The following is a 57,671-nucleotide window of genomic DNA, read 5'->3' as shown; positions in this document are numbered from 1 at the left end:
GAGCTGAAGCGCGCGTGTCGATGAAGCACCCGTCAGACGAGACGCCAGCTCCGCGCTGACAATGCTATAGGTGCTGCGGCCGTCGTAACGGGAAAACGCCCGCCCCCGCGTCAGCGTCAGCCCCAGCAACGGCATCAGATCAGGCGTAGAGCCGATCACCACCAACGGGATGCCGTCGTCGTCATCATTCTTTTGCGGCAGCCTGATATTCCAGCGAGCCAGCGGGACGACGCGCCGAATGCCGCGATGGACGCGGGCCAGCGCGGAAAAATCCAGATTAACCGGCAGCGGCACTGCCGACTGCGACGAGTTGTCCTCCTTTACGCCGATTTCAACCACGATGATATCGCCGCCCAGATTGTCAAACGCGCTCAACGCCATCTGCTGGGCGCTTTTGCCCAGCAGCAACAGCGCCACCACCAGCGCACTGCCAACGCCGATGCCCAGCATCGCCAGCGACGCGCGCTGATGGAACGCGATCAGATTGCGGCAGGCTTCAAGCCACTGTTGCATAACATTCATGGCGTGTTCACTCCCCGACCAGCGTACCATCATGCATGCGGCAACGCCGCTGCAGCCGCTGCGCCAATCGTTCGTCATGGGTCACCATGACGATGGTTAACGCCCGCTGGCGGTTGATGTCCAGCAACAGGTTGAGGATTTCCTGCGCGGTTTCAGCATCCAGATTGCCGGTCGGTTCATCAGCCAGCAACACGGCCGGCTCGCCCACCAGCGCCCGGGCCAATGCGACCCGCTGGCGCTGCCCGCCGGACAGTGCTGCCGGGCGTTGCAGACGATGCGAATACATGCCCAATTCGCCCAGAACCCCTGCGGCGCGGCGGCGGGCCTGCACAACCGGGACATTCCGATACAATAGCGGCAACGCCACGTTATCCAGCACGTTATGGCTGGTCAGCAAATGAAAATGCTGGAACACAAACCCCAGTTTTTGATTACGCAACCAGGCCCGCAAACTGGCGGAACACTGCCGAATATCCTCGCCATCCAGGTGATAGCTGCCCTGCTGTAGCGGCTCCAGCAGCCCCAGCACATTGAGCAACGTACTCTTGCCGCTGCCGGAGCGGCCGAGAATAGCGCAGGTTTCTCCGTGCCGGATATGTAATGAAAGCGCACGCAAGATCACCGTGTCACCATAACGGTGGTGCAAATTTTCGATCCGAATCACAGGTATCCGTTTCCCGACCGCACCCCCCACGAAAAGCAGTGAGCGATAACTGCCGTGGAGTACGGCAAATAAACCATCACGACACATCGTCCATGCTTATCACATCAAACTCGCGATAAAAATGCTTATCTTTTTCCCTGTATTTGCTGCCGCCACATTGCTGTAGCGTGTCATTTTTCGAACTTTTATAAAAAACGACATGGAGTTTTATCGGCCGGGGAACGGCAGTAGTCGCGGCGATAGTGGCCTCCAGGTAATCATCCGGCATGTAATACACCGACTTATTATCGCTAAAATCTTTATGGTCCATTCGGGAAAGAGCGACGCAATACCCACTTGCATTTCCCAAATGCGTATTTTTAGAAAAAACCTCTTCATTCTTTGCCGCTGCCATCCCCGACAGCATGAGGGCGAAGGTTATAGTCGAAGCAGAAAGAAACTTTTCAACATGCTTCATGATTCACCTCTGGTAGTATTAAATAAAAAACGTTTTATTTCACACTCATTATGATGACGACAACGCGTACAAATTTAGCGATACCATGCACCATTAACTTGGTGGGTTTATATCAACGACCGTGCGATTAAAATGCACATTTTTTCTTGTTTTATTCGATGAAGCATCTACATTGTTGCCACAGCTAGTTTTAGTATCTGAAGATGAACTGGGCACATAAATAACATGAAGCTTTGCAGGGTGATCGCCAGGCAACTGATTGAAATGACCATTACCTAGCTCAAAATAATGCGCATTATTTATATCTTTACCATCTGGTCGATATAACGCGACACAATAGCCACTCGAATTATGTACGCCCGTTTCGGTTTTACCTGGCTGGTATTTGACGAATATCGATTTTGACTTGTCCGCCTGTACCATCGTGGCAGACAACAGACATCCCCCGACAGCGAAGGAAAAAAACCATTTACCATATTTCATAATTCACCTCTGATGTTGTAAAAGTGGATATTGTAAAAATAACCAATGAAATATTTTCATTTACCTATGCATTCAGCACTCTCTTCATTACCTGGCATCGTCCGTGCTTAGTGCAGAAAGCGGCGTATCTATTTTCAAGTGTTTATTTCTTTTCATATACAATTCGCCATGACAAGGCACAGTGGCGACATTGCTATCCCGCTTGTCATTTTTGTAAAAATCAACCTTAAGATACACAGGATGATTTGCCGGTATAACATCACCAGAATCATCTTTAAAGTAAATATGCTCCTGGTTATTGCTAAAAAGCTGTTTATCTTTTCTATAGACATCAGCACAATAACCACTTTCGTTAATCAGATAAGTATCACCAGAATACAAATTCTTATCTCTGGCCTCTGCCGTATCTAAAAGCACGAATGCTGACGTTATAAAAACCAACCCTACCACGTATTTCATAGCAAGCACCTCTGCCATTCTAGTGAAAAGTGGATACAACCCAAACACCAGTTCAGCCAGACTATCCCTACACCATACAGTCCATACACAATAATTTTTGTTATGTTATCTTCAGTGCAAAAAATGCCATTATAAAAGATGAAGCATAATTAATGCTCAGATTAAACACTCTCAATCCAGATGAGTAAAATAGATATTATTCGGCATCTCCCATATCGACATCGGAATACTCCCAACTGTCGCAGCAGAAAAACTATCGTTATAAAACAAAAGGGAATAAATATTTCCATACAGCAATCGACAACCTGCAACGTTCCCATCAATATCAGATAAGCGCTCCTGAATTATTAAAAAAAAGCCCCGATACTATCGGGGCAAAACATCTTAATGAGGAATAAGAAAAAATTAATGTTCGTGTTCCAATGCCTGAACCCCCGCCTGATTGCGGTTTTCAATGGCAATTTTTTTCGGCTTTTCGTTTTCCGGAATATCCTGCTTTAACGTGACGGTCAGCAGGCCATTTTCCAGATGCGCGCTTTCTACATTAACATGCTCCGGCAATGAATAACTGATGCTGAAATCAGTGTGGCTAATGCCGCGATAGAGCCAGCCGTCCTGCTCCTGCTCCGCTTCCGACACGTCTTCCTTACGTTTGCCGCTGATAGTGAGCTGACCGCCATGCGTGCTGATCTCCAGTTCCTCTTCACGCCAGCCGGGCACGCTAACCGTGATGCCATAGTGCGTATCGTCAAGCCGGCGGATGTCGTAGGATGGCGCCGCAGTGAGCGGCGTATCGCCGGTCAATTGGCTGAACAACCGGTCGATACGGTTGAAACGGTCAGAGAACAGCGAGTCGGTGATTGCCGGAAATAAAGACATGGGTTTGAATGCCATGGTTAACCTCCTGAATATATCGTTACACACATTCAAAAGTGCAAACCGCAAGGCAACGACAGTGTCTTGCTTTCACCTTTTCATATAGACTCGCGTTCGATTTTTTCAAGGCCAATGGCTGAAAAATGTGCGCGCAGGCGGCGAGCGGGCATCCCTGCCCTGCGCTTTCAGGCGCTACGCTTGTGCGGCAACAACCCGTACAGCACCAGCGCGACGGCAAAGGTCACCGGCGCGGAAAACGACTGCAACACGGCGCTGCCGTGCATCAATGCCACCCCGGCTATCACGCTCAGCAGCCAGGCGCCGAGACCGGTCGGATTAAACGCGCGCACCGGCGCTGCGGTGGGTTGCGCACGGTGAAAGGCGATATGCGCCAGCGCCACGCCGACCCACGCCACCACAAATACCCCCTGGTAGGCCAGCGCCTGCAAAATATAGGCGAACACATCCGCCAGCATCAGGACATAGACCGCCGCCCCTACCACGCAGGCCCAGACAATCTTGCGATAACGCAGCCGCAGCAGGCGATCAAAAAACACCTGCATGTTGACGGTAGCCAGATAATAGTTGGCGGTATTGATGCGCGTCTGAGTCACCCACACGAACAACAGTCCCCAGAATCCCAGCAGATTGAGGATATTCACCACCACCGCGGTTTCACTGACACCATTCTGCTGGGCAAAACTGCTGACCAGATAGATGCCGACCACCCCGTTCAACAGAAACGTGATCAGATAGAACGGCATACCGAAATTGATGCGCGCGTGGTACCGGCTGTCTTCCTGACGGCCAAACCGGGCGTAATCGAAGGTGTACATCATCAAAATCCACACCCCCATGTAGTAGGTGAAGCAGTTCCACCAGCCATAGGCGGGCGGCGATGCCGGGCCGAATGACAACCATTGCGGCTGATAGCCATAATGCTGAATAGACACCGCCACCGTCAGCGCCAGCCCGAGCAGATAAAACGGCAGCAGCACGCCGTTGAACTTGTCCAGCCAGTGCTGCACGCTGCCGAAAATCAGCGGCACGCTGTAGAGCACCACCAGCAGCGCGGCCCAGTGGTAATCCAGCGACGGGAACAGGTGATTGATGGCGAACGCAATCACCGAACCTTCAAACACCGCGTAATAAATGGCGGTGGAGAAAAAGATCAGCGTCGCCAGCGCCGACCCCGCCTGGCCGAACAGCTGGCCGGAAAATGCCGCCACCGACAGGCCGCTGCGAATAGCGAAGCGGCTAATGGCTGCGTTGATCAAACCGTAGCACACGACGGATAACACCATACCGATAATGGCATTGCGCGCACCGTAATTCAGCGCCAGCGACGCCCCTACCACAATATAGAAAATCGCGCTGCACACCGCCCACCAGGCCATGGTCAGCGATAGTTTTCCCATACGCTCCGTTGCGGACACCGTATCGGCAGGCGATGCCGCCGCTGCCCCCTGAACATCAGATACCTCAGCCATCGCAACCCCTCCACAGACCCGTATTTAATGACATGCCGCCAGCGTCATACGGCATGCCGGCATGCGTTATGGCCGAACCCACCCGCCGCCGCGGCAAAAGCCGCACGGTCGTTCAGGTAGTTCGGTATGTCAGACGAGGTCCCGCCGCCGTTGCCGTTCCTGGTGTTGGCGCAGGGAAAAATCGGCGGGACCGTCTGAAATCAGTGCGTTAACGTCAGTTCGTTAATAACAGCGTCAGCCGTTCAAGACGGCGGCGATAGTGTTGCCGGGCGGCCAGCGCCTCCTCCAGCGATACAGGCGCAAAACGAACGCCATAGTGGGGTTGTAGTTGCCCGATGATGTCCAGATCGCTGCTTATCACCGTCCCCAGCGTCATGTAACCACCGCCGGACACCGCATCGCGCAACAGAATGATCGGCTCCAGACCACCCGGCACCTGCACCGAGCCGATGGGGTAACAGGCATCGACGATATTGGACGGATCAGAGCCGGCGCCAAACGGTGGCGTACGCGGTTCAAACGCCAGCGGCGCCCCGCCCTTGAGCCGGTAGCCGATGCGGTCGGCTTCGGTGCCGACCCGCCAGTCATCGGCAAAAAACTGTTCTACCGCCGCCGGGGTCAGGCGGTGAATGTATAACCCGGTCACCATGCGCAGCGTCACGCGCTTGTCGAGCGGCTGGAGACAGTCGGCCGGCACGGTCACATCCGGCGCCGTTTTACGGTACGGCGTCCCTACCGGCAGCACATCATTGGCGGCCAGTCGACGCCCCTGATAACCGCCCAGCGCGCCGAGCGCATAGGTCGAACGGCTGTCCAGTACCTCCGGCACCGCGATGCCGCCCGCCACCGCCAGATAGGCGCGGCACCCGGCCGTCGTCGGCGCAAACCGCAGTACCTGACCGGCACGCACCGCAAACGAGGTATCCATCGGCATCGCCATACCGTCCAGCAGCGGCGGCATCCGCGCCCCGCACACCGCCACCAGCGCATCGCCCTCAAACTGCAGTTCCGGCCCCAGCAACGTCATTTCCAGTACAGCCGCCTGCGCCGGATTGCCCACCAGCAAATTCGCCAGCCGCAACGAATACTGGTCCAGCCCACCGGACGGCGGAATACCGAGGTGGTAATAGCCTTCGCGACCGCCATCTTGTATTGAGGTCGCCAGCCCCGGCCGGATGACATTGATCCGTACATTCGATATCTGCACACTTGATATCTGCGCGCTACTACCCTGCATACAGTACCCCCTGAAGATAGTGTTGATAGCCGGCCGGGTCAGCGAGGAACTTATCCAGTTCAAACGTTACCGGGCGAATGCGCAGGCTGAAGCGACCGGCTTCAACCGCCTGTACGTCCTGTTCATACCGTGCCAGATCGATCGGTTTGAACTGCACGATGTCGCCCGCGCGGAAAAACACCATCGACGATTGCAGATAGTCCAGGCGCTGTTCCGGGTCGTAAATCGGCGCCGGAGTGACGCCAAACAGCTGGTAGCCGCCCGCCCCCCGCACCGAGTAGATACAGCCGAAACAGCCGCCGTGCCCCAGCGACAGTTTGGGGGTATCGGTACGCGGTCGCAGGTATTTCGGCACCTGAAGCTGCTGCGCCTGCTCCACCATTTGAAACATGAACGGCAATCCCGCCACAAATCCCACCATCGACACGAACCACGGCGTGCCGCTGTGCGCCGCAATGAACGCCGCCACGTCCTGATAACCGTTGATGCGCGCGGCATATTCCAGATCGGTAGCCGCTGGATCCTGATGGCGATCGCGAAACCGCATCAGGGTTTCGTGGGTCCAGGGGTCGTTGTACAGCACCGGAATTTCGATGATGCGCGTGTCGAGCACCGTCATCGTCTGCGCCTGCTGTTCAGTGCTCTGCACCCTCTCCAGCAGCGCCTGCGGCGCGATGACATCCGGATTGAAACGCACCTGAAAGGACGCATTAGCCAGGCAAATATCCAGCACGCCGGGCAGCGCCTGCTGCTCCAGCGCGCGGGTCATCGCCAGTCCGCGGAAAAACGCGCCCAGCGACATTGCTTGGTCAATCTCGGCAAACAGGTGCTCATCGCCGCCAAAGGTGTAGCGTATTGCAGGAAACGTCATCTCAGGCCTCCTTCGACAGCGACAGTGATTCGGCTTCTCGCGCCTGCAGCCAGCTTTCCAACGAGGTGGTATCAAAGTGCCCGGCGCGCAGACGGGTATCCGTCAGCAGCCATTGATGCAATGACTGCGTGGTGGTGATGCCGCCGATCCGCAACTGATTCAGCGCCTGCTCGGCACGGGCCAGCGTCTGCTGGCGCGTCGGTCCGGATACCACCAGCTTGGCCAGCAGAGAGTCGTAATACGGCGGGACGCGGTAACCGCTAAACAGATGGCTGTCGATGCGAATGCCGGGGCCTTGCGGCCAGGTCAGCGAGTCCACCACGCCGGGACAGGGGAAGAAATTACGCGCCGGATCTTCAGCGTTGATGCGCATTTCACAGGCATGACCATGCAGCTCGATCGTCTCCTGACGCAGACTGAGCGGTTCGCCGCCGGCGATACGCAACATCCACTGCACCAAATCGACGCCGGTAACCCGCTCCGTGACCGGATGTTCAACCTGGATGCGGGTGTTCATTTCGATAAAATAGAACTGTTCCCGCTCGGCATCGAACAGATATTCCAGCGTACCGGCGCTGCGGTAGCGTAACTGTTGCGCCAGTTGCAGGGCGCTGCCACACAACGCCTCGCGCTGCGTCGACGTCAGTGCCGGCGACGGCGCTTCTTCAAACACTTTCTGGCGACGACGTTGCAACGAACATTCGCGCTCATACAGATGCACCGCCCGCTCGCCGTCGCCCAGAATTTGTACTTCGATATGACGAGCATGGCGAATAAACAACTCCAGGTAGACATCGCCGCATCCGAACGCGGCTCTCGCTTCGCTCTGGGCAATCGGAAACTCGCGTTTCAGGTCATCCTCATGATTGACGACCCGGATACCGCGCCCGCCGCCGCCGGCCGCCGCCTTGATTAGCAACGGATAGCCGATCTCTGTGGCGGCCTGTAACGCCGCCTCCAGCGACGACAACACCCCCGAACCGGGCACAACCGGCACCCCCGCCGCCTGCGCGGTGTGCCGCGCCACGGCCTTGTCGCCCATCATGCGAATGGTTTCCGCCGTCGGGCCGACAAACACCAGCCCGGCCTGCTCCACCGCGTCGGCGAAGGCGGCATTCTCAGACAGAAAACCGTATCCCGGATGTATCGCATCCGCCCCGCTGTCGCTGGCCGCCTGCAACAACGCGGCCTGATTCAGGTAACTCTGGTCGGCGCGCGCCGGCCCCAGCAGCACCTTTTCATCCGCCAGACGCACGGGCAGCGAATCGACATCGGCCTCGCTACAGGCGGCCACCGTGGCAATCCCCAGACTGCGGGCGGCATGAATAATGCGAACGGCAATTTCCCCCCGGTTGGCGATAAGCAATTTTTTGATCGGCTGACGCATTATGCGGCCCTCCTGATGACGTAATGTAATAATGAGGATATAGGGTAGGTTTTACCGTTATTCATCGATTTTTATGATGGCTATTACCTGCCCCGGCTCCAGCGCATCACCGCTATTCACACAGAAAGACACCAATTCGCCAGCCTGCTCCGCATAAATTTCACTGAACTGTTTCATCACCTCGACCAGACCAATAACGCTATTCGCGGTAACCGGGGTATTTTCTTCAATAAACGCGGGAGCATCCGGTGCGGGCTGACGATAAAAAATACCCGGTAAAGGAGAACAAACCTCATATGTTTTCATTAGCCTCAATCCTTATAATTATTTATCAATTACCGATTATTAAAACTATTCTGCAATGGCGAACGCACGCGAATATTGGCGTTATTCAATGCGTCCCGGGTCGCTTTAATTAATGTCAGCGCGCCGGGCGTATCGCTATGAATACAAATCGAATCAAACTCGACGTGAATGTCTTCGCCGTCAACCGTCGTCACTTTGCCTTCCACACAGGCGCGCACCACTTTCGCCGCCACCCGCGCCGGGTCCAGCTCGCCAACCCGGCGGGTAAATACGATAGAGCCGCTGGCGTCGTATTCCCTGTCGCCATAAAATTCACAAATAACAGGGTGTTGCAGTTTTCTTGCTTCCTGCCAGACCCATGACCCGTGCAGACAAAACAGCCGTAATTCAGGGTCCAACCGATGCAGGGTTTCCACAAACAGCTGCGCGGACGGCTGATCGCGCGCCAGATGCATATACAGCGCCCCGTGCGGTTTAACGTGCTGCAACGGTAATTGATACAGCCGGGTAAATTCACGCAATGCCCCGAGCTGATATAGAATGTCATTCACCACTTCCTGCGGCTGACTGTGAATATGCCGCCGGCCAAAACCGACTAAATCGCGAAATCCGGGATGCGCGCCGACCGCGACGCCATAATCGCTGGCCCACTCAATGGTCTGCCGCATGGTCGAAGGATCGCCGGCGTGAAATCCGGCGGCAATATTGGCAGAACTTATATAAGACATAATCTGCCGGTCAACGTCATCGCCTATTTTCCAGGGACCAAAGTTTTCGCCCATATCGGAATTCAGATCGATTTCATATTTCATAATTATTTCTTATTTGTGATGGTTTTGTTTAAAAATAATATAGAACCACTATTTTCTATTCGGAAAGACGTATTTTCAGAATGCTCGCTATCTGAAAAACAGAACGCTCACCGACAAGGGGTATGTCATGGTTACATTGCGTCAAATCCGCTACTTCATCGCCACCGCGGAGATGGGCCAGATATCCCAGGCGGCGATTCACCTCAATATCTCGCAGTCGGCGGTCACCACCGCGATTCAGGAGTTGGAAAATCTGCTGGGAAAACCGTTGTTCCTGCGCTCGGTGCATGGCATGACGCTGACCGAAAACGGCAGTTACTTCCTTAACCACGCCTACGCCGTGCTGCGCAGCGTGGATGACGCCATGCATATTCCGCTGACCGACAATCGCATCGCCGGTTCGCTTAACATGGCCGCCAGCTATACGGTGATGGGGTATTTTCTGCCGTTTCATCTACAGCGACTGTCATACGGCTTTCCCCACGTCACTATCCATCTCAACGAACGCGAGCGGCAGGATATCGAAACGGGGTTGCTGGATCGTTCTCTGGATTTATCGCTGGTGCTGACCGCCAACATTACCCATCCGGAAATCACCGCCGAGCCCCTGTTTAATTCGGAGCGACGGCTATGGCTGCCCAGCCGTCACCCATTGTGCGACAAACCGGAGGTGAGTCTGGCGGATGTCGCCGACGAGCCCTTTATCATGTTGACGGTGGATGAAGCGGATCACAGCGCCATGCGCTATTGGGAATTGAGCGGACATCGCCCGAAGGTGATGCTGCGCACCAGTTCCGTGGAGGCGGTGCGCAGCATGGTGGCGAACGGACTGGGAGTGGCGATCCTGTCCGATCTGGTGTACCGCCCCTGGTCGCTTGAGGGGCGGCGTATCGAAACCCGATCGCTGAAAGACCGGGTGCATCCGATGAGCGTCGGGCTAGCCTGGTCCCGCGACGCCGAATTTACCCCGGCGATGCAGGCGGTTCGGGAATACTTCCGCAACCTGTTCCTGACGCCGCAGTTGGCGTTTTCACGCCGTTAGGACGACGCTGGAACCTGATGGCGCGGCGCGAAACGCAGCGCCATCAGGATCAGCACCACGACCCCCGCCGCCATGATAAGCCAGGCCTGCTCCAGAGCGCTGGTGTACTGCCGGATGAAACCCGCCAGCAGCGGCATCAGGCTGGCGATCAGATAACCGCCGCCTTGCACAAACCCCATCAGCGCCCCCGCCTGACGCGGGTCGTCCACCTGATCCAGCGCGATAATCAGCGACAGCGGAAACAGCGCGCCAATCCCCAACCCCAGCGCAATCATGATCGGCAACACCAGCGTCTGCGGCGCCAGCAACAGCCCGGCCATTCCCAGCAGCAACAATACCAATACCGGCAGCAGCAGATAACGCCGGTCCGGGAAGCGGTTGATCAGCAACGAAACCAGCAGCCCGGCCACCACTTCGGTCAGCGTCAGCCCGCCCAGCAGCAACCCGCTACGAGCGGGGCTCCAGCCAAGCTGGGTGTAGTACGGCGGCAGCCAGGCCAGCACCAGGGTATACGCGGCGGTGCCGATGCCGAAAAAGATCATCAGCGCCCAGGCCCGGTTCTGCGACGACGCGGGCGCTGAACCCGAACGCGACGCGGTATCCGGCATCGGACTCAGCGACACCGTAATCAACCAGGCCAGCGTCGCCAGCGTCGCCAACCCGCCCCATATCGCCAGCGCGCCGTCCCAGTCCATGATGTCCGCCAGCGGCGAAATGCTGGCCGCCGCCAGCGCTGCGCCGCCCATGATGGCGGTCGTGTACAACCCCATAAGCCGGCTGCTTTGCCGACTGAAACTGCGCCGCAAAAACGACGGCATCAACGCCTGAATCAACGCGATGCCGATACCGGCCAGCGCAGCGGTCAGCAACAACCCGGCGGTGCTGGTCAGCCAGCAACGCAGCAGGCAGGCGACCGCAATCCCGACAATGCCGATGCCGATGCCGCGGTATTCTCCCAGTCTGGCCTGTAGCCAACCGCCATACAGGGCGCAGATACCCATCGCGAATACCGGCAACGTAGTCAGCAGGCCAGCCTGCGTATCCCCCATGCCGGTCGCCGCCTGAATCCGCGACAGCAACGGCCCGACGCCTGCCAGCACCGGCCGGAGATTCAGCCCCAGCAACATGACGGTAATGACGACAAAAAACAGTGATCCTGCACGAATTGCGTGTGACATAACGCTCCTTATGACCCCTTGATGCTTGAACAACGACGTATATTTTCCGTAGAATATCTTCACAAAAAGAATCTTAACGTCAAGATAAATTACACTTATGACAGATCGTGCAGATAACGCTTATGAACAATGGCGGCGAGAAAGGCCGGATATTGACCCGTTCCCGATGCAGGTGCTGGGGCGGCTGTTTGAAGCCACCCAGCGGCTCGAACGGGATCATCTCAACCCGCTGTTTGCCCGTTTCGGTCTGCGTCCCGGTGAATTTGACGTGCTGGCGACGTTGCGGCGCAGCGGCGCGCCCTATGCGCTGACGCCCACGCAGTTGTACGAAGCGCTGATGATGTCGTCAGGCGGCATGACCAACCGTATCGACAGGCTGGAACAAGCGCAGTGGGTGGCGCGTCAAAACAACCCGCAGGATCGGCGCGGAACGCTGGTGACGCTAACGGAACAAGGGCGGGAACTGATGGATACGCTGGTGGCGCTGCATACTGACAATGAGCGGCAAGCGCTGGCGTCATTGAATGAAGACGAACAGCAACAGCTCAACCTGCTGCTCAAAAAATTGCTGGCGGGCTTGCCGCAGCCATAAAAAAATCCGCCCTGTCGGGCGGATTTTTCAGCACACATCGTTTCACGCAGTGCGTGCAACGCATGGCGCGATTAGAAACGGTAGCCTACGCCTACGTTCCAGCTGCCTACGTCAACGCTGCGAACACGGCTCTGCTCGTAACCAACATCAAAGGCTACGTTCTGAACCGGGTTGAACTGCAGACCGGCGCCGTATACAAAGCCCGCATCGCTGGAGCTGTTGTTGGAAGAACCGTCGGTGTTGTTGGCGGTGAATTTAGCCGCGCTCACGCCAACCAGGCCGTAGATGCTCGCCCAGTCGTTGAAACGGAAGGACGGACCTGCGCTGAAGCCGTAGTACTGCGCTTTGTTGTAAGTACCGGCAACAGTCTGGCTGTCTTGCAGGTAGGTGAAAGACCCTACTACGCCCAGCTGGCTGTTATCGAATTCGTAACGGTATTTCAGGTTGAAACCCGGCAGTTTGTTCTGCACGCCCTGAGCGTCGCCCTGAGCATAACCAAGAGATACAGTGCTTTCGCCAGCCACTGCAGTACCTGCGCTTACGGCCAGAACACAAGCCAGAGCGGAAAGACACGCGATTTTTTTCATAATATGCCTCGAATTATCTTACGAAAGAAGATTTAAGCGAGGCAAATATAACAAAAAATTAGGGCACATGCCGCCTGGTTATTATTTTTCAATTAGGTCAAACATGTAACAATTCATTTCATTTTCAATTCATACCATTGATTTAAAACAATAAATAAAGTTCAAAGTGGTATGAAAAAATAAATGAGCCGCCCCGCTTCGATACAGAGTTTTCTTAATTTTTTGATTAATTTTCAAACTGAATTTATATCAAAAAAAAGATTTTCAAATGGAGAGTAAATTAAGGTCAATAAGAGTAAACTAACCTGGAATAATTTGTTCATTTATTGCCTGCTTTTTTCTGGTTGCACATCGAATTTTAAGGCCCCGCAATGACCTTGATTTCCACATTAAAAAACTCTGTATTACTGCCGGTATTACTGATCATCATCGCCATGCTGTCTATCCAGACCGGCGCGGCGATGGCCAAGATGGTCTTCCCGCTGATCGGCGCGTCCGGCATGACGGCGCTGCGTCTGGCGATAGGCGCGCTGATCCTGCTGGTGGTGTTCAAGCCCTGGCGGCTGCATTTCGGTTCGGATCGATTGCCGTTGCTGGTCTACGGCATCACGCTGGGCGGCATGAACTATCTGTTTTATCTGGCGCTGCGCACCGTACCGTTGGGGATCGTGGTGGCACTGGAGTTCACCGGGCCGCTGGCGGTGGCGATTATGGCTTCTCGCCGTCTGCTGGACTTCATGTGGGTATTGCTGGCCGCCGCCGGGCTGTGGCTACTGCTGCCGCTCGGGCAGCATATTGACAATGTGGATCTGACCGGCGCCGCCTTCGCCGTTGGCGCCGGCGCCTGCTGGGCGGGCTATATTCTGTTTGGTCAGAAGGCGGGCGCCAGCCACGGCGCCGGTACCGTGGCGATGGGGTCGCTGATCGCCGCGCTGGTATATTGCCCGATAGGTCTGTTGTTTTCCGATACCAACAGCCTGTTTTCCCTCAGTATTCTGCCAATCGGCATTGCGGTGGCGGTGCTCTCCACCGCCTTGCCGTATACGCTGGAGATGCTGGCGCTGACCCGGTTGCCGACGCGCACCTTCAGCACCCTGATGAGCCTGGAGCCCGCCGTGGCGGCCATATCCGGCATTATCTTTCTGAACGAGCATCTGTCACTCACCCAGTGGCTGGCGCTGGCGTTTATCATTATCGCCTCGCTGGGCACCACGCTCAGCGCGAAAAAGAACGCTGCATCGGCGTCGTCCTGAGATCCACCTTGTCCTGAATAAATAAACGGCGTCATCACCGTTCCGCCTGAAAATAACCGTTTTCCCGGCCAGTCCGGCCGGGAAATATCATTTCATGTGACTATCCCGCCGACTGACTTAATTTTCATCAGACACATTCTGAAAAGAATTGCATATTAAAATAGCACTAAAGGTGAAATGCCAGCGATTTTCTTCCGTCAAAAATCAACGCAACCTATTGTAATTTATATCAATATCTAACCCATCCTTTTCGACTATTTTACCGGCTGATTCGAATGATAAATAACGTGCCGGCAAGGCGATGCCCTTAGATGTCTGAGTCTATTCCTGTAATAGACCGAACTGAGCATCTTCCACTCATGTCGGCTGCTATAATTCGTTTCGTTGATAGCCGGAATCATTATCAGTAATAACGGAAATAAAGAGGATAATACTATGCGTACAGCTAAACTGGTAAAAACAGCTTCCGCTGATCTTATTTTCACCCGTAACGATCTGGACGATAACGTTAAAGCCTCGACCATCGCCCTGCTCAATCAGCTGGTCGTGGACTTTACCGATCTGTCGCTGATCACCAAGCAGGCGCACTGGAACATGCGCGGGGCGAACTTCATCGCCGTACACGAGATGCTGGATACCTTCCGCACCTCGCTGATTACCCACCTGGACACCTTCGCCGAGCGCGTGGTGCAGTTGGGCGGCGTAGCGACCGGCACCACTCAGGTCGTCCACGAGAAAACCGCGCTGAAGAGCTACCCGCTCAATATCCACAGCGTGCAGGACCACCTGAAAGCCCTGGCGGATCGTTACGCCGTCGTGGCAAACACCGTCCGCAAAGCCATCAGTCAGGCGCAGGACGAGGATACCGCGGACATGCTCACCGCCGCTTCCCGCGATCTGGATCAGTACCTGTGGTTCATCGAAGCCAACATCGAATAATTCATCAATGATGACCGGCGGCCCAGCCGCCGGATTTACCCGCCCATTTCCACCGGTTCATCCCTCTCTTGCTGTTTTATCCGTGCCATTTCCCACGCTTTTCTCCCTGTTAGGCAACCTGAAATAATATGCATTTTTTTTGCATCACTACGCAGATCGTTCGAATGCACGGCGCAAAACGTACAAAAAGTTAGCGCTTGTTAGCAATATTGTCCCCGGAACGTAATCAACGGTTGTGTCCCCTGCACAATTCAGTTATTCATAGCAGCGCATTCCATAGGCGTTTCTGATGGATGCCCATAATAATTAGCGGGTCTACCCGTCCTGTTTTGGCAACGACTCCCCCTGTTTTCTCCACCGCCCTCTGAATGGCAGTACGGCGGGTGACCAGACCGATGCCGGGCCATCGGCCCCATGCCTGCATGCCGGGGCTGACGCAGCAAATCCGTAAGGTGCGGTAAGACAGCGGAATATATAACCAACGAGAGGAAGGACGTTTTGATGAAATCGTTATTTAAAGCTTCACTGGCCGCACTTGCGCTGGCCTTTAGCCTGTCCGGTCAGGCGGCGGAGAAACCACTGATCGTGGCGACCGACACCGCGTTCGTGCCGTTTGAATTCAAGCAAGGCGACAAGTACGTCGGTTTTGACGTCGACCTGTGGGATGCCATCGCCAAGCAACTGAATCTGAATTACACCCTGAAGCCGATGGATTTCAGCGGCATCATCCCGGCGCTGCAGACCCGCAACGTGGACCTGGCGCTGGCCGGCATCACTATTACCGAAGAGCGTAAACGCGCAATCGATTTCTCGGACGGTTACTACAACAGCGGCCTGCTGGTGATGGTGCGCGCCGACAATCAGGACATCAAAGGCGAGCAGGATCTGGCCGGCAAAGTGGTGGCGGTGAAGAGCGGCACCGGTTCGGTCGATTACGCTAAAGCCAACATCAAAACCAAGGAACTGCGCCAGTTCCCGAACATCGACAACGCCTATCTGGAACTGGGCACCAACCGTGCCGACGCGGTGCTGCATGACACGCCGAACATCCTGTACTTCATCAAAACCGCCGGCAACGGCAAGTTCAAAACCGTAGGCGAGTCGATCAAGGCACAGCAGTACGGCGTCGCCTTCCCGAAAGGCAGCGACGAGCTGCGTAACAAGGTAAACGGCGCGCTGAAAACCCTGCGCGACAACGGCACCTACGCCACCATCTACAAAAAATGGTTCGGTACCGACCCGAAATAACGGGTGGGACACCTGACAGGTTGAATAGCTTTTGCGGTGCCGCCGGCAAAACCGGGCGGCACCTGGCTATTATGGCGTTATCATTGCTGGAGAATGTTCATGCAGTTTGACTGGAGTGTCATTTGGCCGTCTATCCCTCAGTTGCTGGAAGGGGCCCAAATGACTCTGCTGATTTCCGTGCTGGGTCTATTGGGCGGCCTGGTTATTGGCGTCGTTGCGGGATTTGCCCGCGTCTATGGCGGGTGGCTATCCAATCGCATCGCGTTGGTCTTTATCGAAGTGATCCGTGGCACCCCCATGGTGATACAGATAATGTACATCTACTTCGCCCTCCCCATGGTATTGACATCGGTTCGTATCGACCCTGTTACCGCAGCCGTAATCACTATCATGATTAACTCGGGCGCCTACATCGCCGAAATTACGCGCGGTGCGGTGCTGTCTATCCATAAAGGCTTTACCGAAGCCGGCCTGGCGCTGGGGTTATCGCACCGCGCCACGTTGCGCCATGTGATTACGCCGCTGGCATTGCGCCGTATGTTGCCCCCGCTGGGTAACCAGTGGATCATCAGTATTAAAGACACCTCATTGTGTATCGTGATTGGTGTCTCTGAGTTAACGCGTCAGGCGCAGGAAATCATTGCGGGTAATTTCCGCGCGTTGGAAATACTGACTGCCACGGCGATTATCTACCTGGTAATTACACTGGTTCTTACCATTGGAATGCGCTGGCTGGAAAGAAGACTGAAGATTATATGATTGAATTCAAAAACGTATCGAAACACTACGGTCAGACTCAGGTACTGCACGACATCAACCTGAACATCAATCAGGGTGAAGTGGTGGTGATTATCGGGCCGTCCGGCTCCGGGAAATCCACCCTGCTGCGCTGCATCAACAAGCTGGAAGAGATCAGCAGCGGCGAGCTGGTGGTGGACGGTCTGACCGTCAACGACCCGAAAGTGGACGAGCGCCTGATTCGTCAGGAAGCCGGCATGGTATTCCAGCAGTTCTACCTGTTCCCGCACCTGACCGCGCTGGAAAACGTCGCCTTCGGCCCGATTCGGGTACGCGGCGCCAGCAAGGCCGACGCGGAGAAACTGGCCCGCGAGCTGTTGGGCAAAGTGGGTCTGGCGGAACGCGCGCATCACTACCCGTCCGAACTGTCCGGCGGGCAGCAGCAGCGTGTGGCGATCGCCCGTGCGCTGGCGGTCAAACCTAAGCTGATGCTGTTTGACGAGCCGACCTCGGCGCTGGACCCCGAGCTGCGCCACGAAGTGCTGAACGTGATGAAAGATCTGGCCGAAGAAGGCATGACCATGGTCATCGTGACCCACGAGGTGGGTTTTGCCCAGAAAGTGGCCTCCCGCCTGATCTTCATCGACAAAGGCCGTATTGCCGAAGACGGCCATCCGGATGCGTTGATTTCGAATCCGCCCAGCGATCGTCTGCGCGAGTTTCTGCAACACGTTTCCTGATAGCGCAATCAGGCCGCCGCTGGCGGCCTGATTGGCAACATGCATCAATACCAATACCGCGCGCTATACCGATATATACCGATACCACTGCGCGTCAGGGGCTGGATATTCAGGTTAAACCGCACCCCGGATTTAACGCCGCCGCTCAGACTGTTTCCATCGCCTGACACACCATCGCGCTGTCCACATACTGCTCCATGCGGATAATCTGCCCTGCGCGCAGTTGATAAAGATGGGCGAACGTCGCCGTCATCGCCTTGCCCGTCGCACGGTACGTCCCTGAATAGACGCCAAAGGCCGCCACCCGATCGCCATCCGCCAGATAGGTGTGGACCTGCGCCCGATACCCTTCCCATTCGGTCGCCAGCCGATAAAACACGCCATCGACAATCTGCCGCGGACCGACATAAGTACCGGCATAAGGGAAGCCTGCCGCCTCAATCCAGACCGCGTCCGGCGCCAGTACCGATAACAACTGCTTGCCATTCTCTTCGGATGTGCCTTCATAGGTGGCACGGATAATATCCAAATTGGTCTGCATCTCACGTTTCCTCGTTCATGTATCGTCGCCCGCCGCCGCAAAGGCCGCGGACGCTGCTGGCGGTATGGCTATACCATCACGCCGACAGCAACTGTTTGATAAACGCCTGCGGATCGGAATAAACGGCGTCACTGCGGACGAGTTGGTGCCGCCCGCCTTCCTCAATGATAAACGTCGGCACACCGTGAACCCCCAACGCCGACATCACCCCCCGCGTTTGCCTGATGCGCGCCTGAGTGGCTGCCAGCAAAGCCGCGTCGGGTTGCGACAACCGCGCCGCCGCCAGCGTCATTCCCGCCTCACTCAGCAACACCGCCAGGCTTTCGCGGCGCGTTACATCCCGGGCGTCTACATAACGCGCCTGCTGAATCGCCTTGAGCGCCGCGACTTCCCGCGACGGCTCGGTCAACGCAACCGCGGTCAGCGCCAGCGTCGCCGCGCCGCTGTCAAACGCCTGCTGACGGTCGCCCAACACCTGCTGGCGATAACGCTCGGAAAAAGGCTGACCGGTTAACCGGGCGATACGCTGGTCATTACTCCAGGCATAAGCGGCAAACTCATCATTCGTCGGCCGCGCACCCTCATCGGCGAACAGCCCGCTCGGCGACAGTTCCAAACGAAACGCCGGGTGATCGGCCAGCGCGGCGACGGTTGGGGAGGCGCCGTAACACCATCCGCACAGGGGATCAAAAACATAATGCAGGATTTTACTCATCACCGACTCCATTGTTTTGCAGAATGTCGCTTATGATAAGCAAAACCCATTGGCGTAAAAATACCGATAAACCTCATAGAGCGTATGCTAAAAGCAAACAATCGCAGCGATACCGGACCGGGTGATGTTCCCCACCTGCGGCGCATGGCCTATTTCGCCGCCGTCGTCGAAACCGGTTCATTCACCGCGGCCGCTGAACGGCTTGGCATCACCAAGGCCGTCGTCAGCCAGCAGATCGCCCGTCTTGAACGCGAGTTCAATACCGCCCTGCTGATTCGAACCACGCGCCATGTACAACCCACCGAGGCAGGATACCGCTTCTACCAACGCTGTGCGCTGATTCTGCATGAAGCGGGGGATGCCTTTGCCGAGCTGGCCGAAGCCGCGTCAGAGCCGTCCGGGTTGTTACGGTTGACCGCGCCGCTTGATTACGGCATCAGCGTGGTTGTCCCGGCGCTGGCGGATTTCACTCGCCAGTACCCGCGCTGCAAGGTGGACATGAAGCTGAGCGATCAACCGCTGGATTTGTTATCGGACAATATCGAACTGGCTATCCGGGTTGGCTGGCTGACCGAACTTCATGTGCAGGCCCGGCAAATAGTCACCTTCCGGCAATGGCTAGTGGCGCCGGCGGCGTGGCGGGAACGCATCGCCCACCTGACATCGCCTGCGGCCATCACCGCACTGCCGTTTATCGCTAATACCGCCTTGCGCGACCCATTACACTGGGTCTTCTCCCGCCCCGGTGCCGACAGTTGTCCGGTCACAGTCAAGGCCGATCTGTTTTTTAGCGCCACCTTCGCCGTGCGCGAAGCCGTACGGCAAGGCGCCGGGCTGTCCGTATTGCCGGATTTCGCAGTGGCGGAGGATCTGGCACGTGGTCATGTGATACAGGTGTTGCCCGACTGGCAGTTGCCCGGCGGGGGCATCCATGCGGTCTTCCCCGCTTCGCGTTTTCGCCCGGCCAAGGTACGCGCCTTTGTCGATTTGCTGGCCGAGCGGGAAAAAACATCGTCAACCGCCATCACCCCGTCTCTGCCTGCCGCCGGAAAATTCTGATAACGCCAATGATGAGTTTGGCATTTTCCGCCAATTACTATACGCTGCCCGGGCGCATGGTCTGGCGTTTATCAATATCACTTAAAATCAATAAGTTATAAATTCACCAGGATACACTTATGGAAACTCTCCGTCATCGCCTGCCCCGACGTCGATTCAGCGCCCTGCTTGGCGGATTGCTGTTCGGCGCATACGGGTTCGCCGGTAAAGCTGCCGCCGTCGACACGCAACGCTGTGCCGGCTCCGTCGCGGCGGCCGAGCATGCGGCGTTCGATAAGGGCGATCAGGATCTGTCCTACCCAAAGATCAACGGCCTGTATCAGCGACCGGCGGCGACCGGCGTCACGCTGGTCGGCAACAACGATGGCGAGGCGAATAAATACGTCGAACCCATTAAAGGCTCAAAGGAAGGGAAGTACCTGCTATTGCACGCCGGCGAGCATCTGACCCTGACCGGTCAGGGATACTTTCTGATGCACTGGGAACTGAACTATTTCAACCGCGGCGGCACCCTGCTGGCGGAAAATGCGCCGCTGGTGACGACGACGCAGGGCTTTATCAAAAAGGTCGCGCTGACCGATCGCTACGCGCCGGACTATCCCCTTGACGGCGCGCCCGGCCGCTCCGCCGTGTGGAACGCCGGTATCCAGACCAGCACCGGCAACCCGATGGTTCCCTTTACCGTCGGGGCTCCGGCCGGTAACGGCGAAATCATGCCCAGCCTGTGGCTTAACGAAATTTTCTATCTGGACGGCACCGCCACCCTGACCCAGCGCGAAGGCCCGGTGGATTACGACGTCAGCATTACGCCGCTGACGCTCGCCGACGTGAACAACCGGCTGGCCGCGACGCGCCATCGCGTCAGCGCCAAAATCCTGCGCACAGGGATATCGCTGGATCCCTACATCGGTGAAGATAAGCCGCCGGCCTCGCCGGACAGCCTGACCGCCGGCGCGATCTCCAGTTCGGTGGTTCAACTGGACTGGAACGACTGTTCGGATAACGAGCGCGGCTTTATCGTCGAATATTCCTATGCGGGTACCTTTGGCGACGGCGCTTACGACACCACGCCCCGTGCCTATGAGGCGGGCGGCGCCTACACCAGCGCCGAATCGCTGGGGCCGGACGCCACCTCGGTGGATGTAGGCACGCTGGCTCCCAACACCACCTACGCTTTCCGGGTGAAAGCCTACAATCAGGCTGGCGATTCCGTTTATTCCAACGTGGTCAGCGTGACGACGCCGCCGGCGTCTCCACTCAGCGAGGCATGGAAACGGCAGGACATCGGCAAAACCGATACGCCCGGCACCGCCACCGAAGATCAGGATGTGATTGCGCTGGAAGCGCACACCGGCGATATGTGGGGCGCCGCCGACGCCTTCAACTTCGTCTATCAAACCCTGAAAGGCGACGGCAGCATTACGGCGCGGCTGATCGATCTGCGCTATAGCGATCCTTACGCCAAAGCCGGCCTGATGATACGCAACACCCTTTCCGACAGCAGCGCCTATATGCTGACGGGGTATACCGCCTCGTCCGGCGCGATGTCGCAATGGCGTAGTAAAGACGGTACCGCTACCGGCAGCAGAGGCGTTTTCGCCAAATCTGAAAACGGCAGCCAGCCCACCTGGCTACGGTTAACCCGCGACGGCAACACCTTTACCTCGGAGGTTTCCGACGACGGGCTGACCTGGACCACACTCAACAAGCGCATCAATCCCAACATGAACGATACGCTGTATATCGGGCTGGCACTGTCATCGCGCAATAACAGCAACGGCAAGGTCAGCTTCGATAACGTCAGCATCAAGCGCTGACCAAAACCCGACGGACCCGGTTTAATCGCCGGACATCCGTTACAGAAGGGCTTCACGGGAAGCCCTTCTGTTTATCTTGCGGATGCCGGCAACCGTTATTGCTTCACTGAATAGCTATTGCCTCACTGAATCGCTATTACCTCACTGAATCGCTATTGCTTCACCGATTGCTCCGCCGCTTCCACCGCATCATGCAGGTTCAGGCGCTGCCAGAAATTGGCGTCCTCCCCGCCTGAAGACAGCGGGTAGCCGTCGTCAATGGCGGTTTTCGCCATCAGCGCACGGCGCTGAGCGGCGCTCAGCTGCGGCAACGGCCCTTCCAGTAGCGCTTCCGCCCCTTCGGGCACCGTGATCGGCTGGGCGATCACTTCCGCCACCGGCAGGTTGTAGGTCATGGTGTAGCGGTAAAACGATTTCATCGCCGGGTCGGTGTAGGGGTCGTTTTTACCCTGTGGTTTGGCGCACTCGGCCAGCGTCGTGCCGCAGGCTTTTTCCAGCGCGGCGCGCAACTGGGTTTTAGCGTCGTTGAACAGCACACGGTATTCCGGGTCGTTCAGAATATACGCCACGTTGCGCTCGGCCATCATACGTCCGCCGACCACGTCCAGCGGATAATGCACCCCCAGCACCAGACGGGAATAACCGTAGGTGGCGGCGCGGTCAATCAGCGGGACGAAGCGTTCCGGCAGCATCTGCCCCATCAGCAACGCGGTATTAAACCCGCCGCTGGTATGCCCGCTGGGGAAGGCGCCATCAGAAGCCGTGTAAGGCTGCTTATCCATCACTACCGCGGTATCCGGCACCAGATGGATATGGTTGCCGGGCTGCCTGAACGGGCGCGGGTAGTTAAAGGCGTTTTTGGCCGCCGACGTGCTGACGTTGGAGGCTTTGATCAACACCGCGGCCTTACCTATTTCGCCTTGCTGGTACACATCCAGAAACGCCTCGCCCAGCTTCGGCCCCAGCGCCTCCGCCAGCGCGTACAGGTAGCGGGTATTTTCCGCATCAATCAGCGCCTTTTGCCGCAGCGCGGGCGACGCATCCTGATTAATACGCTCCACGATAGCCATATTCTCCTGCAAGACATCCGCCGGCAGCGCTCTGAACCCTAATAACAACGTGATGCTGTCCTGCTGCTGAGCGGTGGAGTTAAAACGATAGTTGGCGGCTTTCAGCCACCTTAAATCATCCCAGGGCTCGCTCAGATAGGGCGCATTATCCATCACCGTGCGGGTTAGCAGCGGCGCGTTTCCCTGCAACGCTTTTTGCAGATAGCGCTGCACCTTTTGCTGCATGGCGACCACCGGCTTACTGTCGCTGGCTTCGGTCGTCGTTTGCAGAAAAATCATTTGCTGCCGAGTGTCATCCCCCTCAGCGGCTTGCGCTTGCCATACCGCCAGCGTGCAGACCACCGACATGAAAACTATTGATATGAAAACAACAGGCGACATGAAAACAACAGGATACCGCATGCTACCCCCTCATTTTTCTGCTAACAGGAAACGACACAGGTGATGGTGAACGGTGAATGAGCCTGCCCCGCAAGCGCTCAAATATCACCCAACCAGCGTAGAATTAAACGCCCCCCCTGCGCGAGAAACCCGCACCGGTTTAACGATACAAAATGTGACGTTACGGCCAGCCTGCGGCGGGTAGAGCCGATACAGCCATGAGCATGACCAGAACGTGAAAACAGAGGATGACGCGAAAAAAAACAGCCAATGTCGATATGACATTGGCTGTTCATCAGGCCCGGCGGAGAGCGGATAAAGGTGTCTTTTATTGCGAAAACGATTATTTGGTTACAGTCTTCGCCGCTTCCACCGCGTCATGCAGGTTCAGGCGTTGCCAGAAATTGGCGTCCACCCCGCCGGCAGACAGCGGATAGCCGTCGGCAATCGCCGTCTTCACCATCAATGCACGGCGCTGGGCGGCGCTCAGCTGCGGCAGCGGTCCTTCCAGCAGCACTTCCGCCCCTTCCGGCACCTTGACCGGCTGAGCTTTCACCTTCGCCGACGGCAGGTTGTAGGTCATGGTGTAGCGGTAAAACGATTTCATCGCCGGGTCGGTATACGGGTCGTTTTTACCCTGCGGTTTGGCGCACTCGGCCAGCGTGGTGCCGCAGGCTTTTTCCAGCGCGGCACGCAGCTGGGTTTTGGCATCATTGAACAGCACGCGGTATTTCGGATCGTTCAGGAAATGCGCCACGCTGCGCTCGGCCGCCATGCGACCGCCGATCACGTCCAGCGGATAATGCACCCCCAGCACCAGACGGGAATAGCCATAGCTGGCGGCGCGGTCAATCAGCGGGACAAAGCGCTCCGGCAGCATCTGCGCCAGCAGCAGCGCATCGTTATACCCGCCGTTGGTATGGCCGCTGGGGAACGAACCGCCCGACGCCGTGTAACGGGCGTTATCCGCCACGACCGCGGTATCCGGCACCAGATGGATGTTGTTGCCCGGCTGTTTGAACGGACGCGGGTAGTTAAAGGCGTTTTTCGCCGCCGACGTGCTGACGTTGGTGGCTTTGATCAACGCCGCGGCCTTACCTATTTCGCCTTTCTGGTACACATCCAGAAACGCCTTGCCCAGCTTCGGCCCCAGCGCCTCCGCCAGCGCGTACAGGTAGCGGGTATTTTCCGCATCAATCAGCGCTTTCTGGCGCAACGGCAGGGTCGATTCCAGATTGATGCGCTCAACCGTCGCCAGGTTTTTCTGCAACACCGGCGCCGGCAGGGTTCTGAACCCTTCCAGCAGTTTCACGCTGGCCTGCTGTTGATCTTTCGGGTTGAAAACGTAACCGGTCGCTTTCAGCCATTTCATGTCGCCCTGCGGTTCTCCCTGATCCGGCGCTTTGTCCAGCACCGCGCGGGTCAGCTTCGGCGCGGTTCCCAGCAAGGCTTTTTGCAGATATTGCTGCACCTGCTGCTGCATTTCGATGACCGGGGCGCTGTTGCTGGCCTCGGTGGTGGTTTGCAGCAGGCTGACTTGCGGCAGTTGGGAATCGCTTTGGGAAGCGGCCTGCGCCTGGACTGTCGCCAGTGAGCAAGCCACCGCCATAAACACGTAAGAATAGCGCATGATATGTCCTTTTTATTGTCACGAATTATCGTCAAGGATAGGAAACCGCATCAGCCTAATCGGCGCAGATGACAGTTCGGTGAAACTTTTTTAATAACAGGCACTTTCATTGCGGATATCGCCAGACCAGTATAGGCACGGGCGGCTCCCGGCGCGAGAGAGCCGTACCGGTTTAGCGATACAAAATGAGTATGGAGAGTTGCCCGGCGGCCGGTTTACGCTGGAAATGACCTTGATATAACCGAGCGGGCGGCGAGGCGCGAAATTACGCTTGACCCAGGCCCACGACTAAAAGGTTATATGATGGATATCTTCGAGTATTTCTGTAATAAATGGCAGGACAAAGGCGCCCAATCACTGGGTAACAAATTCTATAATTCACTGGATTTAAATGACATTTCGCACGGCATCAACGCGCTGGAGGAGATGCGTCAGGATGTCACCATCGCGGAATGCATCAGCATTCTGGCGCCCGAAGCCTGGTTTGCGCTGGATGTACATATCAACCTGCTGAATGAGGTCAGAGTGGGTACGAAACCTCAGGCGACACAATGTGAAGCCTTGGGACAAAAGCTATCAAGGGCAGGCAGTTATCTGTTCGCCTCACAGCCGATAGACACATACAGGAAACTGTATGACCACTTTGATGCTTATCTGAAAGCCGCCACCCCCTCCGCGCGTGAATTATCATCCATTCTCTTTGCGACGCCTGCCGTGACCACAAGCAGTGTCCAGGCGCCAGACCCATACGAAAAGGCTCTGCAATTGATCTCCAGCGACAAACCCGTATTGCTGCCTGCATTTGTGGCCGCCCGTTCGATACTGGCGCTGGAAAGTTTGCCGGTGACAGATCTGTCAAAAGACAAAACCGGCGACTATATCAAGCTTGCACTGGAAAAAGGGTCGGCCTACGTCGCCTCAAAAGGGCTTGGCGCCGTCATCGGGACAGTGAGTCCGTTGACATCCGGCGGCATGGTGCTGGCGCCCTGGATGGCCTTGAGCAGCTTCTCCGGCTACATGGAAAAACAGTCTCGCCTGTACGATATGCTGGAAATCATTACGCCATTGCAAATCACTAACGAAACGGTAAAAGACGGGCTCAAAACGGCCATTCACGACATCGATATCGGCGCCATGAAATCCGCCTTTTCCGTCACGCCTTTCGGGGTGCTGTTTACCGCTTACGATGGGATAAAGAAGTGTGCCGAACTGATTAACTTCAAAGCCAAAGATCACCAGAAGTTGGCTGAGTCGCTGCTGACGCTGGCGAAATCATGGAACGATAAATCCCTCAACCGACTGATGTGCCTGATGTTGCTATCTAACCTGTCCAAAAACATCGGAGACGTGATTACCGTACTCTGTCACCCTGACAGCCATGCCGCCGCCAAAGACGTTGCCGGCTGGCTGGAGCCCTGACCGGCAAGGTCGGCGTAATAACCGGCCTGAATCACCGTCTCCCGCGGCTTACGCTGCCGGGGGAGACGGTCTTGCCTGACGATTACTCGCTCAGGCGTGAGTCGGGTAAGCGTCTTCAATTACGCGAGCGAACGCCTGACACATGGCGTCGTCGCCGTCCTGGTTGTCCGCCAGCACCGCATCGCCGTCCACCACCCGGATACGGGCGTTAAGGTCGAAATCCGCCGCCGGTTGCGGGCGCGCCACGGCGGCGTCGATAGTCGCCTGCGCCTGCCGCCACGCCTCCTCCACCGTCAGGTTGCATTCACGGGCCAGATAATCCGGATTGAACCCTTCGCCGGTCAGGCTGCGCAACGTTTCATCATGGGTCAGGCTGTTGCCGGGCTGCCAGTAATGGCGCATCAGATCCGGTCCGATCGCCGGGTTATCGGTCAGGTAGCCGTCGCGCTGTTGGAAGAAATGCCGCGTTTGCTCCACCGCCATCATCGCCAGCAGATAGCCCTGATACGAACAGGCCGACTCCATCGACAGCAGATGCGGAATCGCCATGGTCGGACGCGGGCTGCCGTTGATGCCGAGAATGCGCAATTCGGTATCGCGCGCCAGTTGCAAAATCGCCTCGGGGGTACGTTCCGCGTCATCCATGCAGTACAGTTGCCATTCAAAATACGGCACCAGCAGAATATGGCGTTCGTTGAAGGCACGCATCGGCTGACGAGCACGGATATCGGCCTGAATCAGCGCATCGGGGATCGGTTCGCCCTGTGCGTTATGCGCATAGCGTTTTAGCCAGTCGGCATCCTGCAGCAAGCTATCGCAAAACATCGACTGAGTTTCGGCGTAAGCCATCGAGGTCGGCGGAAACTCCTGGGCGAAACAGGGCGCATTCTGGCGGATATTGGCGAAATGCGCCGCATGGCCGCCCTCATGGAACAGCGTGTTGATGCCGTTGGAGCCGCTGCCGACCTGATCCGGCTGCGCCAGACTGGTAAAGTTGATGCGCGCGGGCAACCACTGGCCCTGATCGACAAACGGCGGCACCGGCTGGTGCATGAAGCCGTTTTCATATTTGCCTTTGCGCACCAGCAGGTCGAGTTGCATCTGTGCGCTGCTAAAACCGATATGCAGGCGCTTGAAGCTGTTGACCCAGCGGGACAGCGACGCGGCGAACGGGAAATAAGGATCCAACTGGCGGGTAACATCGCCGGTGCTGGCGTAACGCACATTCCACGGCTGCAACGCCGCTTCGCCTTTTTCCGCCGCCAGTTGACGCAGGCTGCGCAGGTTGGCGTCACGCGTTTGCGCTTCAAAACGGTCCAGAATGGCGAACAGCTGTTCCGGCGTCATCCGCTCGGTTTTGTTCACCTTGTAATCAAAGTAGTTGCGATAGCCCATCTGGCGCGCAAAACGGTTACGCAGGCTGACCAGCGCCGGGAATCCGTGATTGACCAGCCACTGTTCCAGGTCACGCAGCGCCTGCTGCGAACTGCGGCGGCACTCCTCGTTATCATTGGTGGCCTGATTGGTCAGCAGCTCGCCCAGCGAAGCGGAAACCCGCTCGCCCTGCTCATTGAGGTGGGTGGGTTGATGGGTTTTACGGCGGGAAAACAGATCGTTTTCGGCGGCGATTAGCTCATCCATCAGCGCCTGAGCCTGCGGATCTTCAATCACATTGCAGTCAAAAAAGCGGTACCAGCCGCGCAAGCCGTGCAGCAGCGCGTCACGCGCCTCGCCGGCGGGGGCGGCCTCAACGGCGGCGAGGTGTTGCCGCAGTTCGGCCAGACGAGATGACTGCGAGATAAAACGTTTCCAGGCGCTTTCCGCTTCAGCGAAACGGGCGGAAACGGTTTCGTCGCCGGTTCCCATATAACGCTGCCAGAAAAGATCCTCTTTGGTTTGATGCACCGCCAGATAATCGCGGTTCAGGGCGTCAAAATACGCCTTAGCCTGTTGCATGTGGTTGTTCCTTTCTTATATCCGTCCTACTTCGAGTCGCAGGCGCGTTGGCTTTCCGGCAACCCGAATTATTTTGGGTATATCGTTAATCGTTACGATCAACCCAGTCGTTTTCGTATCGTCGAGACCGCCTGCTCCATCGAGGCCGCCTCGCCGCTGCCGACCAGACAGCACGCCAGTTGCAGGCGAATCGCCTGTGGTATCGGCTGCTCGCCCGCCAGACAGGCCTCCGTCCAGCGGGCGGTGGTGGCAGCATCCTTCGCCGAAGGCAACGCCGCGCTGTCTGCCACGATATCCTGCCGCCATTGCAGGATGTCCCGCTGTTGTTCACGGATAAAATGAATTTCCGGGCAGCGCTGCGGGTTAGCGTAGACCTCGCCTTCGGTGCCGTGCATCAACAACGCGCGGCCGTTAATGTCCTGAAAGAACGTGCCGACCCGGCCGACGTACTCCGGATGCGACACGCTTGCCAGCCGCAGCGCCGCCGACTCATCAAACGGCGTAGCCAGTTTGGCCAGCGTATGGGCGCTGTTGCGTACGCCCATACGCCAGCGTAGATCCAACTGACGCTCTATGGCGGGGCACAGCAGCGACACCGGCATAAATACCGGCTCGCCCCGATCGAGGCGCTGCTGTGCTGCCTGCGCGTCGTTCACCGGCGCGATGCCCAGTTCACGAAAAATCGCCTCGCTGGTGACACGGGTCGGGTCGTTGCTCACGCCGTGCACCACCACCGGCAGCCCCAGCCGGTGCAGCAGCAACGCCAGCAATGGCGTCAGGTTGGCCTGTTTGCGGGCGCCGTTATAGCTGGGGATAACCACCGGTATCGGACCGCCGGCCGGCGCGGACAGACGCAACGTCTGTTCGCTCATCGCCTGATAGAAACCGCGCATTTCGGCTTCGGACTCACCCTTGATGCGAAAGGCGATCAGCAGCCCGCCCAGCTCCAGCTCAGGCACCTGATCATTCAGTATCTGACCATACAGCTGATAAGCCGTGTCCTGATCCAGATCGCGCGCATGATTTTTGCCGCGGCCAACCTCTTTAATGATTCGGGTGTAATCCATGATGTGCTCTCATTGGTAAGGCGACGGTTAGACGGTGTCCCATAGACCGGGCGAGCCGATGACGCCCGTCATGGCAGGACAACTATTTGGAAACATAGCATGAATTTGTCACAGGGGAAGCGTGAAATCGCCGTTGCCGCCCCGGAGTCGGAGCGGCAAGAAAACGCGGTCAGCCGTTACAGCTTGCTTTTGATGCGGCTGATGGCCTGGTCGTAGCTGGCGCTGTCTTTCTGCGCTTTAGCCAGTTGATAATGGCGCAGGGCGTCGTCCAGTTGCCCGGCCGCTTCATAGATTCGGGCGATGTTATAGTAGGAGCTGGCGCGCACCGTTGCCGCGTTCGCCCCATCCGCCAGCGCGATCGCTTTACGGTTTGCCCAGATGGCTTCCGCGATGCGATCCAGTTTCTGGTAGGCCAGCCCCAGATTACTGTACGCCTGGCTGAACACCCCATCCTGCTCGATCGCCTGCTGGTAAAACGCAATCGCGCTTTCCAGATCGCCGCGACGATAGGCCTCTTCTCCCTGACGGTTCAGCGCTTTCGCCGCCGCCTGATTGACGTTGACCGCACCGGTCGCGGCCCGGCCGGACAGTTGGCCGCTCACCCCGGCAGCAACGTTATTGGGGTCCTGATAGCCGGTTTGTTTGATGGTGTTGATATCCTCAAAATCACCGTTCGGGTTCAGGCGGAACACCGTCCACAGGTTGCCGACCTGATTGCGCGGCACACTATAGGTTCTGACCAGCGATTGCCCGACGTAGACAAACACTTTCGCCTGACTGTTCGAGAGCGCGGCCTGATCCGGCTGATGAATATGCGTGTAGTCGTGTACCGCATACAGGTAGCTTTCGCCAAAACGCTTTTTCTCGATGGTGATGGTTTCCGGGCCGTAGCTGTCGATGTCATCCACATCCAGATTGGCGTCCGGCCCATTTTTATGTTCGAAGTAAATATGGCTGTTGCCATAGACCAGATGCGAATCGAGGTCGGCTGGGTTAGCGCCCCAGGTCAGCACGATGCGCATCCCGTCCAGATTTTTCATCACCGGGCTGATGGCGTAGGTCAGGCCGTCGCACGGGCACTTGACCACCAGGTTGGAAAACCCCGGTTTTTTGATAATCAGCAAGGCATTCTCATCGGCGGTAAACGCCGGCGACAACTGCGCCTGTCCCTGGGTATTGGTACGCCCTACCGCCGTCTGTGCGCCGTCACGTTGCAGCAACACATCGGCATCGGCGATTTTTTTATCTTTAATGGTGGCGTCAAGCACTTCAATACTGACCGGCGCGGCCGAAGCCTGTGCCAGAAATAGCAGTGCGCCAAGCGCCATGATCTTTTTATTCATCACACATCCTTATCGAATCATCAAACGTCAGACTGTCTTGTACAAGCACCGCTGGCCGCGACGCGACAGGCGGCGCACAGTCTGTCACGCCACGGCCAACAGGCCGTGGCGGCGATATGATAGGGATTTGACGGCCGTTTGTCAGAAAAAATACATGAATAACAGCAGGCTACTTATCATCCGGCATGGCGCGCTGTTCGATGGGAAACACCGGCAAGGCGGCCAGTAGTTGAGCGCCGTAGCCTTTGGTCAGTAAGCGGCGGTCGTAGATGACGATTTCACCGAAACAGTCATGACTACGAATCAATCGACCAACCTGCTGAATCAGGCTGAATGAGGCGCTCGGCAAGCTCTGCACCACAAACGGGTGACGCTTGAGGCTTTTCAGCCACTCGCCTTCGGTGAGGATCACCGGGCTGTCCACCGGCGGAAAAGCAATCTTGTGGATATGCACCTGCGACAGCAGTTCGCCTTTGAGATCCAGCCCTTCGGCAAAGGATTGCAGGCCGATCAACACGCTGGTCTGGCCCTGTTGCACCCGCTGGCGATGCAGTTCCACCAGCCGGTAGCGCGGCTGATCGCCCTGCACCAGCAGCATCAGCCGCAGGTCGGGCACCTCGGTGAGAAATTGCTGCATCGCCCGCTGGCTGGCGAACAGCATCAACATGCCCTTGTGAACTTCCCGCCGCAGTTCGGCACGGAAAAATCGCGCCATCTCGGCGAGATGTTCAGCTTCGTGCGCGATCAGCGGTTCATGGCGCATGCGCGGGATCACCAGTTTTCCCTGCTCGCGGTGATTGAACGGCGAATCCAGCGCGATGAAGGTATCGCCCTCTTCCTCGTCCAAACCGGACAGCTCTTTCAGGCGGGAAAAACTGTTGAGCGAGCGCAGCGTCGCCGAGGTGACCACCACATGCGACAGATTGCGCCACAGCAACCGGTCCAGTTGGTCGCACACGCGGATACCGGCGCAGTGAAAATACAGATGCAGTTGATTGTCGCGCCGTTCCCGCAGCAGCCATTTCGACACCGGCGCGTTAGAGGATTTCTCCAGCGCCGCCAGCCGCCATAACTTGCCCTGCGCTTCCCAGTAACCACTCAGACGGCTGATGCGCAGCATCGCCTGATGCAGCTTGACCACATCATGCTTGCCGGTTTTTTCCGCCAGGTCGTTGAGCAGGTATTCCGCCAGCCCGCGCAGGCTGTCGGCAAGCTTAAACAGCCGATTGCAGCACTCGCGCATCTCTTCCGGCAATTCCCCCATCGGGAAACGGTAATCGGCGTCCGGCTGGGCCGGCGGCAGAAACAGGCTGCTCAGCCGTTCGAACAGTTGCAACTGCTCCCGTATCTCGCCGCAGTGATCGCCCAGCCTGTCGGGCTGCATCAGCCGCGGCGGCGATTTAGGCGGAAACTGCGCCAGGCAGAGCCCCACCTGCTGAATCAGCTGATCCATCTGGTGCTGCACCGCGCTGACCGTCACCTCGCCGGACATCTCCAGCGCGTCGCGCGCCACATCCGGCACGTGATGGCCTTCGTCCAGCACCAGCAGCATGTTTTTCGCCTGCGGCAGCACCGAGTCGCTTTCCATCGCCGCCATGACCAGCGCGTGGTTGGTCACCACCACATCGGCGTCTTCGATTTCCCGGCGGGCGAGAAAGAACGGGCATTCGCGGTAATAATGGCAGTTGCGCCCCAGACAGTTGGCCTTGTCGGTACTGATGCGTTGCCACAGCGCGTCGCCGATCGATTCCTGACAATGGTCGCGCAAGCCGTCCCAGGCATAGCTTTGCAGCGCCTGTTGCAACCGGGCGCTGGTGGTTTGTTCCTCGCGGCTGGACGGCAAGTGGTCATCCATAAACAGCATCAGATCGCCCTGCGCCGACGCATCGGTCGCCATCGCCGCCAGATTGCGCGGGCACACGTACCGCCCGCGACCAAACGCCGCGGTGAATTTCAGTTCAGGAATAAACTGACGCAGCAGCGGCAAATCCTTATTAAAAATCTGATCCTGCAACGCCACGTTGGCGGTGCTGATCACCAGCGTTTTCAGCTCCGCTCGCCCGACGGCAATGCCGGGAATCAGGTAGGAAAGCGTTTTACCCACGCCGGTCGGCGCTTCAATCACCAGATGACGTTGGTAGTCGCCCGCCAGCGCTTTCGCCACTTCGGCGATCATCTGGCGCTGTGGCGCACGGGAGACAAAATCGGGAATCTGCTGCTGCAGCGCTTTATACCAGTCGCCAATCTGCTGCTTTAACGCGGGGGTAAGGGTCATGCCATCTCACTGTCGTTCAATCTGGCCGGTATTGTCCCACAGACCGGCGGCAACGTCAGCAGCCATAATTGTGACGTTGTCACATTCATCCTGATATTGACGGATCATGCGGTTGGCTTGTATCCGGTGCAGGAGGCTCTATAATCGCCGGAACTTAATCATCACCGGAACGTAACCATTTACCGGCCGGGACGTAACAAAAGGATAACCGGATGAATATCAAAAAACTGGGGGTTGTCAGCCTGTTTGCGCTCTGCGCGTTGGGCGGCATCGGCGGCGTGATGCTGGTGGGTTATATCATTATCGTGCACGGCGGCTGACGCCAAACCGGTCGGATCCGGCCGCCCGTGGCGGCGCAGCCGGTTTTCCTGCCCGGCCCCTGGGAATTATCGCAGGGGCCGTCGTTTATCTACAGCGACGAGTGACATCACCAGACGCTTACAGCAAGGTAAAGCTGCCGGTTTTCACGCGCTGGGAATCCAGCCCGATCATCACTTCAAACTTGCCCGGTTCCGCTACCTGCTGCATCTGCGCGTTGTAGAACATCAGATCCTGCGGCGACAGGGTGAAGGTCAGGGTACGGCTTTCACCCGGCTGCAGCATGACTTTCTGGAAGCCGCGCAGTTCTTTCACCGGGCGGCTTACCGATGCCACCACGTCATGCAGATAAAGCTGCGCCACGGTTTCCCCGGCGCGTTTGCCGGTATTGGTGACCGTGACCGACGCTTTAATGCTGCCGTTACGCTTCATCGTCGGGCTGGAGAATTTCACGTCCGACACGTCAAAGGTGGTGTAACTCAGACCGTAACCGAACGGATACAGCGGCCCGTTAGCCTCGTCAAAATAGTGCGAGGTGTACTTGTTGGGCGCTTGTGCCGAATACGGACGGCCGGTCGGCAGCTGGTTGTAATACATCGGGATTTGCCCCACCGAGCGCGGGAAGGTCATCGGCAGCTTACCGGACGGGTTGTAATCGCCAAACAGCACATCGGCGATGGCGTTGCCCCCTTCGGTACCGCTGAACCAGGTTTCCAGCAGCGCGTCCGCCTGCTGATCTTCACGGCTCAGGTCCAGCGGACGGCCGTTCATCAGCACCAGCACCAGCGGTTTGCCGGTGGCTTTCAGCGCGGCAATCAGCGCCTTTTGCTCCGGCGGAATGGTGATTTTGGCGCGGCTGGACGCTTCGTGCGCCATCCCCTGGGATTCACCCACCACCGCGATCACCACGTCGGATTTCTTCGCCACGTCCACCGCTTCATCAATCATCGCCTGCGGCGCGCGCGGGTCGATTTCCACCGACTGGTCATACTGGTTAAGGAACTGGACCAGACCGGGGTGATTGGTGACATTGGAACCTTTGGCGTAATAAACGCGGGCGTTATACCCCACCGCCTTGCGGATCCCTTCGTATACCGTCACCGCCTGCGCCGGACGACCCGCGGCGGACCAACTGCCGATAATGTCGCGCTTGCTGTCGGCCAGCGGCCCCACCACCGCGATGGCGCCGGATTTTTTCAGCGGCAGGACATCAAGACGGTTTTTCAGCAACACCAGACTGCTGCGCGCCACGTCACGCGCTTCTTCGCGGTGCAGGCGGCTTTCGGCATTGGTGTCCACCGGGTCGGAACCGACCGGGCCGAGATGGTTGTACGGGTCCTGGAACAGCCCCATATCGTATTTCATGTTCAGCACCTGGCGGCAGGCGTCATCAATGTCCTTCATGCTGACCAGCCCGCGCTTGACCAGATCCGGCAGATAACGCACGAAATACTCGTCGCTCATGCTCATGCCGATACCGGACTGCACCGCGATGCGCGACGCATCGCTCGGGTCCGCCGCCACGCCGTGCTTGATCAGCTCCTTGATGGCGCCGTGGTCGCTGATGGTGATGCCTTTAAAATGCCACTGGTCGCGCAGCACGTCTTTCAGCAACCAGCGGTTGGCGGTCGCCGGCACGCCGTTGATGGAGTTGAGCGACGCCATCACGCCGTAGCTGCCCGCGTCGATCGCCGCTTTGTACGGCGGCATGTAATCCTGGAACATGCGCTGCGGACTCATATCGACGGTGTTGTAGTCACGCCCGCCTTCCGCCGCGCCATACAGCGCATAGTGTTTCACGCTGGTCATCAGCGAATGACGGCCGGTCAGGTCATCGCCCTGAAAGCCTTTCACCATGACGCGGGCGATTTCGCTGGTCAGATAGGTATCTTCGCCAAAACCTTCGGAGACACGGCCCCAGCGCGGATCGCGGGTGATGTCCACCATCGGCGCCCAGGTCATGTTCAGGCCATCTTCGGTCGCTTCATAGGCAGCGATCTTCGCCGACAGCGCCACGGCGCCCATGTCCCAACTGGACGCCAGCCCCAGACCGATCGGGAACACGGTACGCTGGCCGTGCACCACGTCATAAGCAAAGAACAATGGAATCTTCAGGCGGCTGAGCTGCATCACCTGATCCTGCATCACCCGGATGTCCTGCCGGGTGACGGTATTGAAAATCCCGCCCACCTGACCGTTGCGGATCATTTCGCGAATGGCGTGTTTCGGGTTATCCGGGCCGACGCTGATCAGACGGAGCTGCCCAATCTTTTCATCCAGCGTCATTTTTTTCATTAAGTCGTTAACGAAGGCATCGCGCTGTTGCTGGGCGGAAGCCGCCTCCGGCGCAGTCTGTTGCAGCATAGAACCGGGCGTCTGCGCCCAAAGCGGGCTACAGGCCAGACCGACCGCAAGCGCCAGTGAAGTAAACCATTTCATTATTATTGCGAATTCCTTGTGCAGCTGCCGGTTAGGGAACGACAACCTGCCCGCTGATAGTGACAAGACAAGGCGGCTAATGTGCCACAAAACCGTCAGCGGAAAAATGGATATCGCGTATTTCCCGTTACGGATGTGATGTTGAACAAACACAATAATGACAAAACACGATGATGGCCTTAACGCAATGCTGCGACCGTTGCGAAAAGAAGCGGCACGGCCTGCCTGTAGCGTCAACGGCGAATGCCGCAACCACAGACGCCACGGCTATCTTCTCCATACGGTAAGTTGCAGGTACGGTGACGTGACTACCTACGCTATCCATCAGCCCTGCCCCTGAAGAGCCACGCGTTTCACTGTTCAAATCGCCCAGCACTTCCTGTGGCTCGAATTATTGGGGATAGACTCATCAATGTTATTCATTCCCATTTTCAAATGAAGAATGGTCCCCATCTCATTTCTCTCATGCATAGCAATATATATCGCCTTCTCCATCGAACGAGTTGGAGTTTGTAATAATGCACAGATCATCTGACAATCATCAGTTGAATCAGGCGGCAATAACATCGGTCAACCACGGGATATCCGGGGAAATACAACATACCTGAAAATTGAATTATCACGACTTCAATTGGAAATATACTAAACTATACAACGATCGCTTTTAACCCAGATAAATAATTAGCAATCAATAATAATCATCATTTGGAAAATGAAATATTATTCCACATAAACATACAGTTAAAATAATTATCCAGTGTAAAACGCCAGAAATGGCATGATAAATAAAAATACTCCCCTTCTGGTTTCACCCAGTCAATATGCGTCAAGTGGTCTGTCATCGACTGCCCGATACAGTCGATTGGCTTATATTTGATCTGCCTCATTTATTGATTACTCCGACGGCGTAATCTTGTCTCAACATTATTTTAATACTCGCAAAATTATTCACCTATTTCCCGACAACGCGACCGAAACCGGCCACGTGATTGTCTTTATTTATGATTAATCCTGTTTTCGAAATTGTCCCTGTTTGCGAATCGTCTCTGGTTGAACATTGCCCTTCGCGCATTATCCCCCGCAAAGGCGCGCCACACCGCGGACGACAGCACACAGTGACATGGGAAGCCCCGCATATAACAACGAGTCAACATTGGACGTAGAGAAGCAATACGATGAGCAACGTAAAACACGATATGACGCAGCCGCCGGACCTGAAGGTAACTTCAGGCACCGGTCCGGTACGCAGTAAACATCCGGTCTATCAGGATTCCCTGCCCCCGTGCAATCATGCCTGCCCCGCCGGCGAGAATATCCAGTCCTGGCTGTCGCTGGTGCAGGAACAGCGCTATGAAGAGGCGTGGCAACGCCTGATCGAGAATAACCCCATGCCGGCGATCCACGGCCGCGTGTGTTACCACCCGTGCGAAAGCGCCTGCAACCGCCTGCAGGTCGATCAGTCGGTCAGCATTCATGCCGTCGAACGTTTTCTCGGCGACATGGCGCTGGAACAAGGCTGGACGCCGCGGATTACCGCGCCGGACAGCGGCAAAAAAGTCCTGGTGATCGGCGCCGGCCCGTCCGGTCTGTCCTGCGCCTGGCACCTGCGCCGTCTTGGGCATCAGGTGGAAATCCGCGAGGCCGGGCCGATGGCCGGCGGCATGATGCGCTTTGGCATCCCCGCCTACCGCATGCCGCGCGACGTACTGGATAGTGAAATCCGTAATCTGCTCTCCAGCGGTATTACCCTGACGCTGAACCACAAAGTCGAAGATGTGCTGCAGGAAAAACAGCAAGGCGGTTTCGATGCGGTCTTCATGGCTATCGGCGCCCATCTGGCGAAGAAAACCGATATTCCGGCGCGCGAAGCGGGCAAGATTCTGGATGCGGTCAGCTACCTGTCGGCGGTAGAGCGCGGCGACGCGCCGAAGCTGGGCCGCCGGGTCGCCATCTACGGCGGCGGCAATACCGCGATGGATGCCGCCCGCACCGCCCGCCGCCTGGGCGCCGATGAAGCGATGATTATTTATCGTCGCGACATCGAACACATGCCGGCGCACCGCTTTGAAGCGGAAGAGGCGATGGAGGAAGGGGTCAAAATCAACTGGCTGCGCACCATCCGCAATATCGACAGCACCACCTTCACCGTGGAAGAGATGGCGATCGATGCCAACGGCCGCCCGCAGCCCACCGGGCGCGTCGAGACGTTACAGGCCGATAGCCTGATTCTGGCGCTGGGCCAGGATGTGGACACCCGCGTGCTGGAGCGCATTCCCGGCCTGACCATCCGCCCGGACGGTATCATCGATGTCGATGAACACATGATGACCGCGGTAACGGGTATCTTTGCCGGCGGCGATATGGTGCCGTCGGAGCGCACCGTCACCATCGCCACCGGGCACGGCAAAAAAGCGGCGCATCATATCGACGGCTGGCTGAGGCGCCAGCCTTACCATAAACCGGCCAGCGGCTCGGTTCTGGAATATCCCCATCTGCACTTGTGGTTCAATACCGAGGCCAACGCCAGCAGCCAGCCGGCGATCGCCCCCGAACAGCGCGGCGGTTTTGACGAAATCATCGGCGGGCTAAACCGAGAACAGGCCACCTATGAAGCCACCCGCTGCTACTCCTGCGGCAACTGTTTCGAGTGCGACGGCTGCTATGGCGCCTGCCCGGAAAACGCGGTGATCAAACTGGGTAAAGGACTGCACTACCGTTTTGATTACGACAAATGCACCGGCTGCGAAGCCTGCTACCGGCAATGCCCTTGCCATGCGATTGAGATGAATGCCGAGGAGGTGGCGCAATGAACCAGCAAAATGAATTTGTCATGGTGGACGGCAACGAAGCCGCCGCCTGGGTCGCCTATAAAGTCAGCGAAGTGTGCGCCATCTACCCGATCACCCCCAGCTCCACTATGGCGGAACTGGCGGACGAATGGGCCAGCAAGCGCCTGAATAACATCTGGGGCAACGTCCCGGACATCATGGAAATGCAGCATGAAGGCGGCGCCGCCGGCACCGTGCACGGCGCATTGCAGGCCGGCGCGCTCAGCACCACCTTTACCGCCTCGCAGGGGTTGATGCTGATGCTGCCGAACATGTACAAAATCGCCGGCGAGCTGACCAGCGCCGTGTTCCACGTCGCGGCGCGCTCGCTGGCGACGCAGGGGCTGTCGATTTTCGGCGACCATCAGGACGTAATGGCGGCACGCACCACCGGTTTCGCCCTGCTCTCCAGCGTTTCGGTACAGCAGGCGCAGGATATGGCGATGATCGCCCACAGCGCGACGCTGGAAGCGCGGGTGCCGTTCCTGCATTTCTTCGACGGCTTCCGTACTTCTCACGAGGTTAACAAAATCAGCAAGCTGAGCGATGCGCAGATTCGCGCCATGATCGATGACGATCGGGTGCGGGCCCACCGCGAGCGCGCGCTCAACCCGGATAAACCGGTGATGCGCGGCACGGCGCAGAATCCGGACACCTACTTTCAGGGGCGCGAGAGCGTCAACCGCTTCTACGACAGCGTGCCGGGTATCGTCGAACGTCACATGGCGCGTTTCGCCGAGCTGACCGGCCGCCATTACGGGCTGGTGGACTATCACGGCGCGGCGGACGCCCGCCACGTGGTGGTGGTGATGGGTTCCGCGTCGGCCACCCTGTGCCAGGCCGCGGATCGGCTTAACCGCGAGGGCGGCCGCTACGGCGTACTGACCATTCATCTGTACCGGCCGTTCCCGATGGACGCGCTGCTAAAAGCGCTACCGGCCAGCGCTGAGGTGGTCACGGTGCTGGATCGCACCAAAGAGCCGGGCGCGCAAGGCGAGCCGCTGTATCAGGACGTACTGGCCGCGCTGGTGCATAGTCTGCAACAGGGCCAGCGCCCGTCGCTGCCGCGCCTGAGCGGCGGGCGTTACGGCCTGTCGTCGAAAGAATTCACCCCGGCGATGGCGCGTGCGGTATTCGAGCAGCAACAGTCAGCGCAGGCGAAACCGACATTCACCATCGGCATCCATGATGATGTGACCGGCCTGAGCCTGCCGTGGGACGAAAGCTGGAAACCGGAGCCGGACGAACAGATCCGCGCGCTGTTTTTCGGCCTCGGCGCCGATGGCACCGTCGGCGCCAACAAGAACAGCATCAAGATCATCGGCGAACAGCCGGAATTCTACGCGCAGGGCTATTTCGTCTATGACTCGAAGAAATCCGGCTCGCGCACCACGTCGCACCTGCGTTTCGGCCCGACGCCCATCGATTCGCCTTACCTGATCGGCACCGCCAACTTCATCGGCTGCCATCAGTTCAACTTCGTCTATACCGTCGACATTTTGAGCTATGCGCTGCCCGGCGCCACCTTCCTGCTCAACAGCCCCTACCCGGCGGACAGCGTCTGGTCTTATCTGCCGCGTGAGATGCAGCAAACCATTCAGCAGAAACAGCTCACACTCTACGTCATCGACGCCGCCTCGGTGGCGCACGACGTCGGCATGGGCAACCGCATCAACACCATCATGCAAACCTGTTTCTTCGCGCTCTCCGGCGTGATGCCCAAAGAGAAGGCCATCGAGCTTATCAAGAGCAGCATCCGCAAAACCTACGGCAAGAAAGGCGACGACGTGGTGCAGAAAAACTTCCGCGCGGTGGATGAGACGCTGGCGCACCTGCATCAGGTTACGGTGCCGCAGGGCGACGGCCCGTCGGTCGATCAGGGCTGGACGCTGTCGGAACAGGCGCCGCGCTTTGTGCGCGAAGTGACCGCGGAGATGATGCTGGACCGCGGCGACCGTATCCCGGTGTCCATGCTGCCGGTGGACGGCACCTACCCCACCGGCACCACGCGCTGGGAAAAACGCAATATCGCACTGGAGATCCCGCAGTGGCGCGACGACCTGTGTATCCAGTGCGGCAACTGTTCGTTTGTCTGCCCGCATGCGGCCATTCGCGCCAAGTTCTACCATCAGGACCAGCTTGATGACGCGCCGGACGGATTCCGCTCCGCGCCGATCAGCGCCCGCGGCTTTCCGGAAACCCGCTACACCCTGCAAGTGTATCCGGAAGACTGCACCGGCTGCGGATTGTGCGTCGAAGCCTGCCCGGTACGGCATCACGAAGGGGAAACCGAGGTCCGCGCCGTCAACATGGTGGACAAACTGCCGGTGCTGGCGCAGGAAAAAGCCGCGCTGGGCTGGTTCGAACAACTGCCCTGGCCGGACCGCGCCGCGGTGGATTTCTCCACCATTCGCGGCGTGCAGTTCCTTGAGCCGCTGTTTGAGTTCTCCGGCGCCTGCAGCGGCTGCGGCGAAACCCCGTACCTCAAAACGCTGACCCAACTGTTCGGCGAACGCATGATGGTGGCTAACGCCACCGGCTGTTCCTCCATCTATGGCGGCAACCTGCCCACCACGCCGTGGGCGCACAATCAGGAAGGGCGCGGCCCGGCCTGGTCCAACTCGCTGTTTGAAGACAACGCCGAGTTCGGTCTTGGCTTCCGGCTGGCGGCCGACAAACATATGGAGATAGCGAAAGCGCAGTTGCTGGAATCAGCGTCGCTGATTGGCGCCGATCTGGTTGACGATATTATCCGCGCGCCGCAGCAGACGGAGAGCCAAATCGTCGCGCAGCGCCGCCGCCTCGAACAGGCGCGCGCCAAACTGGCGGAGCAGCAGACTCCCGCAGCGGAATCGCTGTTAAGCCTGATCGACCATCTGGTGCGCCGCTCGGTGTGGATCATCGGTGGGGACGGCTGGGCCTACGATATCGGCTCCTCCGGGTTGGATCATGTGCTGGCGTCCGGACGCAACGTCAACGTGCTGGTGATGGATACCGAAGTCTACTCCAACACCGGCGGGCAGATGTCCAAATCCACGCCGCTTGGCGCGATGGCCAAATTTGCCGCCGGCGGCAAGACCATGGCGAAGAAGGACGTGGCGTTGCAGGCCATCGCCTATGGCGACGTCTATGTAGCGCGCATCGCGTTCGGCGCCAATCCGCAACAAACGCTGGAAGTACTGCGCGAGGCCGAAGCCTACCCCGGGCCGTCGCTGATCATCGCCTACAGCCACTGTATTGCCCACGGCATCGATATGCGTCAGGGGTTGATGCAGCAGAAACGGGCGGTGCAGGCCGGCCACTGGCCGCTGATCCGCTACAACCCGGTGCTGCGCGAACAGCACACCAACCCGTTCCAGCTCGACAGCCTGCGGCCGACCCTGCCGTTGTCTGAGTACCGCAAGCACGAGACGCGCTTTAAGGCGCTGATGCGTGCGCACCCGGAAGACGCGGAACGGATGATGGCGACGGCGCAGCGGGTGGCGCGGCAGAAATGGGCCAACTACGAGACTATGGCTCGCCGGGACGAAACCGCCTTCCCGGATACCCACTAGGCGAAAAAAACCGGCGCATAGCGCCGGTGAGGCTGTTGACAAACAGCCTTGTTGTTTGTGTTATCGTCGATTTATGTCAGAACGGTGCAACGTTTCGTGCTGAATGACATCAGTTATCCCTTTGCAGCATCAGCGCACGCACGACAATGAGAGGCTCAGACGCCGCCTCTCCTTGACCACTGGCTGAATGGCTAAACTACGCCGCTAACGCGGTGCCTTCGGCGTTCGACTTCGCTGTTCGGGCCACCCGTGACGCGTTCCAGACGCGACACGGGCTTTCGCGACGTCCTGTCGCTCACCCGGCGAAGTCACCCACCTCAGCACAGTTTTTGACGCCAGAAAAATGCTTCATCCTGTACTTAAGGACTTTGTCAGCAGTCTGACCGGCGCACAGCGCCGGTTTTGATTTTTCAGCGCACCGAGCGCCGGGGCGAAGACTTCAGGAGGCGGTGGCGCTCAGCGCCTTGTCCAGCGCGCCGACCAGCCAGTCGATATCGTGCTCCTGAAACGCCAGCGTCGGACGCAGTTTCAGCACGTTGCCGTGCGGGCCGGCCACCGATGTCAGCACCCGCTGTTCACGCAGCTGTTCGATCACGTTCAGCGCCCGCGTTTTATCCGGCGTCTTGTTGTCGCGATCGCTGACCAGTTCGAAACCGATAAACAGCCCGGCGCCGCGGACATCGCCGACGCTGGCATGGCGATCCGCCAATCCGGCCAGCTCCTTCAGCAGCCGTGCGCCTACCACCTTGCTGTGCTCCTGCAATTTCTCTTCACGGATCACCTTCAGCACCGCCTGCGCCGCCGCCATCGATACCGGGTTGCCGCCGAAGGTGTTGAAATAGGGAATTTCGTCGCTAAACGCCGCCAGCACGTCGGGTTTCGCCAGCAGCGCCGATACCGGAATACCGTTGCCCATCGGTTTACCCATAGTGATGATGTCCGGCACGATGTCGTGACGGGCAAAGCCCCAGAAGGCGTCGCCGGTGCGGGCAAAGCCCGGCTGCACTTCGTCGGCGATGAAGATGCCGCCGTTGGCGTGCACCACATCGATAGCCGCTTGCAAATAACCGGCCGGCCCCGGCAACACGCCATCGGAGGAGAAAATCGAATCGGCGAGGAAACCGGCGAATTTGATGCCGTGAGCGGCCATGTCATCGATCTGCTTCTGGATTTCATTGGCGAACCAGACGCCCAGATCCGGCGCGTCCACGCGGTAACGGTCCGGCGCCGGCACCAGCCGGGTGGTCACGGCAATCGGCTGACCGCTGCCCAGCGCCGGCGACGCGCCGGAGGTCAGCTCGCTGGTGCCGTGATACGCCTCGCGAGTGACGATAATCCCGGTGCCGCCGCTGTAGGCGCGCGCCACCCGAATCGCCAAATCGTTGGCTTCGGAACCGGTACACATGTACATCGCTTTGGTGATCGCCTGCGGCACCAGCGTCAGCAGGTCCTCGGTGTAATCAAGAATGCGATCGTGCAGGTAGCGGGTGTGGGTGTTGAGCTGACACATCTGCGCGTGCACCGCCTCAATCACCGCCGGGTGGCAATGACCGATGCTGGCGACGTTGTTGTACACGTCCAGATACTGATTGCCCGCTGCATCCCACAGATATTGCTTCTCGCCGCGCACCAGATGCACCGGGTTGCGGTAGAACAGCCGGTAAGAATCGCCCAGCACTCTGCCGCGTTTTTCCGTCAGCGTGCGGATGTCGTCTGTCAGTGCCGCCGCATGTTCCGCACGGAAGCTGTTGGTATCCATGATGGTTGAACGTGTCGCCATGATGACTCCAGATGAAAGTAATGTACCCAACGCGTAATGGCCGCCGGCTCTCCGGCGCCGCTTGATGAACATACCCTACACCAAAAGCAACAAAATACACAAATACAAAAATACGCACTATTTTACGGCGTGAAATTCACCAAAAAAGTGCATCGACACCGTAGACCACACGCCAATCCACTGCGTTATCGCTCAATAAAAATAAATTTAAAAACAAACAAATAACTCAAAATCGTTCGGTGCCGCCTGTTTCCCCACGCTCAATTGCCAAAATCTGCACACCTGTTATGCTGAAAAGCACAGATTTACACAAACCGACTTATTATCTGTCGAACCTGATCGTCCGCCGCCTTGCCGTTATAATGGCGGCGACCGACACCTGACCGAGAGAATGCCCGCTGATGCTTGAAGAAACCCGCCTGCACCGTATCCGCCTGCTGCTGTCGTCCCTTAACCGGGTCACTACCGACCACATCATTCAGCATCTGGGGGTGTCGCGGGAAACCGTGCGGCGTGATGTCCTTAAACTGGAAGCACAGGGCGTGCTGCGCCGGGTGCACGGCGGGATCGTCGCGACCGGCGCCGAACCGGAACCGCCGCTGTCGGTGCGCAACACGGTGCGGGAACAGGAAAAGCTGGCGATTGCCCGGCTGGCGGTTCAGCAATTAAAGGCCGGTCAGACGCTATTTATCGACGCCGGCAGCACCACCACCCTGCTGGCCGGCGAGCTGCTCCCTCTTCCGGGCATGACCATCATCACCAACAGCCTGAATGTGGCGTTGAAACTCACCGCCGGCGACGCTGACGAGCGCTTGCCGCACGACGTGATTCTGCTCGGCGGGCACATGGGCGCGTCCGCACAGGCCACCAGCGGCGCGCTGACGGTAACGGAAATCCAGCGCTACCGCGCCGATATCGCGCTGTTGTCGCCGGTCGGCATCGCCAGTCAGTCCGGCGCCAGCAGCTTCTCCCATCATGAAGCGGCGATTGCGGGGGCGATGGCGCGCTGCGCCAGACAGCGCATCATGCTGGCGGACCACAGCAAGGTAGGCGTGACCAGCCGCATCCTCTATGCCGCCCCCACCGACATCGACATGCTGATTACCGACGGCGCCAGCGTCCACAATGCCGATTACCCGGCGTTGCAGTCGGCGTGCGGACAGGTGCTGCTGGCCTGAGACGGTTTTCCCGCCAATCAGGCGGTGCCATGCCGCTGATTTCATGGTAAATCTAGACGATATGGTTCACCGCCTTATCTCTCCACGGAGGAAAACATGTATCAGTTGCACATCGCCAACAAAAACTATTCATCCTGGTCGTTGCGTCCCTGGATCCTGCTGAAAGCGCTGGATATCCCGTTTGAAGAGGTGCTGACTCCGTTTGCGACCGGCCCGGTTCAGACGGCTTTCAAAGCCTTCTCGCCGACCGGCAAAGTGCCTTGCCTGACGGATGGCGATATCACCGTCTGGGATTCGCTGGCTATCACCGAGTATCTGGCGGAAAACCACCCGTCGGTCTGGCCGCAGGATAACGCCGCCCGCGCCTGGGCGAGAAGCGCCGCGGCGGAAATGCATTCCGGCTTTAGCACGCTGCGCAACCAGTGTTCGATGAGCTGCGGCATACGTGTGAAGCTGCACGCCATCACCCCGGCGTTGCAAAACGATGTCGCCAGGCTAAATCAGTTATGGCAGGAAGGCATACAGCGGTTTGGCGGGCCGTTTCTGGCGGGCGCGCAGTTCAGCGCGGTAGACGCGTTTTTCGCTCCGGTGGTGTTCCGGGCACAGACCTATGGCCTGACACTGACCGGCGAGGCTGAACGTTACGCGCAGCACCTGCTGGCACAGCCGGCGATGCAGTTATGGTATCAGCAGGCGCTGGCGGAAACCTGGCGCGAAGCGAGTCATGAAGAAGAAGTATCGGAATGGGGTCAGATCGTGCAGGACTGGCGGGCGGCGCCGTAACGCCGCCCTATCCTGTCGGTTATTCGTCCACGGCGGCCGTCACGTCGGCGCCGTGCGGTTGGCGTGACGCCAGCGACTTCTGTTTCTTGTAGCTCAGCGCCGCTTCCGGCACCGGGCTGACCTTGCCGGTTTCCAGCCAGTTGCGCAGACGGTTGGCATCGGCGAAGTGGGTGAACTTGCCAAATGCATCCAGCACCACCAGCGACACCGGCCGCCCGTTGATCACCGTGCGCATCACCAGACAATGACCGGCCTGATTGGTAAAGCCGGTCTTGGTCAGCTGGATGTTCCAGTCCTGACGATAGATCAGATGGTTGGTGTTGCGAAACGGCAGGCTGTAGGACGGCTGGGTAAAGACCGCTGTTTTTTCATGCGTGGTGCTGAGCTGGCTCAACAGCGGATACTGTTTGGAGGCGATCAGCAGTTTGGTCAGGTCGCGGGCGGTGGAGACATTGCTGGTCGACAGCCCGGTCGGTTCCACATAGCGGGTATGCGTCATGCCCAGCGCTTTCGCTTTGGCGTTCATCGCGGCGATAAACGCCTGATAGCCGCCGCGATAGTGGTGCGCCAGGCTGGCCGCCGCGCGGTTTTCCGACGACATCAACGCCAGCAACAGCATGTCGTGGCGGCTGATTTCGCTGCCCAGACGCACGCGGGAATACACCCCTTTCATCTCTTTGGTCTGGCTGATATCAACGGAAATGCGTTCGTCCAGCGGCTGATTGGCATCCAGCACCACCATGGCGGTCATCAGTTTGGTGACCGAGGCAATCGGCACCACCACATCCGGATTGGTGGAATAGAGCACCTCGTTATTACGTAAATCCACCACCATCGCGCTGCCGGAAGCAATCTCCTGGCGGGATGTGACATGTTGTGTCGCGGGCGTTTTGGCGACGGCCTGCGGCGCAAACCAGACAGGCGCGGAAAGCAACAGCAGGCTTACAGCGGAAAGCCGAAATTTTTTATTCATTATTCAATAGCTTAAACAGTGTACTGTTAACTGAAAAAAGAGAACGACGCATTATAATGCGCCCCAGGAAAGCGTGCACTCCGCCGGCCGAAAAAGCTTTGTGACAAAGTTTGACAGCCGCGCCGCCTGCCCGTCGGCGGTTGTCATCCGCTTAATGATAACGGATACTGGCCGCGCGTATCGCCCCGGCGGTCAGACCGGGCGACGCCTCGACGACAATCCAGACCATCGACGACCAAAAAAGGATGAGACCGTGTCCGACAAGGAACAGACTACGGGCCTTCAGCGCCCGGTGCTGACACTGCCCAATCAGGCCGACAAACTGTTGCTGCACTCCTGCTGCGCGCCCTGCTCCGGCGAAGTGATGGAAGCCATCACCGCTTCCGGCATCGATTACACCATCTTCTTTTATAACCCGAACATTCACCCGCAGCGCGAATATCTGATCCGCAAGGAAGAAAATATCCGTTTTGCCGAAAAGCATGGCGTCCCTTTTGTCGACGCGGATTACGACAGCGACAACTGGTTCGAGCGCGCCAAAGGCATGGAATGGGAGCCGGAACGCGGCGTTCGCTGCACCATGTGCTTCGATATGCGTTTTGAGCGCACCGCGCTGTACGCCCATGAACACGGCTTTTCGGTTATTTCCAGCTCGCTGGGCATTTCCCGCTGGAAGAACATGCAACAGATCAATCAGTGCGGCATCACCGCCGCCGGCCGCTATCCCGGCATGACGTACTGGGACTATAACTGGCGTAAAGGCGGCGGTTCGGCGCGCATGATTGAAATCAGCAAGCGGGAACACTTCTACCAACAGGAGTACTGCGGTTGCATCTACTCGCTGCGCGATTCCAACAAACACCGTAAAGCGCAGGGCCGCGATATCATCCGCATCGGCAAACTCTATTACGGCGACGACGCCCCGTCCGATAGCTAATCCGCGATTCCGCGATCGGCTCAGTTCGCCCGGCAGCACCGGGCGTTCCGGTTATATTTCGCTATGGCTATCTTAATTACGCCCCGCTATAGCGCCTAGTACCCCAGCAACTGCCGATAGGAGCGGGTTTCGATGCTGCTCATCTGCAACCCCAGCCGCAAGGCGCAATCCTGACAATGCTCGCCCAGAATATCCAGCTCCGCCTCTTCCTCCGTCATGCAGGAGATTTCCACGAAATGCCCCAGCGACTCGATATAATCCAGCGTGATATGGAACCGGTCGAGAAAATAGATGCTGCGGGTTTTATTCACTTCGAAAATCGGCAGGAACCCCAGCGTTCTCAGCATACTGTCCGTCATGTCGCACGACTCGACGTTGACGGCCTCGCAGCGTCCGGTACGCGGCCCTTTTACAATCCAGAGCTTAATTCCCGAAGGCGCCATGCGGCGCAATAACATGCTGATATTCTGGTTCCCCAGCTTCTTTTCCGCTGAATCATAATAAATATCGTTTTCCTTATTTTCGAAGACAAACGACTCAGGATGGTGGCTGAATAAATTTTCACGAAAAGCGCTAATATCCTGAATACGAAATTTCAATTCAACTTCATATTTCCCTCTGAAATGCTCGTGCACGTTCTTTCTCCGCTTATCGGTTCTCTCTGACGCGTCTCATTATGGGATGAATACGGGCAGGGACGGGCGTCCAGACAACGTTACCTTTGTCATCAGACAATATTATTATCATGCTAATTTTTTATTCGGGCTGTCGTCGCTGCACAGCGAATCATTGCAGCCTACCGCTGCACGCAAACCGGGACTCGCCCCGGATAGCGGCAAGCGGGCTGCGCCAGCCGGCAATCTTATCGGCACGTTTTGCTGAAATGAGAACCATAAACACAAGCACAGTGCGCGCGCACCATGCTAAAAAAGAGAACGGATTAAACTGACGCCCCATTATTCCTTACCAGAAAACAAATCCCTCATTTTTCATCATGATTGATTTGCAAAAGAAATCTCACTCAGTCAATGCCAACCAGTCCGGTTTTACCGGAATTCATCATGCTGAATTCCGATTACTGGATTTTCGCGCTACCTCGAATTGACCGCAATACGGAACACGGTGTTTTACACCAATAGCCGCTATTTCATCGTGTCATTATTACAAAACGGTTTTTTCGCTAATCATGTATAGATACGAAAGCGTAATAATTCAATCCGCCAGCTCGCGTTTTGCCGATTAAACAGACACATTGTTGTAAATTTTCTTTTCACGAATAAATCGTCACCGCCACGCAGTGGTCTGCCGACAACGCGCCCGCCGTCTTTCCTATCGGATGCGCATACTCAAACTACGACGACCCTGACCTCGCAGCGCGATATCCGCTCACCCGATGGCGTCGATAACCCGCGCAATATCGGCCGAGGTAGTCAGCGCGCGAATCCGACTGAATAGCTCGCTCGCCTCGTCGTACTCCTTGCGCAGGTAGCCCAGCCACTGCTTGATGCGCGCCACGTGATACAGGCCGGTGTCGCCCTGCTTTTCCAGCCGCACGTATTTCTGCAACAGTTGCACCACGTCCGGCCACGGCATGCGCGCCTCGCGGTATTTGATCACCCGGCTCAGGTTGGGCACATTGAGCGCGCCGCGGCCAATCATTACCGCGTCGCAGCCGGTGGCGGCCATGCAGTCCTGCGCGCTTTGCCAGTCCCAGATTTCGCCGTTGGCGATCACCGGAATACGCAGACGCCGGCGAATCTCGCCAATCGCCGCCCAGTTGATGCGCTCCGCCCGGTAGCCGTCCTCCTTGGTGCGGCCGTGCACCACCAGCTCGCTGGCCCCCGCCTGCTGCACCGCATCGGCAATCTCAAACTGGCGCTCGCCGGAATCCCAGCCCAGCCGCACTTTCACCGTCACCGGCAACGAGGACGGCACCGCCTCGCGCATCGCTTTGGCGGCCCGGTAGATCAAATCGGGGTCTTTAAGCAACGTGGCGCCGCCGCCGCTGCCGTTGACCATTTTCGACGGACAGCCGCAGTTAAGATCAACGCCCCAGGAGCCCAGTTCCACCGCCCGGACGGCGTTTTCCGCCAGCCATTGCGGATACTGGCCGAGCAGTTGCACCCGCACCCGCGTGCCGGACGGCGTACGGCTGCCGTGGCGTAATTCCGGGCACAGGCGATAGAACGCTTTTACCGGCAAACGGCTATCCACCACCCGCAAAAACTCGGTGATGCACAGATCGTAATCATTCACTTCGGTGAGCAATTCCCGCACCAGGGAATCCAACACCCCTTCCATCGGGGCCAGCAAAACACGCATAACTCGACTCATCATAAAAAAGGCAGGCAATGGTACTGTCGGCGGGAGAAACTGTCGATGAGAGAAGCTGTCGATGAGAGAAACTGTCGATGAGGAAACATCGCAATGGAGACAAGCGCAAGAACCAGCGGGAAAGTCTCGGCTTTCCCGCTACGGCGCTGAGATTACTGCCGGATATCTACCTGGTAGAAAATGTGCTTGCCGAACGGATCGATTTCATACCCGGTCACCGCATTGCGCACCGGTTCAAAGATAGTCGAATGAGCGATCATCACCGCCGGCGCCTGCTCATGCATCACGAACTGCGCCTGTCGATATAATTCCACGCGTTTCTGGTGATCCTGCTCGGCGCGAGCGTCGGTAATCAGCTTATCAAACGGCGGGTAACACCATTTGGACGAATTAGAGCCGCCATTGGCGGAAGTACAGGTAAACAGCGGGCCGAAGAAATTGTCCGGATCGCCGGTGGCGGTGGTCCAGCCCATCAGCGCCGCCTGATGCTCGCCGCTCTTCACCCGTTTGAGGTATTCGCCCCACTCGTAACTGACGATATTCGCTTTCACCCCCACCTTCGCCCAGTCGGCCTGAATCATCTCCGCCATGCGACGCGCATTCGGGTTATACGGCCGCTGCACTGGCATCGCCCACAGATCGATAGCGGTCCCTTCCGCCAGCCCGGCTTCTTTCAGCAGCGCTCTGGCTTTTTCCGGATCGTACTCATAGTCCTTCAGGTCGGCTGCCGCGCTCCATACGCCGGGCGGCAGCAGATTTTTGGCGGCGGTGCCGGTGCCCTGAAACACCGCCTCGATAATCGCCGGTTTGTTGATCGCCATCGTCAGCGCCTGGCGCACCTTGAGGTTATCCAGCGGCGCTTTACGGGTGTTGAAGGCCAGAAAACCGATGTTCAACCCGGCTTTCTGCATCAGCGTGATGTCCTTGTTGCTCTTCATGTCCGCCAGTTCCGCCGGATTGGGAAACGGCATCACCTGACACTCGTTCTTGCGCAGCTTGGCGTAACGCACCGAGGCGTCCGGCGTGATGCTGAACACCAGCCGGTCCAGTTTGGCTTTGCCCTGCCAGTAGTCTGGAAATGCCTGATACAGGATGCGGGAATCTTTCTGGTACTGCGCCAGCTGGAACGGGCCGGTGCCGACAGGCTCCAGATCCACTTTCTCCGGCGTCCCGGCCTTCAGCATCTGGTCGGCGTATTCAGCGGACAGGATCGAGGCGAAATACCAGGCCAGATCGGCCAGAAACGGCGCTTCCGCATGGCTTAGGGTAAAGCGTACCCTGTAGTCATCCACCCGATCGATGGCGGTAATCAGGCTGCGGAACGACAGGCTCTCGAAATTGGCATAGGTGCCGCCGGACACCTTGTGATACGGGTGATTAGGGTCGCGCTGGCGTTGAAAAGAGAAAATCACGTCATCGGCGTTGAAATCACGACTCGGGGTAAACTGCGCGTTGCGATGAAACTTCACCCCCTTGCGCAGATGAAACGTATATTGCGTGCCATCCGGACTGATGTCCCAGCTTTCCGCCAGGCTCGGCACCAGTTCGGTGGTGCCGACCTTGAAATCCACCAGCCGGTTGTAGATCGGCACCGCGCTGGCATCCACGCTGGTGCCGGAGGTATACAGCTGCGGGTTAAAGTTTTCCGGCGATCCTTCAGAACAGTACACCAGCGTTTTGGCGCACGCCGCCTGAGCGGCCGCCAGCGTCAGCGCCGCCAGCGCAACGCGCGTTATTACGTTTTTCATCCCCATCCTCGCTTTTTATTGACTTCCGGGCGGCTCGCTGAGTACAACGAAGCCTTTGATTATTGTTGAATAACGATACCTAATCTTTCGAATGGTTTACCAATAAGGATCCGCTATGAGCCATAACCAGGCGCGTCAGTTGACCGACCGTTTCTACCGCTATCTGGCGGTCACCAGCCAAAGCGACGCCGCCGCGGCCACGTTGCCGAGCACGCCGGGCCAGATGGCGATGGCCCGCCTGCTGGCGGAAGAGCTGCGCGCGCTGGGGCTAAGTCAGGTGGAAATCGACGAGCACGCCACCGTTACCGCCGTGAAACCGGGCAACACGCCGTCCGCGCCGCGCATCGGCTTTATCACCCATATCGACACCGTGGATGTCGGCCTGTCGCCGGACATTCATCCGCAAATCCTGCGCTTTACCGGCGAAGACCTGTGTCTCAATCCGGCGCAGGACATCTGGCTGCGGGTCAGCGAACATCCGGAAATCCTGCCCTATCGCGATCAGGAGATTATTTTCAGCGACGGCACCAGCGTGCTGGGCGCGGACAACAAAGCCGCCGTCACCGTGGTGATGACGTTGCTGGAAAACCTGCGCGACGATCAGCCGCACGGCGATATCGTGGTGGCGTTCGTGCCGGATGAGGAAATCGGGCTAAGAGGCGCCAAGGCGCTGGATCTGGCGCGTTTCGACGTCGATTTCGCCTACACCATCGACTGCTGTGAACTGGGCGAAGTGGTGTACGAGAACTTTAACGCCGCCGCGGCGGAAATCCGCTTTACCGGCGTGACTGCGCACCCGATGTCGGCCAAAGGCGTGCTGGTCAACCCGATTCTGATGGCGCACGACTTCATCAGCCGGTTTGACCGCCGGCACACGCCGGAGCACACCGAAGGCCGCGAAGGCTACGTCTGGTTCAACGATATTCACGCCAACGCCAATGAGGCGGTGCTGAAAGCCTCGATTCGCGATTTCGATCTGGCAGGATTCGAGCAGCGCAAACAACAGATTCGCGACGTCACAGCGCAGATTGCCGCCCACTACCCTACCGGCCAGGTCCGTTGCGCCATCGCCGATATCTACGGCAACATCAGCAACGCGCTGGGAGACGACCGGCGGGCGCTGGACTTGTTGTTCGCCGCCATGAACACGCTGTCGATTACGCCGAAGGTAATTCCGATGCGCGGCGGCACCGACGGCGCGGCGCTGTCGGCCAAAGGCATTCTGACGCCGAACTTTTTTACCGGCGCGCACAACTTCCATTCACGCTTTGAGTTTCTGCCGGTGCCGTCGTTCGTCAAATCCTATCAGGTGGCGTTGACGCTGTGCCTGCTGGCGGCGCAGCAGCCTTCAGCCTGAACATTGCTGGCGTAGCGCCGAGGGCGTGATGCCGTATTCGGCGCGAAAACGCTGGCTGAAATGACTGGCGGAGCTGAACCCGCAGGCCAGCGCGATATCGGTGATGGAGCGGCTGCTGTGGCGCAACCACTGTTCCGCCTGCGCCAGCCGCCGCTTCATCACATACTGATGCGGCGCCACGCCTTCGCTCTGGCGGAACATGCGGGAGAAATGAAACTCGCTAAGATCGGCTTCCGCCGCCAGTTCGGCCAGCGTCAGCGCCTCCCCCAGCCCGGCGTCAATCCGCGCTTTTACCCGCCGCAACACCGCCGGAGCCAGCCCGCCGCGGCTGTTCGGCGCCTGCCACTGCAACTGGCTGTACTGACGCAGCATATGCAACATCACCATCGTAGACGCGGAACTCAGCATCATCTGGCTGGCCGGATCGCGCCAGTTGCCGGTCAGCAGAAAATGGCGATACAGCGCCTCCAGCGCCGGGTCGGCGATAAAAATGCGCTCATCAAGACGGATCGACGCCGGACTGCGGTCCCAGGTTTGCTCCGCCAACTGGCGCAAGTGCTGATCGGTACAGTAAAAGTGGGCGAAACGCAGGCTGCCGCGAATATCCCAGGTGGACTGGCTCTCTTTCGGCATCAGACAAAAACGCCCCGGCGCGCCGCCGTTGAACCAACCATCCGGACGCTTGTGGTAGCTTTCGTAGCCGTCCTGCACGTACATGCTGAAGATGTGGTGATGGGTGTTTTCCAGCGTGACCCGATCGTGGCTGTTCTGCCAGATCGCCAGTTGCACCTCGTTGGCAAGCGTGACCGTTTCCTGCAACCGGGTTTTGTATTGGCGCTGGAGCACCTCGAAAGCCTCGTATTGGTTCATGCCTACCGTCCTGTAAACCTATTAACTTGCAAACCTCTCGCCCTGTAATAAAAAGTACTACCTCAGGCAACAGATTAAAACAAGCGCCCGCCATTAGGAATGGCTCTCTCCGGGCCTATCAGCACCACGCGGTCTTTTTCATCCGGAAAACCCAGCGTCAGCACCTCCGAGATAAAAGGCCCGATACGACGCGGCGACAGGTTGACGACGCACGCCACCTGTCGGCCGATAAGATCATCGGGCGTATACAGGTCGGTTATCTGGGCGCTCGACCGTTTGCAGCCGATTTCCGGGCCAAGATCGATATCCAGTTTCCAGGCAGGCTTGCGCGCTTGTGGAAACGGCTCGACACGGACAATCGTCCCCACGCGGATGTCGACATCAAGAAATTGTTCAATGGTAATGGCGGCGTTCAACTGGTCACCTCAAGATTTTTATTTAAAACAGGATGATGGCTCGTGTCAGAGCAGCGCGTTTAAGCCGGTCTCGTTGCTCTGATGTACCGGTTTCCGGTGTGCCGCGACACAGGACATCACGCTGCAAACCACCAGCGTGAAGGCGGCGGCCTCCAGCCAGGTGGGCAGACGCTGCTCCCACAGGAAGCCGTAAATCAGCGCGAACAGGGTTTCGAACAGAATCATCTGCCCAACCAGCGTTAGCGGCAGCAACCGGCTCATCCGGTTCCAGAATAGATTGCCGACAATCGAAGCCAGCACCGCTACGCCCACCGATACGCCGGCGAACTGCGCCCATGCGACGCCGCTGTGGCTGTAGGTGTTAAACATAATGGCTAAAGGAATCAGGACCAGCGACTGCGCGCCGGTGACGAGGCCCATCAGCAGGTTCCAGTCGTGGGCCGAGACAGATGACGCGCGGGCCAGCCAGCGGCTGTTGCCAACGGCGAAGCTGCTCCAGGATATCAGTGCGCCGAGCGCGCACAGCAGGCCGATGGTTTGCTCGCCTGTGGTTGCGGACGCCGGCCCGCCCAATGCCTGCCAGCCGATGCAAATAGCGCCTGCCGCGCACATCAGCAGCGACGGCAACAGTCTGCGCAGCGGAACCGCGCCTTGGTCGCGGCTGCCGATGAGGGTCACCGCCACCGGCATAAAACCAATCACCAGCGAGGTGATGGCGATGCCCGCCATCTGTACCGCGCTGGATAGAAGAATGTAATACAGGGTGTTGCCCGCCAGCGACAACCAGCCCAGCGCAAACCACTCACGGCGCGTCAGCCGCCCCATCAGAGCCGACCAGCGCGGCGCCAGCAACATCAGCGAAATCAGGCCATAGGCGCTATAGCGGCCAATGGCGATCTGCAACGGGCTAAACGCGCGCACCAGCTCCGGCGCCAGGAAAACCAGCCCCCACAACGCACCGGCTCCCATGCCGCATGCCACGCCCGCTAACGTTCTTTTGCCATCCACTCTACGATTCTCCGCACTTTCGATTCTCCGCACTTGCACTGGCCGGAGAGTATCGCGCGGCGAATGACCCACGTCTTGATTAAGACTCGCGTGCTTTGGGCCCAGACTCCTGCAACTGCTGTCGAAACGCGGAGGGCGTCAGCCCCGTCGCCTTACGCATGGCCCGGGTCAAGGCGCTTTGGTCGGCGTAGCGGCCCCGGTAGGCAATCTCGGCGATGGGCAGATTCGTCGTCGCCAGCCAATGCTGCACCCGGCCCAGCCGAACGCGCGCCAGCCAGGCGTGCGGCGTGGTATCCCGCTCGCTGCGGAAAACGGCGTGCAGCCGACTGACACTCATCCCCGCCTGCTGCGCCATGAACTCGGTGGTCCAGTCCAGAAACGGGTCGCTTTCGATAGCCGCCATCAGTCCTGCCAGCCGTGAACGCGGCTGCGCCCCCTCGCCGGTCAGCGCATCCAACAGCAGCGGCGCCCACAGTTGAACCCGCGATTCAGGCACCCGACCTTTGGTCAGCATCCCGCCCATATAATCGATCAGATGATTGGCTTCCGGCGCAAGGCGCATAAACCGGCACGACGCCAGATATTCCGCCACATGGGGATCCAGATGGCCGGGCTCGACATCCACGATCAGAAATTGGTTGGTCCCGCGGCTTTCCTGAGCATGGGGAGAATGCCTGTCGACATAGGCGGCCAGACGGCGATCCAACTGAGCGCTCTGACCGGATATGTCGATACAGAGCGAACCTGACAGCGGTAAAACCAGTTGTGAGTGGTCGTGACGATGAGGCGCCTCCAGCGCGCCGTAGCCGCGAATGGACAGCATGAAGGCATTAGGTCTAAACATGTCTCACCACCACGATCGCCGATATATGAATGTTAGCGAAATGAACCAGCTCAAGGCCGTGTCTGCTGCAAATACCGTCTACGTCAAACAACGGCTGCGGCAAACAGTGTGGTTTACGGCGCAGGGAAAGGTCAATCATTTCCGGCGCCATCGGCGCGCGTATCAGCCGCAAGCTTGCTGTTTAAGCCTTGCCACCTGTGCAACGTCATCGCCAAGCAGTTGATCCAACTGGCCGTCACGAATCCATTGAACCACCTGAGCTTCGATATCGACGCCGTAGTCCTTGCGCTTCTGGTGTTCCTGGCCCGGCAGGTATAGGAATGCGGCAAAACCCTCGTCATGCAGTTGGCGCGCCTCTCCGCTGGCAAAGTGGTAGATCTCAATGTTCATCGCATCGAGATGGGCTTGCCGGGCCAGCGCGGCAGGGTCGATCAAGCGCGAATGCATCAGGCCGACGGTCGGCACTTCAGGTATCGCCGCTTTCACCGCTTTGAGTTGAACGTAGTCAAACGAGGAAAATTGCAGCAGGTCGGCGCAGTCCAGTTCATCAATCAGCGCGCTTAGCTTCGGGAAGAGCACCTCATTCCGATCGTATAACTTGAGTTCAAGCTGATAGAGGATGCCGAGCTCGCGGGCCAACTGCAGCGCATCTTTGAGCCGTGGAACGCGCTCTCCGGCGAATTCATGGCTAAACCATTGCCCGGCATCAAGTTGGGAGAGTTCGGCATAGCTCATGTTTTGCACCAGGCCGCGGCCGTTGGTGGTGCGGTCAACCGTATTGTCGTGAATCAGGACCAGTTCGCCATCGCGGGTGATGCCGAGGTCGGTTTCACAGATCACGCCGCAGCCGCCGTATTCAAACGCCTGTTTAAACGCGGCGAGGGTATTTTCCGGCGCCCCGGCGCTATGGCCGCGGTGGCCGCCGAGACGTATAGTCTCTGGCGTCATTCTTAGCGGATTCATGTTCGCTTCCTCCTGTTTACTTTCGTTTAGCATTGTTTCGCTCAACGGCGCTGCGCGGTGAAATCCGCGCGTTTCGATCACTTCAGCGTCGGGTCGAAGATGTCGCGTAGCTGGTCGCCGATAAGACTGATGGTTAGCGACAGGACGAAGATGACCACGCCTGGCGCGATAGCGATCCACCACTCGG

The 57,671-nt window shown here is 57.9% G+C and carries 51 protein-coding genes (2 of these 51 only partly in view); 17 read left to right on the top strand and 34 right to left on the bottom strand.

The window, feature by feature from the left end; genetic code table 11:
* The 12 genes from CVE23_RS09390 to CVE23_RS09340 form a co-directional block, all read right to left on the bottom strand.
* Positions 1-522, bottom strand: the 5' portion of a protein-coding gene (locus CVE23_RS09390; protein WP_100849396.1) for an ABC transporter permease. 666 nt of this gene lie to the left of the window's left edge; only the first 522 of its 1,188 coding nucleotides appear in the window; it begins with the start codon at positions 520-522; its stop codon lies beyond the left edge, outside the window.
* A 7-nt stretch (positions 523-529) separates the two neighbouring features.
* Positions 530-1,186 (bottom strand): ABC transporter ATP-binding protein, encoded by a 657-nt coding sequence (locus CVE23_RS09385; protein ID WP_225622662.1) that lies wholly within the window; start codon positions 1,184-1,186, stop codon positions 530-532.
* Positions 1,187-1,262: 76 nt separating this feature from the next.
* On the bottom strand, positions 1,263-1,643 hold the full coding sequence (locus CVE23_RS09380) for a hypothetical protein (RefSeq protein ID WP_100849394.1): 381 nt from the start codon (positions 1,641-1,643) through the stop codon (positions 1,263-1,265).
* A gap of 93 nt (positions 1,644-1,736) precedes the next feature.
* Entirely contained in the window at positions 1,737-2,126 is a 390-nt protein-coding gene (locus tag CVE23_RS22720; RefSeq protein WP_145958417.1) for a hypothetical protein, read from the bottom strand.
* A gap of 87 nt (positions 2,127-2,213) precedes the next feature.
* Entirely contained in the window at positions 2,214-2,585 is a 372-nt protein-coding gene (locus CVE23_RS22715; protein WP_145958416.1) for a hypothetical protein, read from the bottom strand.
* A gap of 405 nt (positions 2,586-2,990) precedes the next feature.
* Complete coding sequence (locus tag CVE23_RS09370) at positions 2,991-3,479, bottom strand: Hsp20 family protein (RefSeq protein WP_100849392.1); 489 nt, start codon at positions 3,477-3,479, stop codon at positions 2,991-2,993.
* A gap of 167 nt (positions 3,480-3,646) precedes the next feature.
* A complete protein-coding gene (locus CVE23_RS09365; protein WP_100849391.1) occupies positions 3,647-4,951 on the bottom strand; it encodes a purine-cytosine permease family protein in 1,305 nt (434 codons plus the stop codon).
* A 214-nt stretch (positions 4,952-5,165) separates the two neighbouring features.
* The gene (locus CVE23_RS09360) at positions 5,166-6,188 is read right to left on the bottom strand and encodes a 5-oxoprolinase subunit C family protein (protein WP_100849390.1); all 1,023 of its coding nucleotides are present in this window, start codon (positions 6,186-6,188) and stop codon (positions 5,166-5,168) included.
* A complete protein-coding gene (locus CVE23_RS09355) occupies positions 6,178-7,059 on the bottom strand; it encodes a 5-oxoprolinase subunit B family protein (RefSeq protein ID WP_049854347.1) in 882 nt (293 codons plus the stop codon). The genes CVE23_RS09360 and CVE23_RS09355 overlap by 11 nt, the downstream gene beginning before the upstream one ends.
* Before the next feature lies 1 nt (position 7,060).
* Entirely contained in the window at positions 7,061-8,446 is a 1,386-nt protein-coding gene (locus tag CVE23_RS09350) for an acetyl-CoA carboxylase biotin carboxylase subunit (protein ID WP_100849389.1), read from the bottom strand.
* A 57-nt stretch (positions 8,447-8,503) separates the two neighbouring features.
* Positions 8,504-8,752, bottom strand: a complete 249-nt coding sequence (locus CVE23_RS09345; RefSeq protein ID WP_038918755.1) for an acetyl-CoA carboxylase — start codon at positions 8,750-8,752, stop codon at positions 8,504-8,506.
* 29 nt (positions 8,753-8,781) lie between these two features.
* The gene (locus tag CVE23_RS09340) at positions 8,782-9,564 is read right to left on the bottom strand and encodes a 5-oxoprolinase subunit PxpA (protein WP_038918754.1); all 783 of its coding nucleotides are present in this window, start codon (positions 9,562-9,564) and stop codon (positions 8,782-8,784) included.
* Positions 9,565-9,691: 127 nt separating this feature from the next.
* Here CVE23_RS09340 and CVE23_RS09335 point away from each other — a divergent pair, with 127 nt between their 5' ends.
* Positions 9,692-10,606, top strand: a complete 915-nt coding sequence (locus CVE23_RS09335; protein ID WP_038659674.1) for a LysR family transcriptional regulator — start codon at positions 9,692-9,694, stop codon at positions 10,604-10,606.
* Here CVE23_RS09335 and CVE23_RS09330 read toward each other — a convergent pair.
* Positions 10,603-11,784 carry an MFS transporter gene (locus CVE23_RS09330; protein ID WP_100849388.1) on the bottom strand — a complete coding sequence of 394 codons (1,182 nt, stop codon included), beginning with the start codon at positions 11,782-11,784 and terminating at the stop codon, positions 10,603-10,605. The genes CVE23_RS09335 and CVE23_RS09330 overlap by 4 nt on opposite strands.
* A 97-nt stretch (positions 11,785-11,881) precedes the next feature.
* Between CVE23_RS09330 and CVE23_RS09325 the strand changes: the two genes are divergently transcribed.
* Positions 11,882-12,376 (top strand): MarR family winged helix-turn-helix transcriptional regulator, encoded by a 495-nt coding sequence (locus CVE23_RS09325; protein WP_100849387.1) that lies wholly within the window; start codon positions 11,882-11,884, stop codon positions 12,374-12,376.
* Between the two features lie 71 nt (positions 12,377-12,447).
* On the opposite strand, the gene ompX is transcribed toward CVE23_RS09325, so the two are convergent.
* Complete coding sequence (gene ompX / locus CVE23_RS09320) at positions 12,448-12,963, bottom strand: outer membrane protein OmpX (RefSeq protein WP_038918750.1); 516 nt, start codon at positions 12,961-12,963, stop codon at positions 12,448-12,450.
* A 371-nt stretch (positions 12,964-13,334) separates the two neighbouring features.
* Here ompX and rhtA point away from each other — a divergent pair, with 371 nt between their 5' ends.
* The 5 genes from rhtA (at position 13,335) to glnQ (ending at position 17,881) form a co-directional block, all read left to right on the top strand.
* A complete protein-coding gene (gene rhtA, locus CVE23_RS09315) occupies positions 13,335-14,216 on the top strand; it encodes a threonine/homoserine exporter RhtA (protein ID WP_038918749.1) in 882 nt (293 codons plus the stop codon).
* A gap of 435 nt (positions 14,217-14,651) precedes the next feature.
* Positions 14,652-15,155 carry a DNA starvation/stationary phase protection protein Dps gene (dps, locus tag CVE23_RS09310; RefSeq protein ID WP_038918748.1) on the top strand — a complete coding sequence of 168 codons (504 nt, stop codon included), beginning with the start codon at positions 14,652-14,654 and terminating at the stop codon, positions 15,153-15,155.
* Positions 15,156-15,656: 501 nt separating this feature from the next.
* Complete coding sequence (gene glnH / locus CVE23_RS09305; protein ID WP_100849386.1) at positions 15,657-16,403, top strand: glutamine ABC transporter substrate-binding protein GlnH; 747 nt, start codon at positions 15,657-15,659, stop codon at positions 16,401-16,403.
* Between the two features lie 99 nt (positions 16,404-16,502).
* Entirely contained in the window at positions 16,503-17,162 is a 660-nt protein-coding gene (glnP, locus tag CVE23_RS09300; protein ID WP_038918746.1) for a glutamine ABC transporter permease GlnP, read from the top strand.
* On the top strand, positions 17,159-17,881 hold the full coding sequence (gene glnQ, locus CVE23_RS09295) for a glutamine ABC transporter ATP-binding protein GlnQ (protein WP_033568280.1): 723 nt from the start codon (positions 17,159-17,161) through the stop codon (positions 17,879-17,881). Before glnP ends, glnQ begins: the two co-directional genes overlap by 4 nt.
* Positions 17,882-18,026: 145 nt before the next feature.
* Here glnQ and CVE23_RS09290 read toward each other — a convergent pair whose 3' ends face one another.
* On the bottom strand, positions 18,027-18,422 hold the full coding sequence (locus tag CVE23_RS09290) for a nuclear transport factor 2 family protein (protein WP_049854344.1): 396 nt from the start codon (positions 18,420-18,422) through the stop codon (positions 18,027-18,029).
* 76 nt (positions 18,423-18,498) lie between these two features.
* A complete protein-coding gene (locus CVE23_RS09285; protein ID WP_100849385.1) occupies positions 18,499-19,137 on the bottom strand; it encodes a DsbA family protein in 639 nt (212 codons plus the stop codon).
* 84 nt (positions 19,138-19,221) lie between these two features.
* Here CVE23_RS09285 and CVE23_RS09280 point away from each other — a divergent pair, with 84 nt between their 5' ends.
* Both CVE23_RS09280 and CVE23_RS09275 read left to right on the top strand, forming a co-directional pair.
* The gene (locus CVE23_RS09280; protein WP_100849384.1) at positions 19,222-20,196 is read left to right on the top strand and encodes a LysR family transcriptional regulator; all 975 of its coding nucleotides are present in this window, start codon (positions 19,222-19,224) and stop codon (positions 20,194-20,196) included.
* A gap of 119 nt (positions 20,197-20,315) precedes the next feature.
* On the top strand, positions 20,316-22,013 hold the full coding sequence (locus CVE23_RS09275) for a fibronectin type III domain-containing protein (protein WP_049854341.1): 1,698 nt from the start codon (positions 20,316-20,318) through the stop codon (positions 22,011-22,013).
* 152 nt (positions 22,014-22,165) lie between these two features.
* Here CVE23_RS09275 and CVE23_RS09270 read toward each other — a convergent pair whose 3' ends face one another.
* Both CVE23_RS09270 and CVE23_RS09265 read right to left on the bottom strand, forming a co-directional pair.
* Complete coding sequence (locus CVE23_RS09270) at positions 22,166-23,431, bottom strand: acid phosphatase (protein WP_225622661.1); 1,266 nt, start codon at positions 23,429-23,431, stop codon at positions 22,166-22,168.
* 376 nt (positions 23,432-23,807) lie between these two features.
* The gene (locus CVE23_RS09265) at positions 23,808-25,094 is read right to left on the bottom strand and encodes an acid phosphatase (protein ID WP_100849382.1); all 1,287 of its coding nucleotides are present in this window, start codon (positions 25,092-25,094) and stop codon (positions 23,808-23,810) included.
* A 300-nt stretch (positions 25,095-25,394) separates the two neighbouring features.
* On the opposite strand from CVE23_RS09265, the gene CVE23_RS09260 reads away from it, so the two are divergent.
* Positions 25,395-26,513: a hypothetical protein gene (locus tag CVE23_RS09260; RefSeq protein WP_145958415.1), complete on the top strand. Its 1,119-nt coding sequence runs from the start codon at positions 25,395-25,397 to the stop codon at positions 26,511-26,513.
* Between the two features lie 90 nt (positions 26,514-26,603).
* Here the strand turns inward: CVE23_RS09260 and CVE23_RS09255 are convergent, their stop codons facing one another.
* The 4 genes from CVE23_RS09255 to dinG all read right to left on the bottom strand — a co-directional run bounded on the left by CVE23_RS09255 (position 26,604) and on the right by dinG (position 33,154).
* Positions 26,604-28,469: a M3 family metallopeptidase gene (locus tag CVE23_RS09255; RefSeq protein WP_100849380.1), complete on the bottom strand. Its 1,866-nt coding sequence runs from the start codon at positions 28,467-28,469 to the stop codon at positions 26,604-26,606.
* A 98-nt stretch (positions 28,470-28,567) separates the two neighbouring features.
* Positions 28,568-29,536: a DNA-binding protein YbiB gene (gene ybiB, locus CVE23_RS09250; protein WP_038918737.1), complete on the bottom strand. Its 969-nt coding sequence runs from the start codon at positions 29,534-29,536 to the stop codon at positions 28,568-28,570.
* 176 nt (positions 29,537-29,712) lie between these two features.
* Complete coding sequence (locus tag CVE23_RS09245; RefSeq protein ID WP_038918736.1) at positions 29,713-30,879, bottom strand: YfaP family protein; 1,167 nt, start codon at positions 30,877-30,879, stop codon at positions 29,713-29,715.
* 169 nt (positions 30,880-31,048) lie between these two features.
* Positions 31,049-33,154, bottom strand: coding sequence for an ATP-dependent DNA helicase DinG (gene dinG, locus CVE23_RS09240; RefSeq protein ID WP_100849379.1), 2,106 nt, complete (start codon positions 33,152-33,154; stop codon positions 31,049-31,051).
* A gap of 212 nt (positions 33,155-33,366) precedes the next feature.
* Here dinG and CVE23_RS23055 point away from each other — a divergent pair, with 212 nt between their 5' ends.
* Positions 33,367-33,474 carry a membrane protein gene (locus CVE23_RS23055; RefSeq protein ID WP_012770198.1) on the top strand — a complete coding sequence of 36 codons (108 nt, stop codon included), beginning with the start codon at positions 33,367-33,369 and terminating at the stop codon, positions 33,472-33,474.
* 118 nt (positions 33,475-33,592) lie between these two features.
* Here the strand turns inward: CVE23_RS23055 and bglX are convergent, their stop codons facing one another.
* Positions 33,593-35,911, bottom strand: coding sequence for a beta-glucosidase BglX (gene bglX / locus CVE23_RS09235; protein WP_100849378.1), 2,319 nt, complete (start codon positions 35,909-35,911; stop codon positions 33,593-33,595).
* Positions 35,912-37,086: 1,175 nt separating this feature from the next.
* Here bglX and CVE23_RS09230 point away from each other — a divergent pair.
* Complete coding sequence (locus CVE23_RS09230; protein WP_100849377.1) at positions 37,087-38,721, top strand: NAD(P)-binding protein; 1,635 nt, start codon at positions 37,087-37,089, stop codon at positions 38,719-38,721.
* A complete protein-coding gene (nifJ, locus tag CVE23_RS09225) occupies positions 38,718-42,293 on the top strand; it encodes a pyruvate:ferredoxin (flavodoxin) oxidoreductase (RefSeq protein ID WP_100849376.1) in 3,576 nt (1,191 codons plus the stop codon). The genes CVE23_RS09230 and nifJ overlap by 4 nt, the downstream gene beginning before the upstream one ends.
* Before the next feature lie 439 nt (positions 42,294-42,732).
* Here the strand turns inward: nifJ and CVE23_RS09215 are convergent, their stop codons facing one another.
* A complete protein-coding gene (locus tag CVE23_RS09215) occupies positions 42,733-44,073 on the bottom strand; it encodes an aspartate aminotransferase family protein (RefSeq protein ID WP_100849375.1) in 1,341 nt (446 codons plus the stop codon).
* Between the two features lie 401 nt (positions 44,074-44,474).
* Between CVE23_RS09215 and CVE23_RS09210 the strand changes: the two genes are divergently transcribed.
* Positions 44,475-45,251: a DeoR/GlpR family DNA-binding transcription regulator gene (locus CVE23_RS09210; protein WP_071605195.1), complete on the top strand. Its 777-nt coding sequence runs from the start codon at positions 44,475-44,477 to the stop codon at positions 45,249-45,251.
* Positions 45,252-45,347: 96 nt separating this feature from the next.
* Positions 45,348-46,034, top strand: coding sequence for a glutathione S-transferase family protein (locus CVE23_RS09205; protein ID WP_100849374.1), 687 nt, complete (start codon positions 45,348-45,350; stop codon positions 46,032-46,034).
* A gap of 19 nt (positions 46,035-46,053) precedes the next feature.
* Here CVE23_RS09205 and pbpG read toward each other — a convergent pair whose 3' ends face one another.
* Positions 46,054-47,007: a D-alanyl-D-alanine endopeptidase gene (pbpG, locus tag CVE23_RS09200; protein ID WP_038918729.1), complete on the bottom strand. Its 954-nt coding sequence runs from the start codon at positions 47,005-47,007 to the stop codon at positions 46,054-46,056.
* Positions 47,008-47,260: 253 nt separating this feature from the next.
* On the opposite strand from pbpG, the gene CVE23_RS09195 reads away from it, so the two are divergent.
* Entirely contained in the window at positions 47,261-47,944 is a 684-nt protein-coding gene (locus CVE23_RS09195) for an epoxyqueuosine reductase QueH (RefSeq protein ID WP_038918728.1), read from the top strand.
* 95 nt (positions 47,945-48,039) lie between these two features.
* On the opposite strand, the gene cyaB is transcribed toward CVE23_RS09195, so the two are convergent.
* From cyaB to CVE23_RS09180, 3 genes are all read right to left on the bottom strand, one after another.
* Positions 48,040-48,579 carry a class IV adenylate cyclase gene (gene cyaB, locus CVE23_RS09190; protein WP_038918727.1) on the bottom strand — a complete coding sequence of 180 codons (540 nt, stop codon included), beginning with the start codon at positions 48,577-48,579 and terminating at the stop codon, positions 48,040-48,042.
* A gap of 751 nt (positions 48,580-49,330) precedes the next feature.
* Positions 49,331-50,266: a tRNA dihydrouridine(16) synthase DusC gene (gene dusC / locus CVE23_RS09185; RefSeq protein WP_038918726.1), complete on the bottom strand. Its 936-nt coding sequence runs from the start codon at positions 50,264-50,266 to the stop codon at positions 49,331-49,333.
* Positions 50,267-50,430: 164 nt separating this feature from the next.
* Positions 50,431-52,026 (bottom strand): ABC transporter substrate-binding protein, encoded by a 1,596-nt coding sequence (locus CVE23_RS09180; protein WP_049854328.1) that lies wholly within the window; start codon positions 52,024-52,026, stop codon positions 50,431-50,433.
* Positions 52,027-52,141: 115 nt separating this feature from the next.
* Here CVE23_RS09180 and pepT point away from each other — a divergent pair, with 115 nt between their 5' ends.
* On the top strand, positions 52,142-53,383 hold the full coding sequence (gene pepT, locus CVE23_RS09175) for a peptidase T (protein ID WP_038918724.1): 1,242 nt from the start codon (positions 52,142-52,144) through the stop codon (positions 53,381-53,383).
* On the opposite strand, the gene CVE23_RS09170 is transcribed toward pepT, so the two are convergent.
* The 6 genes from CVE23_RS09170 to CVE23_RS09140 form a co-directional block, all read right to left on the bottom strand.
* Entirely contained in the window at positions 53,375-54,253 is an 879-nt protein-coding gene (locus CVE23_RS09170) for a helix-turn-helix domain-containing protein (RefSeq protein WP_100849373.1), read from the bottom strand. The genes pepT and CVE23_RS09170 overlap by 9 nt on opposite strands.
* A 74-nt stretch (positions 54,254-54,327) precedes the next feature.
* On the bottom strand, positions 54,328-54,669 hold the full coding sequence (locus CVE23_RS09165; protein WP_049854325.1) for a tRNA-binding protein: 342 nt from the start codon (positions 54,667-54,669) through the stop codon (positions 54,328-54,330).
* Between the two features lie 45 nt (positions 54,670-54,714).
* Positions 54,715-55,677, bottom strand: coding sequence for a DMT family transporter (locus CVE23_RS09160; RefSeq protein ID WP_208622087.1), 963 nt, complete (start codon positions 55,675-55,677; stop codon positions 54,715-54,717).
* 79 nt (positions 55,678-55,756) lie between these two features.
* Entirely contained in the window at positions 55,757-56,521 is a 765-nt protein-coding gene (locus tag CVE23_RS09155; protein WP_049854324.1) for a helix-turn-helix transcriptional regulator, read from the bottom strand.
* Between the two features lie 162 nt (positions 56,522-56,683).
* Positions 56,684-57,484, bottom strand: a complete 801-nt coding sequence (locus CVE23_RS09145; RefSeq protein ID WP_038920925.1) for a glycerophosphodiester phosphodiesterase — start codon at positions 57,482-57,484, stop codon at positions 56,684-56,686.
* 77 nt (positions 57,485-57,561) lie between these two features.
* Positions 57,562-57,671 carry the final stretch of an ABC transporter permease gene (locus CVE23_RS09140; RefSeq protein WP_038918718.1) on the bottom strand. 769 nt of this gene lie beyond the right edge of the window, so 110 of the gene's 879 nt are visible here — the last part of the coding sequence; its start codon lies off the right edge, out of view — the gene reads right to left on this strand; the stop codon is at positions 57,562-57,564.

The sequence above is a fragment of the Dickeya fangzhongdai genome (genome assembly GCF_002812485.1).
Taxonomy (GTDB): Bacteria; Pseudomonadota; Gammaproteobacteria; order Enterobacterales; family Enterobacteriaceae; genus Dickeya; species Dickeya fangzhongdai.
Note: the sequence above shows the minus strand (reverse complement) of the source record. Positions and strands in the feature narration are given on the sequence as shown.

What these genes read in the sequence shown, in the direction of transcription:
- CVE23_RS09380 (WP_100849394.1), bottom strand. Translation starts at nt 1,643, where the DNA reads ATGAAGCATGTTGAAAAGTTTCTTTCTGCTTCGACTATAACCTTCGCC.
- CVE23_RS22720 (WP_145958417.1), bottom strand. Translation starts at nt 2,126, where the DNA reads ATGAAATATGGTAAATGGTTTTTTTCCTTCGCTGTCGGGGGATGTCTG.
- CVE23_RS22715 (WP_145958416.1), bottom strand. Translation starts at nt 2,585, where the DNA reads ATGAAATACGTGGTAGGGTTGGTTTTTATAACGTCAGCATTCGTGCTT.
- CVE23_RS09370 (WP_100849392.1), bottom strand. Translation starts at nt 3,479, where the DNA reads ATGGCATTCAAACCCATGTCTTTATTTCCGGCAATCACCGACTCGCTG.
- CVE23_RS09365 (WP_100849391.1), bottom strand. Translation starts at nt 4,951, where the DNA reads ATGGCTGAGGTATCTGATGTTCAGGGGGCAGCGGCGGCATCGCCTGCC.
- CVE23_RS09360 (WP_100849390.1), bottom strand. Translation starts at nt 6,188, where the DNA reads ATGCAGGGTAGTAGCGCGCAGATATCAAGTGTGCAGATATCGAATGTA.
- CVE23_RS09355 (WP_049854347.1), bottom strand. Translation starts at nt 7,059, where the DNA reads ATGACGTTTCCTGCAATACGCTACACCTTTGGCGGCGATGAGCACCTG.
- CVE23_RS09350 (WP_100849389.1), bottom strand. Translation starts at nt 8,446, where the DNA reads ATGCGTCAGCCGATCAAAAAATTGCTTATCGCCAACCGGGGGGAAATT.
- CVE23_RS09345 (WP_038918755.1), bottom strand. Translation starts at nt 8,752, where the DNA reads ATGAAAACATATGAGGTTTGTTCTCCTTTACCGGGTATTTTTTATCGT.
- CVE23_RS09340 (WP_038918754.1), bottom strand. Translation starts at nt 9,564, where the DNA reads ATGAAATATGAAATCGATCTGAATTCCGATATGGGCGAAAACTTTGGT.
- CVE23_RS09335 (WP_038659674.1), top strand. Translation starts at nt 9,692, where the DNA reads ATGGTTACATTGCGTCAAATCCGCTACTTCATCGCCACCGCGGAGATG.
- CVE23_RS09330 (WP_100849388.1), bottom strand. Translation starts at nt 11,784, where the DNA reads ATGTCACACGCAATTCGTGCAGGATCACTGTTTTTTGTCGTCATTACC.
- CVE23_RS09325 (WP_100849387.1), top strand. Translation starts at nt 11,882, where the DNA reads ATGACAGATCGTGCAGATAACGCTTATGAACAATGGCGGCGAGAAAGG.
- ompX (WP_038918750.1), bottom strand. Translation starts at nt 12,963, where the DNA reads ATGAAAAAAATCGCGTGTCTTTCCGCTCTGGCTTGTGTTCTGGCCGTA.
- rhtA (WP_038918749.1), top strand. Translation starts at nt 13,335, where the DNA reads ATGACCTTGATTTCCACATTAAAAAACTCTGTATTACTGCCGGTATTA.
- dps (WP_038918748.1), top strand. Translation starts at nt 14,652, where the DNA reads ATGCGTACAGCTAAACTGGTAAAAACAGCTTCCGCTGATCTTATTTTC.
- glnH (WP_100849386.1), top strand. Translation starts at nt 15,657, where the DNA reads ATGAAATCGTTATTTAAAGCTTCACTGGCCGCACTTGCGCTGGCCTTT.
- glnP (WP_038918746.1), top strand. Translation starts at nt 16,503, where the DNA reads ATGCAGTTTGACTGGAGTGTCATTTGGCCGTCTATCCCTCAGTTGCTG.
- glnQ (WP_033568280.1), top strand. Translation starts at nt 17,159, where the DNA reads ATGATTGAATTCAAAAACGTATCGAAACACTACGGTCAGACTCAGGTA.
- CVE23_RS09290 (WP_049854344.1), bottom strand. Translation starts at nt 18,422, where the DNA reads ATGCAGACCAATTTGGATATTATCCGTGCCACCTATGAAGGCACATCC.
- CVE23_RS09285 (WP_100849385.1), bottom strand. Translation starts at nt 19,137, where the DNA reads ATGAGTAAAATCCTGCATTATGTTTTTGATCCCCTGTGCGGATGGTGT.
- CVE23_RS09280 (WP_100849384.1), top strand. Translation starts at nt 19,222, where the DNA reads ATGCTAAAAGCAAACAATCGCAGCGATACCGGACCGGGTGATGTTCCC.
- CVE23_RS09275 (WP_049854341.1), top strand. Translation starts at nt 20,316, where the DNA reads ATGGAAACTCTCCGTCATCGCCTGCCCCGACGTCGATTCAGCGCCCTG.
- CVE23_RS09270 (WP_225622661.1), bottom strand. Translation starts at nt 23,431, where the DNA reads ATGTCGGTGGTCTGCACGCTGGCGGTATGGCAAGCGCAAGCCGCTGAG.
- CVE23_RS09265 (WP_100849382.1), bottom strand. Translation starts at nt 25,094, where the DNA reads ATGCGCTATTCTTACGTGTTTATGGCGGTGGCTTGCTCACTGGCGACA.
- CVE23_RS09260 (WP_145958415.1), top strand. Translation starts at nt 25,395, where the DNA reads ATGATGGATATCTTCGAGTATTTCTGTAATAAATGGCAGGACAAAGGC.
- CVE23_RS09255 (WP_100849380.1), bottom strand. Translation starts at nt 28,469, where the DNA reads ATGCAACAGGCTAAGGCGTATTTTGACGCCCTGAACCGCGATTATCTG.
- ybiB (WP_038918737.1), bottom strand. Translation starts at nt 29,536, where the DNA reads ATGGATTACACCCGAATCATTAAAGAGGTTGGCCGCGGCAAAAATCAT.
- CVE23_RS09245 (WP_038918736.1), bottom strand. Translation starts at nt 30,879, where the DNA reads ATGAATAAAAAGATCATGGCGCTTGGCGCACTGCTATTTCTGGCACAG.
- dinG (WP_100849379.1), bottom strand. Translation starts at nt 33,154, where the DNA reads ATGACCCTTACCCCCGCGTTAAAGCAGCAGATTGGCGACTGGTATAAA.
- CVE23_RS23055 (WP_012770198.1), top strand. Translation starts at nt 33,367, where the DNA reads ATGAATATCAAAAAACTGGGGGTTGTCAGCCTGTTTGCGCTCTGCGCG.
- bglX (WP_100849378.1), bottom strand. Translation starts at nt 35,911, where the DNA reads ATGAAATGGTTTACTTCACTGGCGCTTGCGGTCGGTCTGGCCTGTAGC.
- CVE23_RS09230 (WP_100849377.1), top strand. Translation starts at nt 37,087, where the DNA reads ATGAGCAACGTAAAACACGATATGACGCAGCCGCCGGACCTGAAGGTA.
- nifJ (WP_100849376.1), top strand. Translation starts at nt 38,718, where the DNA reads ATGAACCAGCAAAATGAATTTGTCATGGTGGACGGCAACGAAGCCGCC.
- CVE23_RS09215 (WP_100849375.1), bottom strand. Translation starts at nt 44,073, where the DNA reads ATGGCGACACGTTCAACCATCATGGATACCAACAGCTTCCGTGCGGAA.
- CVE23_RS09210 (WP_071605195.1), top strand. Translation starts at nt 44,475, where the DNA reads ATGCTTGAAGAAACCCGCCTGCACCGTATCCGCCTGCTGCTGTCGTCC.
- CVE23_RS09205 (WP_100849374.1), top strand. Translation starts at nt 45,348, where the DNA reads ATGTATCAGTTGCACATCGCCAACAAAAACTATTCATCCTGGTCGTTG.
- pbpG (WP_038918729.1), bottom strand. Translation starts at nt 47,007, where the DNA reads ATGAATAAAAAATTTCGGCTTTCCGCTGTAAGCCTGCTGTTGCTTTCC.
- dusC (WP_038918726.1), bottom strand. Translation starts at nt 50,266, where the DNA reads ATGCGTGTTTTGCTGGCCCCGATGGAAGGGGTGTTGGATTCCCTGGTG.
- CVE23_RS09180 (WP_049854328.1), bottom strand. Translation starts at nt 52,026, where the DNA reads ATGAAAAACGTAATAACGCGCGTTGCGCTGGCGGCGCTGACGCTGGCG.
- pepT (WP_038918724.1), top strand. Translation starts at nt 52,142, where the DNA reads ATGAGCCATAACCAGGCGCGTCAGTTGACCGACCGTTTCTACCGCTAT.
- CVE23_RS09170 (WP_100849373.1), bottom strand. Translation starts at nt 54,253, where the DNA reads ATGAACCAATACGAGGCTTTCGAGGTGCTCCAGCGCCAATACAAAACC.
- CVE23_RS09155 (WP_049854324.1), bottom strand. Translation starts at nt 56,521, where the DNA reads ATGTTTAGACCTAATGCCTTCATGCTGTCCATTCGCGGCTACGGCGCG.
- CVE23_RS09145 (WP_038920925.1), bottom strand. Translation starts at nt 57,484, where the DNA reads ATGAATCCGCTAAGAATGACGCCAGAGACTATACGTCTCGGCGGCCAC.